This is a genomic window from Neobacillus vireti (assembly GCF_036962465.1).
GTDB classification, from domain to species: Bacteria; Bacillota; Bacilli; order Bacillales; family Cytobacillaceae; genus Neobacillus; species Neobacillus vireti_B.
Map to the genome: position 1 here is coordinate 1 of NZ_JBALNF010000058.1, position 51,110 is coordinate 51,110.

General features: G+C 40.0%; 45 protein-coding genes, 1 pseudogene and 1 riboswitch. Of the genes and pseudogenes, 32 read left to right on the top strand and 14 right to left on the bottom strand.

The genetic code is table 11. The annotated features are described in order from the left end of the window. Window positions 1-413: 413 nt before the first annotated feature. The 5 genes from V7077_RS21455 to V7077_RS21475 all read left to right on the top strand — a co-directional run bounded on the left by V7077_RS21455 (window position 414) and on the right by V7077_RS21475 (window position 5,936). Window positions 414-911 carry a TRAP transporter small permease gene (locus V7077_RS21455; RefSeq protein ID WP_335505694.1) on the top strand — a complete coding sequence of 166 codons (498 nt, stop codon included), beginning with the start codon at window positions 414-416 and terminating at the stop codon, window positions 909-911. A gap of 1 nt (window position 912) precedes the next feature. Next, a complete protein-coding gene (locus V7077_RS21460; RefSeq protein WP_335505696.1) occupies window positions 913-2,208 on the top strand; it encodes a TRAP transporter large permease in 1,296 nt (431 codons plus the stop codon). A 50-nt stretch (window positions 2,209-2,258) separates the two neighbouring features. Next, complete coding sequence (locus V7077_RS21465; protein ID WP_335505698.1) at window positions 2,259-3,284, top strand: TRAP transporter substrate-binding protein; 1,026 nt, start codon at window positions 2,259-2,261, stop codon at window positions 3,282-3,284. 94 nt (window positions 3,285-3,378) lie between these two features. After that, the gene (locus V7077_RS21470) at window positions 3,379-5,208 is read left to right on the top strand and encodes a sensor histidine kinase (RefSeq protein WP_335505700.1); all 1,830 of its coding nucleotides are present in this window, start codon (window positions 3,379-3,381) and stop codon (window positions 5,206-5,208) included. After that, the gene (locus V7077_RS21475; RefSeq protein ID WP_335505702.1) at window positions 5,205-5,936 is read left to right on the top strand and encodes a response regulator transcription factor; all 732 of its coding nucleotides are present in this window, start codon (window positions 5,205-5,207) and stop codon (window positions 5,934-5,936) included. The genes V7077_RS21470 and V7077_RS21475 overlap by 4 nt, the downstream gene beginning before the upstream one ends. A 58-nt stretch (window positions 5,937-5,994) precedes the next feature. On the opposite strand, the gene V7077_RS21480 is transcribed toward V7077_RS21475, so the two are convergent. Further along, the gene (locus V7077_RS21480; RefSeq protein ID WP_335505704.1) at window positions 5,995-6,720 is read right to left on the bottom strand and encodes a MurR/RpiR family transcriptional regulator; all 726 of its coding nucleotides are present in this window, start codon (window positions 6,718-6,720) and stop codon (window positions 5,995-5,997) included. Window positions 6,721-6,956: 236 nt separating this feature from the next. Here V7077_RS21480 and V7077_RS21485 point away from each other — a divergent pair, with 236 nt between their 5' ends. The 3 genes from V7077_RS21485 to V7077_RS21495 all read left to right on the top strand — a co-directional run bounded on the left by V7077_RS21485 (window position 6,957) and on the right by V7077_RS21495 (window position 11,236). After that, the gene (locus tag V7077_RS21485; RefSeq protein ID WP_335505707.1) at window positions 6,957-8,399 is read left to right on the top strand and encodes a glycoside hydrolase family 1 protein; all 1,443 of its coding nucleotides are present in this window, start codon (window positions 6,957-6,959) and stop codon (window positions 8,397-8,399) included. After that, window positions 8,308-8,994 (top strand): sulfite exporter TauE/SafE family protein, encoded by a 687-nt coding sequence (locus V7077_RS21490; protein ID WP_420489696.1) that lies wholly within the window; start codon window positions 8,308-8,310, stop codon window positions 8,992-8,994. The genes V7077_RS21485 and V7077_RS21490 overlap by 92 nt, the downstream gene beginning before the upstream one ends. Window positions 8,995-9,211: 217 nt before the next feature. Next, window positions 9,212-11,236, top strand: coding sequence for a glycoside hydrolase family 3 protein (locus V7077_RS21495; protein WP_335505710.1), 2,025 nt, complete (start codon window positions 9,212-9,214; stop codon window positions 11,234-11,236). 86 nt (window positions 11,237-11,322) lie between these two features. Here the strand turns inward: V7077_RS21495 and V7077_RS21500 are convergent, their stop codons facing one another. Both V7077_RS21500 and V7077_RS21505 read right to left on the bottom strand, forming a co-directional pair. Beyond that, complete coding sequence (locus tag V7077_RS21500; RefSeq protein ID WP_335505712.1) at window positions 11,323-12,498, bottom strand: sulfite reductase subunit alpha; 1,176 nt, start codon at window positions 12,496-12,498, stop codon at window positions 11,323-11,325. A gap of 396 nt (window positions 12,499-12,894) precedes the next feature. Continuing rightward, on the bottom strand, window positions 12,895-13,164 hold the full coding sequence (locus V7077_RS21505) for an endo-1,4-beta-xylanase (RefSeq protein WP_420489694.1): 270 nt from the start codon (window positions 13,162-13,164) through the stop codon (window positions 12,895-12,897). A 737-nt stretch (window positions 13,165-13,901) separates the two neighbouring features. On the opposite strand from V7077_RS21505, the gene V7077_RS21510 reads away from it, so the two are divergent. The 9 genes from V7077_RS21510 to queE all read left to right on the top strand — a co-directional run bounded on the left by V7077_RS21510 (window position 13,902) and on the right by queE (window position 21,483). After that, window positions 13,902-14,483, top strand: a complete 582-nt coding sequence (locus V7077_RS21510) for a chromate transporter (RefSeq protein ID WP_335505715.1) — start codon at window positions 13,902-13,904, stop codon at window positions 14,481-14,483. Further along, the gene (locus V7077_RS21515; protein ID WP_335505717.1) at window positions 14,480-15,010 is read left to right on the top strand and encodes a chromate transporter; all 531 of its coding nucleotides are present in this window, start codon (window positions 14,480-14,482) and stop codon (window positions 15,008-15,010) included. The genes V7077_RS21510 and V7077_RS21515 overlap by 4 nt, the downstream gene beginning before the upstream one ends. A 340-nt stretch (window positions 15,011-15,350) precedes the next feature. Then, complete coding sequence (locus V7077_RS21520) at window positions 15,351-16,160, top strand: spore coat protein (RefSeq protein ID WP_335505719.1); 810 nt, start codon at window positions 15,351-15,353, stop codon at window positions 16,158-16,160. A gap of 131 nt (window positions 16,161-16,291) precedes the next feature. Then, window positions 16,292-17,089 carry a hypothetical protein gene (locus V7077_RS21525; RefSeq protein WP_335505722.1) on the top strand — a complete coding sequence of 266 codons (798 nt, stop codon included), beginning with the start codon at window positions 16,292-16,294 and terminating at the stop codon, window positions 17,087-17,089. Between the two features lie 188 nt (window positions 17,090-17,277). Then, on the top strand, window positions 17,278-18,465 hold the full coding sequence (locus tag V7077_RS21530; protein ID WP_335505724.1) for a MalY/PatB family protein: 1,188 nt from the start codon (window positions 17,278-17,280) through the stop codon (window positions 18,463-18,465). A gap of 74 nt (window positions 18,466-18,539) precedes the next feature. After that, entirely contained in the window at window positions 18,540-19,478 is a 939-nt protein-coding gene (locus V7077_RS21535) for a carbohydrate kinase family protein (protein ID WP_335505726.1), read from the top strand. A gap of 148 nt (window positions 19,479-19,626) precedes the next feature. Then, on the top strand, window positions 19,627-20,289 hold the full coding sequence (gene queC / locus V7077_RS21540; protein ID WP_335505728.1) for a 7-cyano-7-deazaguanine synthase QueC: 663 nt from the start codon (window positions 19,627-19,629) through the stop codon (window positions 20,287-20,289). Between the two features lie 2 nt (window positions 20,290-20,291). After that, on the top strand, window positions 20,292-20,774 hold the full coding sequence (queD, locus tag V7077_RS21545) for a 6-carboxytetrahydropterin synthase QueD (protein ID WP_335505731.1): 483 nt from the start codon (window positions 20,292-20,294) through the stop codon (window positions 20,772-20,774). After that, the gene (gene queE / locus V7077_RS21550) at window positions 20,767-21,483 is read left to right on the top strand and encodes a 7-carboxy-7-deazaguanine synthase QueE (protein ID WP_335505733.1); all 717 of its coding nucleotides are present in this window, start codon (window positions 20,767-20,769) and stop codon (window positions 21,481-21,483) included. The genes queD and queE overlap by 8 nt, the downstream gene beginning before the upstream one ends. A gap of 35 nt (window positions 21,484-21,518) precedes the next feature. On the opposite strand, the gene V7077_RS21555 is transcribed toward queE, so the two are convergent. Continuing rightward, the gene (locus tag V7077_RS21555; RefSeq protein WP_335505735.1) at window positions 21,519-22,514 is read right to left on the bottom strand and encodes an FUSC family protein; all 996 of its coding nucleotides are present in this window, start codon (window positions 22,512-22,514) and stop codon (window positions 21,519-21,521) included. Between the two features lie 167 nt (window positions 22,515-22,681). Here V7077_RS21555 and V7077_RS21560 point away from each other — a divergent pair, with 167 nt between their 5' ends. From V7077_RS21560 to V7077_RS21590, 7 genes are all read left to right on the top strand, one after another. Next, window positions 22,682-23,806 carry an NAD(P)/FAD-dependent oxidoreductase gene (locus V7077_RS21560; protein ID WP_335505737.1) on the top strand — a complete coding sequence of 375 codons (1,125 nt, stop codon included), beginning with the start codon at window positions 22,682-22,684 and terminating at the stop codon, window positions 23,804-23,806. A 173-nt stretch (window positions 23,807-23,979) separates the two neighbouring features. After that, window positions 23,980-24,504, top strand: a complete 525-nt coding sequence (locus V7077_RS21565; RefSeq protein WP_335505738.1) for a CBO0543 family protein — start codon at window positions 23,980-23,982, stop codon at window positions 24,502-24,504. A 178-nt stretch (window positions 24,505-24,682) separates the two neighbouring features. Beyond that, entirely contained in the window at window positions 24,683-25,294 is a 612-nt protein-coding gene (locus V7077_RS21570; protein WP_335505740.1) for a TetR/AcrR family transcriptional regulator, read from the top strand. 13 nt (window positions 25,295-25,307) lie between these two features. Continuing rightward, on the top strand, window positions 25,308-27,116 hold the full coding sequence (gene ftsH, locus V7077_RS21575) for an ATP-dependent zinc metalloprotease FtsH (RefSeq protein ID WP_335505742.1): 1,809 nt from the start codon (window positions 25,308-25,310) through the stop codon (window positions 27,114-27,116). Window positions 27,117-27,385: 269 nt separating this feature from the next. Beyond that, complete coding sequence (locus tag V7077_RS21580) at window positions 27,386-32,494, top strand: OmpL47-type beta-barrel domain-containing protein (RefSeq protein ID WP_420489695.1); 5,109 nt, start codon at window positions 27,386-27,388, stop codon at window positions 32,492-32,494. 176 nt (window positions 32,495-32,670) lie between these two features. Then, window positions 32,671-33,507: an RMD1 family protein gene (locus tag V7077_RS21585; RefSeq protein WP_335505744.1), complete on the top strand. Its 837-nt coding sequence runs from the start codon at window positions 32,671-32,673 to the stop codon at window positions 33,505-33,507. 167 nt (window positions 33,508-33,674) lie between these two features. Next, the gene (locus V7077_RS21590; RefSeq protein ID WP_335505746.1) at window positions 33,675-34,625 is read left to right on the top strand and encodes a ribose-phosphate diphosphokinase; all 951 of its coding nucleotides are present in this window, start codon (window positions 33,675-33,677) and stop codon (window positions 34,623-34,625) included. A gap of 171 nt (window positions 34,626-34,796) precedes the next feature. On the opposite strand, the gene V7077_RS21595 is transcribed toward V7077_RS21590, so the two are convergent. From V7077_RS21595 to V7077_RS21605, 3 genes are all read right to left on the bottom strand, one after another. Continuing rightward, window positions 34,797-37,109 (bottom strand): thiamine pyrophosphate-dependent enzyme, encoded by a 2,313-nt coding sequence (locus tag V7077_RS21595; RefSeq protein WP_335505748.1) that lies wholly within the window; start codon window positions 37,107-37,109, stop codon window positions 34,797-34,799. An 18-nt stretch (window positions 37,110-37,127) separates the two neighbouring features. Further along, window positions 37,128-38,138, bottom strand: coding sequence for a 2-oxoacid:acceptor oxidoreductase family protein (locus V7077_RS21600; RefSeq protein WP_335505751.1), 1,011 nt, complete (start codon window positions 38,136-38,138; stop codon window positions 37,128-37,130). 293 nt (window positions 38,139-38,431) lie between these two features. Then, on the bottom strand, window positions 38,432-40,012 hold the full coding sequence (locus V7077_RS21605; protein ID WP_335505753.1) for an acetolactate synthase large subunit: 1,581 nt from the start codon (window positions 40,010-40,012) through the stop codon (window positions 38,432-38,434). Window positions 40,013-40,142: 130 nt separating this feature from the next. Here V7077_RS21605 and V7077_RS21610 point away from each other — a divergent pair, with 130 nt between their 5' ends. From V7077_RS21610 to V7077_RS21635, 6 genes and pseudogenes are all read left to right on the top strand, one after another. After that, entirely contained in the window at window positions 40,143-40,763 is a 621-nt protein-coding gene (locus V7077_RS21610; RefSeq protein WP_335505755.1) for a hypothetical protein, read from the top strand. Between the two features lie 57 nt (window positions 40,764-40,820). Next, window positions 40,821-41,012 (top strand): annotated as a pseudogene (locus V7077_RS21615) (aldo/keto reductase); the annotation flags it as partial. Between the two features lie 223 nt (window positions 41,013-41,235). After that, complete coding sequence (locus V7077_RS21620; protein ID WP_335505757.1) at window positions 41,236-41,616, top strand: hypothetical protein; 381 nt, start codon at window positions 41,236-41,238, stop codon at window positions 41,614-41,616. After that, on the top strand, window positions 41,606-42,100 hold the full coding sequence (locus V7077_RS21625) for an aminodeoxychorismate lyase (RefSeq protein WP_335505759.1): 495 nt from the start codon (window positions 41,606-41,608) through the stop codon (window positions 42,098-42,100). The genes V7077_RS21620 and V7077_RS21625 overlap by 11 nt, the downstream gene beginning before the upstream one ends. Before the next feature lie 112 nt (window positions 42,101-42,212). Continuing rightward, window positions 42,213-42,752: an NADPH-dependent FMN reductase gene (locus tag V7077_RS21630; RefSeq protein ID WP_335505761.1), complete on the top strand. Its 540-nt coding sequence runs from the start codon at window positions 42,213-42,215 to the stop codon at window positions 42,750-42,752. A gap of 157 nt (window positions 42,753-42,909) precedes the next feature. Beyond that, entirely contained in the window at window positions 42,910-43,641 is a 732-nt protein-coding gene (locus V7077_RS21635; protein WP_335505763.1) for a DUF475 domain-containing protein, read from the top strand. 43 nt (window positions 43,642-43,684) lie between these two features. Here V7077_RS21635 and V7077_RS21640 read toward each other — a convergent pair whose 3' ends face one another. Then, window positions 43,685-43,978, bottom strand: a complete 294-nt coding sequence (locus tag V7077_RS21640) for a hypothetical protein (RefSeq protein ID WP_335505765.1) — start codon at window positions 43,976-43,978, stop codon at window positions 43,685-43,687. Between the two features lie 296 nt (window positions 43,979-44,274). Between V7077_RS21640 and V7077_RS21645 the strand changes: the two genes are divergently transcribed. Beyond that, on the top strand, window positions 44,275-44,448 hold the full coding sequence (locus V7077_RS21645) for a hypothetical protein (RefSeq protein ID WP_335505768.1): 174 nt from the start codon (window positions 44,275-44,277) through the stop codon (window positions 44,446-44,448). A gap of 53 nt (window positions 44,449-44,501) precedes the next feature. Here the strand turns inward: V7077_RS21645 and V7077_RS21650 are convergent, their stop codons facing one another. Continuing rightward, on the bottom strand, window positions 44,502-44,696 hold the full coding sequence (locus V7077_RS21650) for an alpha/beta-type small acid-soluble spore protein (RefSeq protein WP_098533645.1): 195 nt from the start codon (window positions 44,694-44,696) through the stop codon (window positions 44,502-44,504). Window positions 44,697-44,851: 155 nt separating this feature from the next. Here V7077_RS21650 and V7077_RS21655 point away from each other — a divergent pair, with 155 nt between their 5' ends. After that, the gene (locus V7077_RS21655; protein WP_335505771.1) at window positions 44,852-46,402 is read left to right on the top strand and encodes an NAD(P)H-hydrate dehydratase; all 1,551 of its coding nucleotides are present in this window, start codon (window positions 44,852-44,854) and stop codon (window positions 46,400-46,402) included. 240 nt (window positions 46,403-46,642) lie between these two features. Here V7077_RS21655 and V7077_RS21660 read toward each other — a convergent pair whose 3' ends face one another. The 5 genes from V7077_RS21660 to dapA all read right to left on the bottom strand — a co-directional run bounded on the left by V7077_RS21660 (window position 46,643) and on the right by dapA (window position 50,764). Beyond that, complete coding sequence (locus V7077_RS21660) at window positions 46,643-47,443, bottom strand: cytochrome c oxidase assembly protein (RefSeq protein WP_335505773.1); 801 nt, start codon at window positions 47,441-47,443, stop codon at window positions 46,643-46,645. Then, window positions 47,433-47,882, bottom strand: coding sequence for a DUF2243 domain-containing protein (locus V7077_RS21665; protein WP_335505781.1), 450 nt, complete (start codon window positions 47,880-47,882; stop codon window positions 47,433-47,435). The genes V7077_RS21660 and V7077_RS21665 overlap by 11 nt, the downstream gene beginning before the upstream one ends. A gap of 147 nt (window positions 47,883-48,029) precedes the next feature. After that, window positions 48,030-48,812, bottom strand: coding sequence for an aldo/keto reductase (locus V7077_RS21670; RefSeq protein WP_335505783.1), 783 nt, complete (start codon window positions 48,810-48,812; stop codon window positions 48,030-48,032). Between the two features lie 132 nt (window positions 48,813-48,944). Then, complete coding sequence (locus V7077_RS21675) at window positions 48,945-49,781, bottom strand: SDR family oxidoreductase (protein WP_335505775.1); 837 nt, start codon at window positions 49,779-49,781, stop codon at window positions 48,945-48,947. 95 nt (window positions 49,782-49,876) lie between these two features. Further along, window positions 49,877-50,764, bottom strand: coding sequence for a 4-hydroxy-tetrahydrodipicolinate synthase (gene dapA / locus V7077_RS21680; RefSeq protein WP_335505777.1), 888 nt, complete (start codon window positions 50,762-50,764; stop codon window positions 49,877-49,879). A gap of 121 nt (window positions 50,765-50,885) precedes the next feature. Then, a riboswitch (Lysine riboswitch) is annotated at window positions 50,886-51,064 on the bottom strand. Window positions 51,065-51,110: the final 46 nt, after the last annotated feature.

Consider the following 51,110-nt stretch of genomic DNA (forward strand, 5'->3'; position numbering starts at 1 on the left):
GGAGTCAACTCGGACAAGCGATCTCATTTCTCAGGTGTCAGTGTCCAACTGGGGCCAACTTCCGAGAGGCGAGCCCAATTTCCAGTTGATCCAATATCAAGCAATTTCAAACAGACCAGCTCGATTTCCAGCTGGTCCAGTCCCAAAACCCCTTACTTAAATTTTTAACAATAGGTAAATGATTCCTTGTTCTCTTTGTTTAGAAAAGGACAACCGAATCATTTATCTATCGGCTGTTGAATGAAAACCATAAACATGGTAAGTTTAAATTATATTAATTCGTTTAATAAACTAATGAAAAAAATCCCTACCTAAAAAAATCACAAATTCTCCTAAAAAAACAACATTTAAAAACATTCATAAGGTCCGTAAAATAAAAAACAAGAAAACGTTTTCAAGTTGGAGGAAGGCTTATGAATGGTATAAAGAAGATCGGCCTGGTTATCGATGAAATTTTTGAAAAATTCACTTTACTGTCGTTGGTTGCCCTGATTTTAGTCGTAACTACCCAGGTAATGACACGAAAATTATTCAATTTTGTTTTCTTTTGGTCTGAGGAAATTACCCTTTTGCTGCTTGCCTGGTTTGCTTTTATGGCGATCGCCATTGGATTTCGCGAGTATATTCATATGGGAATTGATTCGTTTACCAATCTATTTCCAAAGAAATTTAATAAGATTTTAGACAAGATTATCAGTGCTTCGACTTTTGCCTTTGGGTTATATCTTGTCATTCAGGGCTGGGACTTTACCGTTTTGATGCTTGACTCTACCTTGCCGGCAACAAAGCTGCCAAGCAGTATAACCTACGCTGTCATGCCAGTGACAGGAGTAATGATTTGTGTCTATTCTCTTCTCCAATTCTTGAACATTCATACGAATCGTCATAAAGACCTAGAGGAGGGAATGTAGTATGGATACAAATACAATTGGCATTATTATCTTACTTTCAAGCTTTGTCCTATTAATCTTATTTCGATTTCCAATTGCCCTGACACTTATTGCTTCATCACTACTAACTGTTATTTACTTAAAGATTCCTCTTCCTGTCGTAGGGCAGCAAATGATCCAAGGTATGAATTCTTTTTCATTGCTTGCAATTCCTTTCTTTATCCTGACAGGGCAAATCATGAGTGAAGGCGGATTAGCTACGCGGATTGTCAATTTTGCCAGCTTAATGGTTGGCAGAATCCGCGGCGGACTTGCCATGGTTAACAGTGTGGCCGCCTTATTTTTTGGAAATATTTCTGGTTCTGCAGTTGCTGACGTTTCTTCGGTTGGTTCTGTCATGATTCCGATGATGAAAAAGAAGGGATATGAGGCAGATTATGCGGTTGGGGTTACCATCGCTTCTGCTATTCAAGGGGTTGTGGTACCGCCGAGTCATAATCTAGTTTTATATTCCTTAGCCGCCGGTGGTGTTTCGATTGCTAGTTTATTTATGGCAGGGATTGTTCCGGGATTTATCATGTTAATATCCTTAATGATAACGGGTTACATTATTGCCAGGAAACGAGGTTATCAAAAAGCGGACCCTGTACCTAGAGCTGAAATAGGCGGTATTATTTTACATGGCTTATTATCGCTAAGTCCAGCGGTTATCATCTTAGGTGGTATTTTGACCGGATGGTTTACCGCAACGGAGTCTGGTGCATTAGCTTGCTTATATTCTTTCATTCTAGCGTTTGTCGTTTATCGAGAAGCAAAAATAACGAATTTATGGAAAATCTTAACCCGGACAATGCGAACGGTTTCAATGGTGTTTTTCTTAATCGCTGCGTCTGCTTCCTTCGGCTGGATTTTAGCCTATTTAAAGGTACCTGCCATGGTAACGAATTTATTCTTAAGTATCTCTGATAATCCACTTATTATTCTCTTAATCATTAATATTTTGTTACTGCTGCTTGGTGCACCAATGGACATGGCCCCCATGATATTAATAATGACGCCTATCCTGCTTCCGGTCGTCACAAATTTTGGGATGGACCCTGTTCACTTTGGTATTGTCCTGATTTTAAATGCAGGGATTGGTCTTCTGACACCACCGGTAGGAACGGTGTTGTTCGTGGGCTGTGCAATTGGTAAGGTCTCGATCCAGCAAGGGACTAAGGCGATGATGCCATTTTTCTATGCACTACTTGTTGTTCTCTTAATTATTACCTATATTCCTGAGGTGGTTATGTGGCTTCCACATTTGTTAGTTAAGTAACCGAAGGAAAGGTAACAATAAATTTTTAAAACTATCAAGGGGGTTTTTAGATGAAGAAAAGAAAGATTACCAGTATTTTAGCAGCTACATTGTTAATGGGGACGATCCTCGCAGCCTGTGGTAAAGAAGAAGCATCAAGCACAAAGAGTGGAGGAACTAAGCAGGAGGAGCCAAAATATACCTTCCGCTTGGCTGACAATCAGCCACCTGATTATCCAACCGTTGTTGGGGACAAAAAGTTTGCTGAATTAGTGGAAGAAAGAACGAAAGGCCGAATTAAAATAGAGGTATTCCCATCGGCTCAATTAGGGGATGAAAAATCTGTCTTAGAACAGGTTCAGCTTGGCGCAATTGAGTTTACAAGAATCAATTCAAGCCCGCTTGCTGAATTTAATAGTCAGTTCACTGCACTTGGGCTTCCATATGTTTTTGAAAGTGAAGAGCATTTATGGAATTTCCTTAACGGAGAAATGGGGACAAAATTGTTAGATGGTTTAGAGCAGTCCAAAATGAAAGGGCTTGCGTATTATGATTCCGGTTCACGCAGCTTTTACTCTACTAAACCATTAAAAAGTGTGAAAGATCTCAAAGGGCAAAAAATTCGTGTGCAACAAAGTAAAATTAATATTGATTTCATGGAAGCTTTAGGTGCAAGTGCAACTCCAATGCCATATGGAGAGGTTTTCAGTGCTCTGCAAACAGGAATTATTGATGGTGCAGAAAATAATCTTCCTAGTTTAGACTCTTCCAATCATTATCAGGAAGCAAAAAACCTTATTTTAGACCATCATCAGCGGATTCCTGAAGTCCTTTTGATTAGTAAGGCTGCATGGGATAAGCTTTCTGAAAAGGATCAAAAATTGATTAAACAGGCAGCCCTTGATTCTGTGAAAACACAAAGAGAAGAGTGGGATAAATGGGAAGAGCGTTCCACTAAGAAACTAAAGGATGCGGGTGTAGTCTTCACAGAGGTTAAGGATATTCAACCATGGAAAGATGCCGTTAAACCGATGGTGGATTCGTATTCAAAAGAGTATAAAGAAGTCATGGATGCGATTGAAAAAGCCCGTCCATAATTAATAGCCGTGTGCTTAATAACCTAGTTGGGAAAAGTTCTTTTTCCAGCTAGGTCTTTTCTGTTTGAAAAATACAACCTGTTGGGAATGAAAAATGATGAGGAAACTGAAAGAATGGATTAAAACATATATACTCTTGAAAAATCAATCATTAATGATCAAACTCTGCGTTTTTTCTAGTTTTCTCGTTATTTTTCCTGTTCTTTCAGTCGGAGTCTTCTCCTATAAACGTTCATCTGTTGAGCTTGAGAATGAGCTCAGGCAATCAAGCAGACAAGTCATCGACCAAGTACAGACGCATATTGAATACTATTTACAGGATTTTGAGATTACCAGCCTCAAAATAATTAATTCGCCGGAATTATCAAGTCTATTAAAATCATCTGAATCAGTTCCTAAACAAAGCATGATTGAGGCTACCCGGGGCACCTTAAAGGCGGCAGAGTACTCAAGGGCTGATATAAGTAATATCACCATCTTATTAGATAACGTACAAGTCATCGATACCCTTGGAACGAGAAATTATTATCCCGCCCCCAAAATCAAAGAGGAGTACTGGTATCGGTTGGTTCCACTTAATGGGATGAGTATGCTAGTGACGAGAAAGTTGACATTAGCCAATAATGAGCAGCCTGTCATTTCACTTGTCAGGCGGCTATATAATCCGCGTACACTTATGCCGGTCGGAATGCTCATCATCGATATTAATTTTAGACGAATTGAGGAAATATCGAATAAAGTAACGATCAGCAAAAACGGTTATTTTTTTATCCTCGATGCAAATGGCCATTATGTGTACCATCCCGATTATACAAAACTTGGTAAAAAGGTAGAATACAAGCAGCTAGTTAACCTAAAAACAGAGGGAAGCGATACGGAAATATTAGATAATAAGCGCAAAGATTTTGTTACGTTTACTTTTTCGCAAAATCTTGGCTGGCGGTTTCTGACAGCAGTCCCATACCGTGATTTAACTGGCGGGATAATTCAGATCGAGAAAACGATATCTACTACGATTATGGTTTCGTTAATTTTTGCCTACTTAATTGGGTTCGGATTCGCAACTAGTATTATTCGGCCAATTCGCCGTCTTCAGCATTTTATGAAGGAAGTAGAGACAGGTCAACTTGAAGGCAGTGTCTTTGTGGATTCAAATGATGAAATTGGTCAATTAACGGCAGGATTTAATAATACGGTTAAAAAATTGGCTCATTTGCTTGACGAAGTATATGTATCTAAATTAAGAGAAGCAGAAATGTCCCTCAAACAAAAAGAAGTCGAATTAAAAATGCTTCAATCGCAAATGAATCCTCACTTCCTCTATAATTCACTCGAGACGATTAGGGGAATGGCATTGGAGGAAAATCAGGAAAATATCGCCGTTATGTCCTATTCTCTTGGAAAATTGCTCCGCTACAATTTAAATAATCAACCTTCGACGGTCAGTCTGCGAGAGGAAATAAATTTTTGCGAAATGTACCTTCAGATTCAAAAATTTCGCTTTGAGGACCGTTTTGATTATCAGTTTGATGTTCCCGAATGGGCAATGGAACTTACGGCCATTAAGTTTTCCCTGCAGCCATTGGTAGAAAATTGCTTTATACATGGTCACAATGCCGGAGTTAGAAAAATTAAAATTGTGATTTCTGTATCCCGTTATTCTGAATCATCTTATGTAATCAGTATTTGCGATAATGGGAAGGGAATAGAGGAAGGGCATTTAGAAGAAATCAGAAATAGAATAAACCTATTAACACCAGCTAAAGATGGGAAGAATATAGGGATTTTAAATGTACACCAAAGGATTCATTATTTATTTGGTTCGAAGTATGGTATCAAGCTTAGAAGTAAATTTGGTTCCGGGACAAAGGTATTGATTCATTTACCGATTTTGGATCAGAAGATGGAGGGGGAGAGACCATGAAGAAAAGCATCTTGTTGGTAGATGACGAAAGATGGGTTCGTACTGCTCTCAAATGGACCATAAATAAGTTGAATCTGCCATTACATGTTGCACACGAATGTGAAAATGGCCTGGAAGCACTCGATTGGATAAAGCTAAATGATGTGGATCTTATCCTATCCGATATACGGATGCCAATCATGGACGGACTTTCATTTGTCAAAGAATTAAGTCATTTGAGAAAGAAACAGGATGTTATTGTGATCAGTGTACATGACGAGTTTCAATTTGTTCAACAGGCACTAAGAACAGGAGTAATTGATTATCTGCTCAAACCAGTCGAAGAAACGGAACTAAGAGCATGCCTAGAAAAATGGCTGGAAAAATTAGCTAAAGACTTGGACATCCAAACGGTAGATGAAAGTCTTCCTTCTTCAACGATTGAAAGAGTATTACAGTATATAGAAAAAACACCTTTAGACCAAATCACACTAAAAGATGCAGCTGAAAGTGTACATATGAATCCAAGTTACCTAAGTCAGTTATTTAAGCAGCAACTGAACAAAAAATTCGTTGATTATATTACGGAGCTGCGGATTGAGGAAAGCAAACGGCTGTTACTGCATACGACCTTACGTATGTCAGAAATTGCGGACCGGGTTGGCTATTCTGATTTAGCCTATTTTAGTAATAACTTTAAGAAAATAACAGGCTGCTCCCCATCAGAATTCCGGAAATCAGCCATGTGAAATTAACTATCGTTAAAACTATAGCTGCCGGATCGGCGGCTTGTCTTTTGAAAATGAGCTATTGATTAAGCTGATAAATTTCACGAGCCAAGGCTTCAAGAATATAAACAACGGGCACTTGTGTGGTAATATTCGCTTCTTCAATGAATTCTTCCGTTACATAGTAAGAAATATTTAGGTCGGAAATTTTTGCAACGGTTGAGAGTTTATTGTTGGTTATACTAATAATTTTACTTCCCTCTTGTTTCAGTTGATGGAGATGTGTAATCGTAAAATTAGTTTCTCCTGAGACTGATAGGGCAATGATGACACTATTCGTCCTGAGCTTAGAGTGAATGGGGAAGTGTGGGTCTTTTATATACATAGATAATTTACCTAAACTTGAGAAGTATCGTGCCCCATATTCTGCCAGGATTCCTGAGCTTCCTATCCCAATAAAAATGACATTGTCCGCTTTTGCTACGATAGTTGCAGCATTCTTGATTTTTTCCTCTAATTCCCCTTTTAATGTCCGCTCAAAAAATTCAACTAACGAATGTTGGGGACTTTTAATAATTGTCTTTTTCTTCTCTTCTAAGTTTATTTTAAGTTTTACTTTAAATTCAGAGAAACCCTCGCAATTTACTTTTCGACAAAAACGTAAAATAGTCGCAGTTGAGACATGGGTTTCATCTGCAAGCTCACGGATTCGCATGTAGGCCACTTTATCACTGTTTTGAATGATGTAGTTGTATAGAGAAGTTTCTAATTCATTGAAAGACGCAATTATTTCATTTGAAAACATTACTGTTGGTTATCCCTTCTTTAAAAAAGTCGTACTTCATTTTAACATAATCATTTAAATGTTACACAGTGTTACATCTTTGTCACGAGTGACTTCCAGTGAAAATAAGAACTAGATCATTTGAGCTTATTTACTATCTTGTAAAATATCGATACGATTCATTAGGAAGACTGAGATTAAATGTCGACAACTTAACAAATAGTAATTACTATGGAAAAAATAGAGGGGGTACCCAAATGGAAAATTATCATTTTCCAAACGGTTTTTTATGGGGAGGCGCCACAGCAGCCAACCAAATGGAAGGTGGATATAAAGAAGGAAATAAAGGACTAAATATTGCTGACGTCCTGCCAGGTGGAAAAGAACGTTATAAGGTCCTTTTAAATCCAGGATTTGATTTTGAAATCCACCCTGAAAAATACAGCTATCCCAATCATGAAGCAATTGATTTTTATCATCGGTATAAGGAAGATATAGCCCTGTTTGCTGAAATGGGTTTTAAGGCCTTCCGGATGTCGATTGCCTGGACAAGAATTTTCCCAAATGGTGATGAACTAGAGGCCAATGAAGAAGGTTTGGCCTTCTATGATCGGGTGTTTGATGAACTGCAAAAGTATGGGATCGAGCCAGTGGTTACCATCTCACACTATGAAATGCCCCTTCATCTTGTAAAGGAATATGGCGGCTGGAGAAACCGCCAAGTGGTGACTTTCTTTGAAAGATACGCAAAGACTGTACTCAATCGATATAAAAATAAAGTCAAGTACTGGATGACTTTTAATGAAATCAATAGCGGCTTGGTTATGCCGATTCAAGGTCTTGGTTTTTCGATTCAAAAAGAAGAGGATAAATTCCAGCCAACTTTCCAGGCGTACCATCATCAATTTCTTGCTAGCGCAATCGCCGTCAAAGCGTGCCATGAGATCATTCCAAATTCGCAAATCGGCTGTATGATCCTCTATGCTCCTGTCTATGCTTTTGATAGTAATCCTGAAAATGTACTTTATTCCCTTCAGGAAGAACAACTATTTAATTATTTTTGTGGAGATGTGCAAGTACGCGGTGAGTATCCAGCCTTCATTAAGCGCTACTTTAAGGAACATCAAATTGAAATAGAGATTCAAGATGGCGACTTAGATATAATTAAGGAAGGTAAGGTTGATTATATCGGCTTTAGTTATTATATGTCGAGGACTGAAAAGAAGGTAAAATCAAAAGATGAGGCGTCACAAGGAAATATCATTGGCGGAGTGAAAAATCCATTCCTAAAAGCAAGTGATTGGGGCTGGGAAATTGACCCTGTAGGATTACGGATTTCTCTCAATAAACTTTATGACCGTTACCAAATTCCACTCTTTATTGTAGAAAATGGTTTGGGTGCCTATGACAAGGTAGAAGAAGACGGGTCGATAAATGATGACTACCGCATTGATTATTTGCGTGAACACGTCCAGGCAATGGGTGAAGCCATTGAAGATGGTGTTGAACTGATGGGCTATACCACTTGGGGCTGTATAGATATGGTCAGTATGTCTTCAGGTGAGTTTTCTAAACGATATGGCTTTATTTATGTGGACAAACATGATGATGGAAGCGGGACATTGGAACGCAAAAAGAAAAAGTCTTTCTACTGGTATAAGGACGTTATCTCGACAAACGGTGAAAATATCGGCAGGTAATTATTTGCCCTTTCCTGCCGCGACAACTTTTTTCTTAAAACTCGGTTTAGTAAATAAAACACTAATCGCCTATATGGGAACCAGTATTCTTTTGGGAAGTTTTTTTGGCAGTTTCGGTTCGACTAATATGCCGGAGAGTGGAATTAATCTCGTTTATGGAATCCTAGCACTTATTGCAGTTGTCATGATATTTGTTCCTAAAAAAGGGATTGATGATATTCCTTTAGAACAAGTCAAATTTAACAAATGGCTTGCGGCATTATTTGCTTTCTTTATAGGAATTGGGGCTGGCATTGTAGGAGCGGGAGGAGCGTTTTTGTTAGTACCAATCATGCTGGTGGTTTTAAAGATTCCAACAAGAATGACCATTGCCTCCTCTTTAGCTATTACCTTTATTTCATCAATTGGAACCGTTTCAGGAAAAATAACAACTGGGCAAGTGGCCATTCTACCGCTCATTATGGTTGTTGCCAGTTTAATTGCTTCACTGATAGGAGCAAGTGCAGGAAAAAAAGTAAATACAAAAGTATTACAAATCATTATGGGGATTCTAATTTTAGCCACAGCAGTGAAGACATGGATGACAATATTGTAAGTTAAGGATTGCTATATAGGCAGTCCTTCTTTATTTTTTCTAAATATTAAAAAAACACAAATTAATCTAAAAAAACTCTCTACTAGTCAAGAAATGAAAGATTATAAAATGAAAAAGAATTGGAAGCGTTTTCTTAAATGAGGAGGTGATGATGGACTGTAAATATTAGGACGATCTTTTTTGTAAAAACTAAACAGGTAAAAGGGGAGGAAAAGATTTGAAACGATTTTCAAAAAGAACAGCATCTTTAACACTTGCAGCCTTAATGCTATCATCGTCGGTCATTCCTTTTGCAAGTGCAGAGCAGGGGAAATCAAATGGGAATAAACAAAATGCTCCTGAGATAACTGCGACGGCGAAAAACATACTTGTTATAGGGGACAAGCAATTCAAAGACCTTAATAACAATGGCCGGCTTGATCCATATGAAAACTGGCAGCTGCCTACTGAAGTACGGGTCAAAGATCTTGTTAAAAAAATGACCCTTGAGGAAAAAGCGGGAATGATGCTGATAACAGAATTCCCAGCTTTTAAGGATAACAAGTTAGTGCTGCCAAATAAATTAATTGACCAAAATACCCGTTATTACATTTTCCGGCAAACCCCAACTGTTGATACTATCGCGTCATATAATAATCAGCTTCAAGAAGCGGCAGAGGGATCGAGATTAGGGATTCCTATTGTCATTACCTCCAATCCACGGAATCATGCATCTACTGATTATACGAATAGCAGTGAAGGGGCCGGTTTACATTCCTTTTGGCCAGGGCCATTAGGGCTTGCGGCAACCCGTGATACCAGTTTAGTCAAGGATTTTGCTGAAACTGCGTCGAAAGAATGGAGAGCGGCAGGAATTCGCAAGGTATATGGATACACAGCAGATATTGCGACCGATCCACTTTGGGCTCGAATTGAAGATACGTTTGGTGAACAGCCTGCTCTTGCGTCAGGCATGATTTATAACGTCATCAAGGGTTTCCAAGGAGATGAGTTGGGTAAAGACAGTGTCGCCATTACTGTTAAGCATTTCCCTGGCGGCGGGGCACGCGACAATGGCCTTGATCCACATTTTCCGGAAGGCAAATTCAATCCATATCCGACTGCTGGAAGTTTGTTAAAATATCATCTTCCAAGCTTTAGAGCGGCCATTTCAGCTGGTGTGTCCTCGGTAATGCCTTATTATGCTTATCCAAGCAATACTAGTGCTGACCAAGGGTTACCATGGTTTACCCCTACCCAGCAATTTGAGGAAGTTGGCTTTGCTTTGAACAAAGCGATTATTACCGATCTCCTTCGTGGGCAGCTTGGGTTCAAGGGTTATGTTAACTCTGATACAGGCGCGGTCGGTAATAATGCTTGGGGAGCTGAAAGCTTAACGTCTGAACAAAAATTTGCAAAAGCTATTAATGCTGGTACGAATATTATCTCTGGCGCTTCTGATCCCACACCAATCATCAATGCAGTAAAACATGGCATACTTAAGGAAGAAAAGGTCGATCAATCTGTTTCATTTTTACTATCTGAGATGATGAAATTGGGTCTTTTTGAAAACCCTTACGTAGATGGACAGCATGCCCTTAATGTAGTGAATAATCCAGAAACACAGAAAAAGGCGGATGCAGCTCATAGAAAGTCCCTTGTATTAATGCGTAACGATAAAATTAATGGTCAGAATGTTCTTCCATTAAGTGATGGACAAATAAACAATGTAAAGCTTTATGTTGAAATGTTTCCAGGTGGAAATAACGCAGCGGCCACGAAGAAATTAAGAGAAACCATTCAAAAATATGACCCTTCAATCACTGTAACAGATAATCTTGCAGAAGCCACACATGCATTCGTCTGGGTTCGACCTGTTCAATCAAACTGGGACAATAACCCTCGGATTTCAGTAGGTCCTGAAACAGGCATTGCAAATGTCGACCGGATCATCGAAATTCAGAAAACTGTACCGACCATTACAGCTATTAATTTCACGAATCCATGGTTAATAGACCAAATTGAACCGAATGCAGCTGCAGTGGTTGCGACGTTTGGAACGAAAGCAGAGGCAATTGTTGATGTCATTCGCGGCAAATTCAATCCGACTGGAAAACTTCCATTCACCATTCCAGCGAATAAAGCAGCTGTTGACAACGAGGTAGGAGATATACCTGGATATGAAGAAGATCCATCTTATGTTTATAAAAATAAGAGTGGGGACAAGTACGGATTTGATTTTGGATTGAATTATAAACAATGATGTTGAGTAGCGGAAAAGAATAGGGAAAAAAGTGACTCCACTAAATCTTAGCTGGAGTCACTTTTTTTGATTAACACTAATTTATTTTAATAGACATCTCGCTGGTAACGGCCTTGCGTCTTCATATTATTCAGATAGGCTTCTGCTTGTTCAGGAGTCCGTGATCCTTCTTTTTCAATAACACTTAAGAGTGCGCTGTGGACATCTTTCGCCATAAATTGCTTATCTCCACAAACATAAAAGTATGCTCCGTTTTCCAGCCATTCAAATAGTTCCTTACTGTTTTCCAGCATTTTATGTTGGACATATACTTTTTCTGCAGAATCACGGGAGAAGGCAGTTTCTAATTTGGTTAGTACGCCATCTTTTTGATATTTTTCTAACTCATCTTGATAAAGAAAATCGGATGCAGCATGTTGATCTCCAAAAAATAGCCATGACTTTCCAGTTGCTTTATTCACCGCACGTTCTTCAATAAACGAACGGAATGGCGCAATGCCTGTCCCTGGACCCACCATAATAATATCTTTTTCTTGTGTTTCTGGGAGATGAAAGTGTTTATTTGGCTGCACGAACACTGGTAGTGTATCCCCTTCTTGAATACGTTCGGCAACTTGAACAGAACAAACCCCTTTACGATCGCGTCCATTAGCGTGGTAACGGACAGCACCGATGGTTAGATGTACTTCACCTGGGTGGGCCGCTATACTGCTTGCGATGGAATAGAGACGTGGAGTCATTTTTCTTAATAAAGAAACAATCTCTTGAGCAGAACCTTTCCAAGGGCCAAAATCTTTTAATAGATCAAGCAAATCGCGGCCGTTGGTATATTCTTTCAGCTGGTTTGCATTTTCGATTAATACAAGAGATTTTAGCTCTTCATTTTCTGTCAATTCAGCTGCCGCTTGAAGAATTTTTTTTGATAATAAGGTAATTTCAAAGTAGTCGGTTAACGCCTCCATTAATGGAAGTGTTTCACCTTGTTTATTAATGGTGACAACGGTTTTTTCATCCCAATTCATTTCTTGAAGTAGTGAAGTCACAAGTTCCGGATCATTCTTTGGGATAATTCCAAGGGCATCACCTGGATTATAGGAAAGACCTGAACCTTCCAGTGATAACTCAATATGCCTTGTTTCCTTACTAGAGCCTGGCCCATTTAAATTTACGTTTCTAAGAGCTTTTGCTGGAAAAGGATTCGTTCTTGAATACGTGATTGGGACTTTTTTATCTTCTTCATTTTTATTTACAGTTAGTTGCATGATCGTCACCTCTAAATGATATGTGTTATAATTATTAGTTTGAAAAGTTGTTTTTTCTTCGATACACCTTCCATTATATCTAAATAACATTAATTTTCCCTTAAAAATGGCTTATAAAATTTTTTAATTATTAAGATAAAATTGTGAATTTAATTTTAGCATGAAAATCAATCTTAAAAAATAGGGATTTACCAAAATTTTAGATTTTTTTGTGAAAACACTTACATTGTTGAATAGTTTTATTGTTTTTGTATTAGACTTGATAGAACAAAAAAGCAAGAATATTTTAGGAAAAATGAAAGGAGAAGTAGTGTATTAATGTTCTCCTCAATAGTATTTCAGCTATGGTAGGTAATAAAAAAATCAGCTCCAAAACGAGCTGATTTTAAAAGGTAATTATTTATGGTCAATTATTGCCCAATAAGCTGGTTTCACATTGTTATCTGGATCGAAAACAAAGGGTGCATCAGCACCAACACCGCCATTGTATTGTTGAGCACGATCGTTAAGCCATGTGTGGCTGTCTGTTACGCCCCAGAAAGTCACATTGCTGATTTTATCACCTAATTTTTCATAAAGCTTGAACAATTGGTCGTAACGGTCAGCTTGTTCTTCTAATTTATCCGCTGGAATCATCCCATAGGTTTCATACGCAGGTTTTGGCATCCATTTTCCATTTTTATCCACGAAGAACCAATTTGGTATCTGCTGATGCCAAACAAGGTTAAATCAGTTCTTTTGTATTGGGTTTGAAGAATTAAAAAAGTTGATTTCTGTGCAAAATTTCCTATTAATCTTTCCATTGTTCGGATAGTGATTTGCAAATTAGTAGCAAAACAAAGTCTATTAGATAAACTAAGATTGTATTTCCGTTTGTGAAACTAACCAAAAACATTTTAATCTTTAGATTCGTATTGAACCAATATCAACCAAGATAACAAAAATGATGTTTTTTACAAAAACATCTGGCTTTTCCTATCGTTGTGGTGAAATAATAAAACAAAAGGATTTGGCCTTCACACAATAAGGAAAATCCAAGGAAGAAAGCCGGCTTATTTATCAACGGAATGTTGGGAAGACTTTATGGGGGGCCAGCCTTTTTTAGTTTATGGTACAATGGGCAGAGAAGGCCAACCGGCAACCCCAAGCGGCCCTTGTGAAAATGGTTTCTTGATTACCTTATCCCATTCAGGCAGCGATAGAGGTCCAAGGTGGTTATTGGCGTAGGGCGCAGCCTCTAATTCAGTTAAAATCGAAGGCCGAGTCCCGAATGGAATAAGCGAATCCAAGAAGAAATGGAGCAGCGTCGGGATTTATTTCTTTAAAGTATGAATTTACTAGTCCAAGAGCTTTTTAATTTACATTGATGAAAAGAAGCAAATGAGAAAAAAGGTGATTTAACAGTGAAACTTCAATGGGATTTATTTATCGCATTTTTCAGATCCGGATTATTAGGCTTTGGAGGTGGACCATCCGCCATCCCACTCGTACATAAAGAAGTAGTGGGTACGTTTAAATGGATGAGTGATCAAGATTTTAGTGATATCTTGGCACTTGCCAACACGCTGCCTGGACCAATTGCCACCAAAATGTCTGGCTATATCGGCTACCGGCTCGGCGGAATTATGGGAATGATTAATGCAATTTTGGCGACCGTTTTACCAACCATACTGATGATGCTTGTCTTGTTAACTTCCTTTAATCAGTTTAAGGATAATCCTAGAGTCCAAGGGATGACGGGTGCCGTAGTGCCGATTGTGGGTGTAATGATGGGTACCTTAACATGGGAGTTCTTGAAAAAATCAAAGAGTGGCTGGGGCTGGAAAAAAGGTCTCCTCCTGCTGGCCGGTAGTTTTATCGTGATGGAAATCTTTCATGTCCATCCAGGAATTGTGGTTGGCGTATTGCTGATTGCGGCGTTAGTTATCCCCGATAAAAAAGAAAAACTGGAAATTCCAATTAATGAAAAAAGTGAGAGCTTATGATTTATTTACAAATATTTATCGCATTTTTTATACCGAGTATTGTTGGATATGGGGGCGGCCCTGCGTCCATTCCCTTAATCGAACATGAGGTGGTCAGTCGTTATGGCTGGGTCACAACGAGTGAATTTAGTGAGATTTTAGCGTTAGCGAATGCATTACCAGGGCCCATCGCCACCAAGATGGCCGGCTATATTGGCTTTGATGTAGGCGGGGTGGCAGGAGCGGTGATTGCTGAATTTGCCACCATTGCACCGTCCCTAATTTTAATGATTGTCCTATTACAGTTAATCTTCAAATATAAAGATTCACCAAGAGTAAAGCGATTATCCAAAATCGTTGTGCCAACGGTAGCGATTTTAATGGCAGGTCTTACTTTTGACTTTTTTAAAACTTCCTTTAGTTCTAATGGGTTGGTTCAAACCATTATAATTGCTGTAGTTAGTTTATTATTATTGGAAAAATGGAAGGTGCATCCTGCCTTCGTGATTGTAGGCGGATTAGCCTATGGTGCACTATTTTTAAGTTAGTTAAGAACAAAAGCGAAAGCGCCTTGGTCAGCCCCGACAAGCATAAGACGAGCCGTCCAAAAGGTTGCTTTTTAACCTTTTGGACGGATTGGCTGTAGACCATAGGGGCTAGGCGCTGGAGCTGGACGATTCTAAACCTGTAAATAATTATCCACAAGTAATAAATCTATAATTCCTATAACATAGAAAACGTCATTCTATCTGGCAAAACAGATTGAGTGACGTTTTTTTAGCTTAAAAATCCTAAATTTACCACTAAGGAAAAATCAAGGAGACACATACAAGCGCGGTTTCATGAGGATAATACTTTTGTTAAAGAAAACAAAAGGGAGTGTTTTTGATGCCATTCGGAGCACATGAAGCAATGGAAGTCCATGAAATATTAACTGAAAAAATTAATATGATTAACCATTTTAATCTATATGCAAAACAAGCGAAAAACCCACAGTTAAAAGAAATGATTCATCGTCACTTACAAGAAGAAATTAAATCCTATGATACGGTGGTCTCGTATACACATGATTATCAAAATTTCGCGCCAATGTCGGCAAATACTCATGTCGGTACCGTAAAACCTAATCAAATTCAATATGGGTTAGATAATCCAAGCATGGTAACCCCTGAGACCAGTACAACGTTTAATGACTATGAAATCGCCAGTGCCTTGCTGATCTGTCATAAGAATGGTGCAGCAAATGGAGTAAAGGCTAGTTTAGAAATTGCCGACCCTAATCTTCGTCAAGTTCTCTTAAATGGAGCAGTTAACTGTGTGAATCAAGCCTATGAAGTATTTTTATTTATGAACCAGCAGGGGCAGTACCAGATCCCTACAATGAGAGATCATACGGCGAAAACTTATTTACACACTTTTCAGCCAGTTAATGAATCATTAAAAGCTCAGTATATGGTTAATCCTGGTCAAACTCAAAGTATTGATCAAGGGATGATGGTTAACAACATGATGGGCGGCACTCAAATGAACCAACCGACACATGTTTCAAGATCAAGCCAAAATATGATGCCGATGGGCCAAGTTGGCGGAATATCCACTGGAGCCATGCAACAGCAACATGTTCAAAACCCAATGTATGGTCAAATGAAGGACAATCAAGCTAATATGCAGAACGGCTCGCAGTATTTTAATCATTAAATTTTTTCCTAAGTGGACATGGCAGATTGATACCATGTCTACTTTTGTTTCATGATTATTTACAATTGTAGAGGATTGTCCCATTCCATTTATTCATCTGCGAATATCATTTATAAAGGCAGGTGAAAGAGTTGTATTTAGTTGGTTTTTATTCTCCAAAAGCAAAATCAGGAGTAACCGAATTGTCTGTTTCCATTTATCATTGGTTAAAAACAAACACTAATTTATCTGTTGCTTTCATTTCTTATGGCTCCTTAGAGAGAGAAAATCCTTCGAATGAATTAATCCATGAATTCTCTAAATTGTCCGTTACCGAACAAAAGCGAAAAGTCAAACAAATGAAGAAAGCCCATGATATTACCATTTACGATGCATCAAGCCAATTATCAGCTGGGGTATTGAGGCTTTTACCCATCGTGGACCGTTTGTTTGTGGTCGGGGAAGAACATAAAGAATTTGCGTACAATCTCCAGCAAATCATCCAATTTGATAAAATATTTGATAGAAACGTTAAAAGTTTCATTGCACATTTAAGAGGAAATAAAACCTTTATTCTTCAGGAAAGTAAGGATAACCATGTCATCGGATTTAATTATTCTAAGCAGGATACAGATGATATCGGCCAAATGATCTATTCTGATTATGTAACACATTACTTAAACGAAAAATTAATCGATAAAAACGAGAAGGTCTTTCGAAAAATCAAGAAGATCCCTAGGGAAGGCTTCGCTTATGGCCTTTATGAATTGGGACTTGATTACGAAAAAGCTATGCTTTATGAAAGATACATTAAATTCCGTGAACTTATGGGGCAGACCTACGAAGACGCACTTGAAGACCTCTTCCCCCTATTCATGCACACCCCCTTCCCACAAATCCTCGACAAACTTCAAGCCGAACTCTACATGATCTCCAAACTCAATTTCTAACTTTTAGGGTGCCTGTCACCATTTGTACTGCCAGGATGTTAGAAATGTCCGGGCAGTTTCTATGTGAAATAAGAGATTTAATTGGAAAGTTTCGCTATTGTGGGTTACGATTTGAGTAAGATGTAAATTATATGAAGTGACTGTTTACAATAGTTCACACATCTATTCGACGACGAAAGGTGATATGCATGAAATATAATTTTGATGAAATTGTTAATCGCAGAGGGACCTATTCCATCAAGTGGGATGGCGGTGAAACGATTAAAAAGTTTGGTCTTACAGACAGGTATGACGAAGAAACGATTCCTTTGTTTACGGCAGATATGGACCTGCCGGTTCCACAGCCTTTAATTGATGCCTTACATAAAACAGTTGACCATCGAATCTTCGGTTATTCCATCTTTCCGAACGAGTATTTTGAAGCGATTCAACATTGGTTCAAAAAGAGACATAATTGGGAAATCAAGAAGGAAGAAATTATTTATAGTCCCGGAACCGTTCATGCCTTAAATATTGCCGTCAGAGCATTCACTAATCCAGGTGAAGGAATTATCATTCAACGGCCAGTTTATCCTCCATTTACGGCAGCCATTGAAGCCAACGGTCGAGAACTCTTAAATAATGCTCTAAAATGTGATGAAAACGGTTATTATCATATCGACTTTGCCGATTTTGAGGAAAAGGTTAAAGATGAAAAGACAAAAATGTTCATTTTATGTAACCCCCATAATCCCACGGGACGGATTTTTAACCAAGAAGAGTTACGGAAATTATCCGCTATTTGTGCAGCAAATGATGTGCTAATTGTGGCAGATGAAATCCATGGGGACATAATTCGCCAAGACCAAACTTTCATACCAATCGCAAAAGTAGTAGAGAATGCTGATCACATCATCACGTTTACAGCCATCAACAAAACGTTTAATCTGGCCGGGCTGCACTGTACGAACGTTATTATCACCAATCCTAAACATCGAAAAAACTTTACTCGTGTAATGGGAAACCATTTACCGTCACCGTTCACCGTATCAGCCTTGATATCTGTATACCATGATGGTGATGAGTGGCTCGAGCAGCTGAAGGAATACATTGATGGGACGATGGAATGGGCCGTTGAATTTTTAGCAAAAAACATGCCGAAGGTAAAGGTTAGAATTCCTGAAGGAACATATATTATGTGGATGGATTTTAGTGGCTATGGTTTAACTCCTGAAGAGGTTCATGAGCGAATTTATAATAAGGCAAATGTTATTCTTGAAGACGGAAAAATGTTTGGTGAAGAAGGACTAAACTACCAAAGAATTTGTATCCCATCACCACGACCGATGATAAAAGAAGCGTTTGAGAGAATCGCCAGGGAATTCGCGGATCAATAAAAAATTGACAGCCCCACTCAAATTGTCATTGATATTGGGTGGGGTTTTATTTGTTTTTTTAAAGGAGAAGAATCTTGGAAAAAAAGGGCATCATTTCACTAGGAGAAGCATTTGTCGACTACATTTCAGTCGATTCTACTAATACAAAATTTCAACCGCTGTTAGGTGGTGCGACTGTTAATGTTGCCGTAGGGACCCAAAGGCTTGGAATTCCTACTTATTATTTGTGTAAATTGGGTATGGATAAAATCAGTCAATTTGTTGAACAAGAATTGTCTAAAGACGGGATTAATACCGAATATGCCGTTCACACTCCGGGTAAAAAAATTTGTGGTGTCTATGTTTATATAAACAATCAAGGCGAGCGGTATTTTCACTCATACCTAAACGATACGCCAGATGAACTATTAACAGCAGATGAACTAAAAAAAGAATTGTTTGAGCAGACAAAGGTATTTTATTTCGGGTCGGGCACTCTTTTTCACAAAAAAGCGAAAGAGACAACAGAAACTTCCTTAAAATATGCCAAAGACTGCGGTAATTTGATTGCTTTTGATACAAATATTCGTTTAAAGCGCTGGGAGAGCGAGGAACAATGCCGGCAAACAATTACTTCATTTCTTAGTAAAGCAGATGTGGTAAAAATCGCGGAGGAGGAGTTATATTTTTTGACGGAAACCAGCTCGTTTGAGGCAGGGTTAGAGAAATTATCAGTTTGGGAAATCCCTTTTCTATTTGTTACAATGGGGGCTAAAGGTGCTTACGCTGTGATGAACGGGAACAAGGTATTCTCACCAGCTCCTAAAGTTGAAGCAGTCGATACCACTGGTGCAGGTGATGCATTTATTGCGGCACTCTTATTCTGCTTCCACGATATAGGGAAGCCAACTAATCAATCCCAATTAATAAAGTACCTTCAGTTTGCCAATCAAGTTGGGGCTGCAGTAACGACTAAGATTGGTTCTTTAACCACCAATTTAGATTATTGCGAATTAAAAAAACAATTTCTGTAGGTACCCATTTTTATTTCTTTATGATATTATTCTAGTATTGAAATTTTATAGCTGAGGTTCTAGTCCCCCTCATTAAAAAAACTAAGATGAAGCAGCACTTCTATCTTGGGGTGCTGTTTTTTCTATTTTGAAAGGAGATTTCCTTCGTATGTTAAAGGATGAAAAAGCAGTAGTCGTATTTAGTGGCGGCCAAGACAGCACCACTTGTTTATTTTGGGCATTAAAACAATTCAAAGAAGTAGAAGTTGTTACTTTCGATTATAACCAAAGGCATTCCCTAGAAATTGAGTGTGCCAAAAATATAGCAAATGAACTTGGTGTCAGGCACCATATTTTAGATATGTCATTATTAAACCAATTGGCACCGAATGCATTAACCCGAAATGACATTGAGGTGAAAGAGGGGGAGGATGGGGAGCTTCCATCTACTTTCGTTCCTGGGCGAAATCTTTTATTCATTTCATTTGCTGGGGTTCTGGCGAGCCAGGTTGGAGCTAAACACCTTGTAACGGGTGTGTGTGAAACGGACTTTAGCGGCTACCCAGATTGCCGTGATATTTTTATCAAATCATTAAATGTGACTTTAAACCTGTCAATGGATAAGGAATTTGTGATCCATACTCCGTTAATGTGGCTGGATAAGGCTGAAACTTGGCAGCTTGCCGATGAACTCGATGCCTTGGATTTTGTGAGAGAAAAAACTCTAACTTGTTACAACGGAATCATTGCTGACGGCTGCGGGGAATGTCCTTCCTGTCTATTACGAAAAAAGGGCCTTGAGAAATATTTATCAACAAGAGAGGCGTTATAAAAATGTATGGTTTTCGCATTGTCGATAAACTTCAAAAAATAAATGAGGATATCCAGCCGAATCAATTAAAATACCATCACAAAAGGGTTATGGTCAGTAAAGAATTTACCTTTGATGCAGCACACCATTTGCATTGCTATGAAGGAAAATGTAAAAACCTCCATGGCCATACTTATAAAGTCATATTTGGCTTAAGCGGTTTTGTAGATGAGCGAGGCCTGATGATGGATTTCGGCGATATTAAAGAGATTTGGAAAAATGAAATAGAAATCCACCTTGATCACCGTTATCTAAATGATACCTTACCCCCGATGAATACAACAGCTGAAAACATGGTGGTATGGATATACGAGAAAATGGCTGAGGCGTTAAAGCTAGCAGAACGACAAGAGAAATATGCAGGGGCAAGGGTGGAGTTTGTCCGTTTATTTGAGACACCAACAAGCTATGCTGAAGCAAGACGGGAGTGGATGGAAAATGAGTAAAATTCCCGTAATGGAAGTTTTTGGACCAACTATTCAAGGTGAAGGGATGGTTATCGGCCAAAAAACGATGTTTGTCAGAACCGCCGGATGCGATTATTCCTGCAGCTGGTGTGATTCTGCCTTTACATGGGACGGTTCCGGAAAAGACGATATCCGGATGATGGAAGCTGAAGAGATATGGGCCGAGTTAAAACGGATTGGCGGGGACAATTTCTCTTTTGTCACCATTTCCGGAGGCAATCCTGCTCTTTTAAAAAATCTTGATACCTTGATCGATATTTTGAAAGCTCATCATATTAAAATTGGCTTGGAAACACAAGGGAGTAAGTGGCAGGAATGGTTTGTTAAGATTGATGAATTAACGATTTCACCGAAACCGCCAAGCTCCAGCATGGTTACGGATTTTGAAATATTAGATATGATTATTGATAACCTGAAAGAAAGTAATGTGAGCTTAAAGGTGGTCGTCTTTGATGATCAAGATTATGAGTATGCGAGAAATATTCACCAACGCTACCCTGGCGTTCCTTTCTTTATGCAGGTTGGGAATAATGATATCACAACTCCAGACAATAAGGAGCTCTTATTGCACCTATTAAATCAATATGAACGCCTTATTGATAAGGTGATGCTTGACTCAGACCTTAATGATGTTAAAGTACTGCCGCAGCTGCATACGTTTTTATGGGGAAATAAACGAGGAGTTTAACTGGTACCTGACCCTCACGCTTACAGTAATGGGGGTCAGGTACTGGTTTTTATTTTTTCTAAAAAAAGAGATGTCCCTTGATAGAGTGCCGTCTGGTATTGATGGTTCTTTTGTTCGACAGGGAGCGATACCGTTAAAAGATTCCTTGATTCCTCTTGGTCCATTTTCACTGTAAAAAAGTGAGCTAGCGTGGATTGTTGATTTGCCCAAGAAATTTGGTCAATTGTTGTGAGGGAACCTGCTTTAGCCCAGGCAATAAACGTGTCTACCGCTGTCTTTAGGTAGATATATCCCTCGGAAAATAACATGATTTTTTGGTCACATTCCTCAAGTATAACGTTACTTTTTTGTCCGAATGGGTTATATTTCAAACTTTCTTTTGCATCTTTAAGAACGAATTTACAGAGTTGCAGTTCTTGTTGAAGTTTTTTTAACTCGTGTTCCAGTTCTTTTTCTTTTGTTAGATCGGAACCGTTTTCTAGCCAAAGTGCTAGTTTCGTAAAAACATTTGCCATACTGCTGGAGCAACCCGAGCATTTGTTTAAAGCTTGTTTTGAATAATTTGGCGGGTGGATTATTATTTGAATTAATACCGCTGCCAATGCTCCAATTAAGGTATCACGAAACCGATCGATTGAATAATCCCCAGCCTTTTTCCCCAATACAAAGACAAGCAATACAGTTAAAGCGACTTGATGGATCGCAGTTTCTTCGCGTTTTAACCATTTTGCTATAAAGCATCCGATGATGATCAAGGACCCCAATGTCCAGCCATTTACTTTCACAAAAGGTTCCAGTAGTACGACAATAACTATACCAATAACGGTTCCTACCATTCTTTGATAGGAGAAACGGATCGACCGGTCGATGGTTGTTTGTAGACAAAGAATGACCGAAATGGGTGCCAAATAGGGATGGGTAGACCCCGCTAGTTTTGCAATCTCCCATGAAAGGGCGGAGGCCACTCCCATTTTCCAAATCAAAACCGTTTTATTTTCCATTTGTTTTTTTAATTGTTTTTTTGATTTCAATGTAACGGCCCCCTTATACGTGTCGGCAGTTTGGTTAGTTTTACCAAATAAGCTTTTTCTATACGGGTGAGGGCACTACTACAAATGTTTCATTCGGTTCACAATTTTGATACTATTAGATTTAATATTACATAAAGAATGAATCAATCTACTAAAAAAGGTGACTTATGAAAATTATTGTTATTGGAGCAGGAATTCTTGGTGCATCCACCGCTTATCATCTATCCAAGTTAGGAGCAGAGGTTCTTGTAATAGATCGGCATGATTCAGGACAAGCCACTGATGCGGCGGCAGGAATCGTATGTCCTTGGCTTTCGCAGAGGCGGAATAAAGCCTGGTATCAACTGGCGAAAGGCGGTGCTCGTTATTATCCGAAGTTAATTGCTCAGCTGGAAGCAGATGGTGAAACTAATACTGGGTATAAGCGTGTCGGCGCTATTAGTCTCCATACGGTTCCTGAAAAGCTTGAACAGATGGCAGAACGAGCAAGAAAATGGCGTGAGGATGCGCCTGAAATAGGCGAAATTACCATTTTGAGTCCGTCTGAAACTAAGCGTTTATTCCCACCCTTATCGGAAGAATATGGATCGGTATTTGTAAGCGGAGGGGCGCGCGTTGATGGCAGGGCGATCCGTGACGCCCTGATGGGTGCCGCACAAAAACATGGTGCCGTGCTAATGAGCGGGAATGCTTCGATGGTTTCAGAGGGCAAACGGTTTATAGGGGTTAATCTTGAGGGGATATTGCTGCCGGCAGATCAGGTTATTGTAACAGGAGGAGCTTGGTCAAAAGAGTTATTGGAGCCCTTAGGGGTTGAGTTTTTAGTAAAGCCGCAAAAGGCGCAAATCATCCATCTTGAATTGCCAAATACAGATACTGGTTCATGGCCTGTGGTCATGCCCGTTAGTAATCAATATATCCTTACTTTTGAAAATGGACGAGTGGTCGTGGGTTCAACCCATGAAAATGAAGCCGGGTTTGATCACCGTGTAACGGCAGGCGGCATTCAAGAGATTTTGAATAAGGCTCTAGAGGTTGCACCGGGGCTTTCCGATGGTGCTTATCTTGAAACACGTGTGGGGTTTAGGCCATTTACACCGGGTTTTTTACCGGTAGTGGGGGCTTTGCCTGATTATGATGGCATCTATGTGGCAAACGGTCTTGGTGCCTCGGGTCTCACGAGCGGGCCGTACATTGGGGCGGAGCTTGCTAAGCATATTGTAGGGAAGCCAACAGAGATCGATTTTAGTCTCTATGATGTAGCGGGGGCCATTGAAAATAGGAGTAATTGAAAACTGCTGCAATTCGGGCGGAGACATTACCATAAGAAAATAAGAGAAATATGTCTATATGTAGAATTCACGATGACATAAACTCAAAAAAGCCAATCCTAATAAAGTCGGCCCATACATGTTAAAAGAAAAATAGGAAAAAATAAAAAATAAAACATAGCGGAGTGTTATGAATGCTCATCATTTATGTGGCCGTTTTCCTATTGGCAGCAATCATTTGGGGTGATTGGCGTAGATGGCGTCTTTACTATTCAACCATCTTGTTTTTTATTGTCGGTGACCTCCTAAAAAATTTTTTGTTTTATAACTATTGGATGTGGACCTATCAAGAAACCATGTTTGCTAAAAACATTCTAAGAAATCATACTATTATTAGTATCATCATCATGTTTATTGGGTATCCATCCACGATCTTTCTTTACTTAGGTCGTTTTCCGAAATCCAAATGGAAACAAGCTGGGTGGATCGCCTTTTGGGTTTTTCTTTATTCAATATTAGAATACATAAATTTAAGGTTTCTGAACTTAATCAATCATTATCATGGCTGGAGTATGGGGTGGTCAGTCCTATTTAATATTGTTATGTTCATTATGTTTAGAATACATTTTAAAAACCCTCTTATAGCGTGGGGGTTATCGATTATTTGGATCCTATTTTTGTTGAACAGGTTCCCAATACCTTTGGAGAAAATGAAATAACATACAATTTCACCGAACCAAAATAAGACCTGCTTTTTTCTATCAAGATAGAAGAAGCAGGTCTTTTCATCTATTAAGTATTCTTTGACAAATGACACTTTGTCATTTAAAATAGTTTCATAGTGACAGACTGTCACATGAATAATTAGATAGTGGATTACGATTGGAGGAGTAGCCGTTGCCCAAAGTCACCTTTATCAATTTACCTGAAGAAAAAAAACAGACATTGATTGCGGCAATGAGAAAAGAGTTTTCAAGAGTTCCGTTATATGATGCATCTATCTCAAATATCATTAAATCTGCAAATATTCCGCGCGGAAGCTTTTATCAATACTTTGAAGATAAAGAGGATGCCTTTTTCTATCTTTTAAACGACCTGGTTCTTTCTATTCGGAATAACTTTGTTGTGTTACTTAAAAAATATGATGGGGATCTTTTTGATACCATGATTGACTTTTACCAGCACATCATCATGGAAGAAGAGGATGTTCATTTTTTAAAAAATGCGTTTTTGAATATGACGTATAAAATTGAATTATCTTTTTCAAAAATCTTTAGGGGCCATGAAAATAGTGGCAGCTTAAGCGATTTTCTATCTTCTCTTAATACGAGTAATTTAAATATCTCAAACCCAAAAGATTTGTTTCATCTCTTGCAAATTGTCTTTACGATTACTTTGAGGAATGTTGTCGAAAAGTTTGCCAAAGACCTGTCGAATCAAGATGCTTTGGATAATTATAAAATTGAAATGAATCTTCTAAAAAGCGGATTAGTCCGAAAGGATTCATAATGGAGGAACAAACGTGAAACGAGTCAAACCACCCAAGAAGCCACTAATATTTTATTATGGAATCATTATCGTTATTATTCTGCTATTAAATTCATTTATCTTTCCAGCTATTACGAACCATTCCGTCAAGGAAGTCGATTATGGGACGTTCCTAACGATGGTCGATAAAGGGCAAGTTAAACAAGTTGAAATTGATGACAACTCGATTACGTTTAAATCAAACAAATCAGCCCTTTATAAAACAGGGACGATTGAAGACCCTGAATTAGTTGATCGTTTGCATAAAGCAGATGTTAAATTCACAAAGGTAATTCCAAAAGAAACGTCGCCCTTGTTAAATTTCATCCTTTCTTGGATTCTTCCTTTTGCAATTTTTATTGCGATTGGTCAATGGTTAACGAAAAAAATGCAAGGTAAAATGATGGGCGGCGGCGGTCCCTTATCATTTGGAAAAAGCAATGCCAAAGTATACGTGGAAACAGAAACAGGAATTACCTTTAAAAATGTAGCAGGTCAAGATGAGGCGAAAGAGGCACTTCAAGAAATCGTCGACTTCCTTCATAATCCGAAAAAGTATAAAGAAATTGGAGCAAATATTCCCAAGGGTGCTCTTTTAGTAGGACCTCCGGGAACAGGTAAAACGATGCTCGCCAAAGCGGTTGCGGGTGAATCCAAGGTTCCATTCTTCTCTATGTCAGGTTCGGAATTTGTCGAGATGTTTGTTGGAATGGGAGCTGCTAGAGTAAGAGATTTATTTAAGCAAGCCCAGGAAAAAGCCCCATGTATTGTGTTTATAGATGAAATCGATGCAATTGGTAAGAGCCGAAATTCCGGAATGGCTGGGGGGAATGATGAACGAGAGCAAACCTTGAACCAGCTATTAACGGAAATGGATGGATTTGATGCTGATAAAGGTGTCGTGATCCTAGCCGCTACCAATAGACCGGAAACACTTGATAAGGCACTTTTAAGACCTGGCCGTTTTGACCGAAGAGTACCGGTTGAATTACCAGATTTGAAAGGACGGGAATCGATTTTAAACGTCCATGCTGCCAAAGTGAAACTAGCGGATGATGTTGACTTTAATGTAATTGCTAGAGCCACTTCTGGAGCATCCGGTGCCGATTTGGCCAATATTATTAATGAAGCTGCTTTAAGGGCGGTAAGATTAGGCCGAACCAAGGTAACTCAAAATGATTTGGAAGAGTCTGTCGAGGTCGTTATAGCTGGTTACCAACGTAAAAACGCCGTCATCTCCATGAAGGATAAACTAACGATTTCCTATCATGAAATTGGCCATGCCTTGGTTGCAGCCAAGCAGAGTCACTCTGCACCTGTTCATAAAATCACGATTATTCCAAGAACGTCTGGCGCATTGGGTTACACCATGCAGGTAGATGAGCAAGAAACGGTGTTAATGACAAAAGAGCAGGCCTTGGATAAAATCACAACCTATATGGGAGGACGTGCAGCAGAGGAGATTATCTTTAAGACAGTGACTTCCGGTGCTTCTAATGATATCGAACAAGCTACGAAGATTGCTCGGGCGATGGTTACAAGATTTGGTATGAGTGAAGAGTTTGATATGATGGCACTTGAAACGGTAAATAATCCCTATTTAGGAGGGGATACTTCGTTAATGGTGTCAGCGGAAACAGCTGCCAAAGTAGATGCGGAAATTCTTAAGATAATTAAATCTTGTCACCAAAATGCGATTCGAATTTTAGAGGAAAATAAAGATAAATTACATGAATTGACTAAATATCTGTTAGAAAAGGAAACCATCACTGGCGACGAATTTATGTCTATTTTATTAGCGTAGTCGTGATGGAACAACGTAAGCCAGGGCAGAATCAGCTGCCCTGGCTTTTTGTTTTTGGATATAGGATTAAAGGACCGCTAAAACATAGTAGGATTTACTCATTTTAATCAGACCACTGTTTTTTAAACTGAATAGTCTGAATTTTATATATTCAGAAGTAAAACCTTAGAGGTAAGATATCATTTGAAAGCGTTGTCAACAAAAAGGAGGTGTCAGGATTATCGCGTGCATGCTAAATCGCAAGTAATGGGAAAAGAGGAGGAAATGATTTGTTAATCAAAAGGTATAAGCTGAAAAGGATGATGGCCACAATCCTTAGTTTTTTGCTGATTTTGGCTTCAATCCCTGCTGCTGCTCTACAAGTATCAGCTGCAGAAACACCCTTAACTAAAAAGTTTGATTTTGGAACATCTTCTAGTCCGATAGCAGATGGTTATCTTCAGGTTTCTTCAGAGACCGCTTACTCGACTGAAAAGGGATATGGATTCGCTGATCCTTCTAAGGTGATTTCAGCCGACAGAAAAACCGCCGATAAGTTAAAATCAGACTTCATTTCCACAACAGAAACGTCCTTTAACGTGGACCTTCCAAACGGAGACTATACAGTTTCCGTGGTTTCAGGAGATGAGACAGAAGGAACGGTAGTAGGAGTGAAGGCGGAGAATATCAAAAAGGTTCAAGATACAACCCTTGGCGCTGGCGAATATCTGGAACGAACCTTTGATATCGCCCTCGTTGATGGTCAATTAACAATTGAACTGACAGGAACAAATCCTAAACTAAATGGCTTGACCATTGAAAAACTCCCGGAACGAGCCGCAGGAGAACTTCCCACGGTTTACATAGCAGGGGACTCGACAGTACAAACCTATGACGAATATTGGAGACCGCAAGCTGGATGGGGACAGATGATTTCCCGCTTTTTCAGTTCGGATATTACCTTTAAAAACCATGCGATTGGAGGCAGAAGCTCAAAGTCGTTTATTAATGAAGGCAGATTAGATACCGTTTTACGTGAAATAAAACCTAATGATTATTTTTTTATTCAATTTGGTCATAATGATGCGACAATTAGTGTCCCTGAGCGTTATGCATCCGTACCAGATTACAAAAACTACTTAAAGACCTATATTAATGGTGCCCGGCAGCGCGGTGCGATTCCGATCCTTGTTACACCAATGGGCAGGCGGGACTTTAATCCAGACACAGGTAAGTTTAACGTCAGTTTCCCTGAGTATGTACAGGGGATGAAAGAAGTCGCTGAAGAACTAAACGTTGATGTGGTTGATTTGAGTGCCCGCAGTGTAGCGTACTACAACACGATTGGTCCGGAAGGCTCACTCTCCGTATTCCTTCAATTAGACCCAGGTATCTATACGGCCTTTCCTAATGGCTCTCAAGATAATACACATTTCCAAGAATATGGAGCCATTCAAATGGCACGATTAATCTCAGAAGAAGTGAAAAAATTAGATATTCCTTTATCTTCCTATGTAACCGGTATTGAACCTCCAGCCAATGTTCCTGCAAAACCTACTAATTTAGTTGCAAGCAATATTAGTAATGCAGGAGCTTTCTTAACCTGGAAAGAGGTCGAAGGAGCCGATATCTATAAGGTATATCGTAAGCTTTCAACTGATAAGGAATTCTCGTTAATCGGCAGCTCGACCATACCGCAGCTTAATGTTAGTGGAATGGAAGAAGGGAAAACCTATGATATCGTGGTTTCCGCCGTTAACGGCAAAGGTGAGTCTGAGCAATCAGAAATTACCCAAGTCACAACTAAAAAGGCAACATTGAAATATGACTTTGGCTTAGCCGGTAATCCAATTTCAGAAGGGTATACTGGCGTCAATCTATCAACTAAATATACGAAAGAAAGAGGGTACGGAATTGTCGACCCTACTGGCATGATTGGTCGGGACCGAAGCACAGGAGGAGATTTGCTTCGCGATTGGCTTGGCTACTTTAATGTTGGCTGGAAATTTAATGTGGATCTGCCGAACGGTCTTTACGCTATAAAGGTTTATGTAGGAGATTTCTTAGGCAGTGCCAGAACAACCCTCGCCATTGAAGGGCAGGATTTTGGAACGATTTCCGCACCGAGTAAAAATTACACTTCGAAAGTTGTATCGCAAGTATCGGTAAAGGATGGGCAAATGAATTTTAGCTTTGGTGGTTCAACGGGAATTGTAAACGGCCTAGAAATCACTCCGATTATACTTGCTCCATCCGAATTAAAAGTGGAAGAACAGTCACTGGATATCAACAGGCCATTTGTCTCTCTTTCATGGAAACTAGTTGATGATGCAGAAAAATATAATGTCTACCGGAAAATTGCCGGAACAAAGGATTTCGTATTAGTTGGAAGTGCTAATAACAATTCTTATAAAGACACCACAGTCGATGTAGGTCTAGAGTATGAGTATGTGGTCACAACGATTGATCATGCCAGCGTGGAAACTGTCCCTTCCCTGCCGCTTGAGGTGAAGATGATTGATCCATCACAACCAGTACCAGCCCGGCCAAATAACCTAAATGTTGGAGACGTCAATAAAAATGATCTTACCATCAGCTGGGGTCAAGTGGATGGTGCCGTCACTTATAATGTATACCGCTCCAAAAAACAGGATGGCCCGTACCAACTAATTGGCAAATCGAAAAATGCCTCCTATCATGACAAAACAGTTTTAACCACGATTTCTTATTTTTACAAAGTATCAGCCGTGAATGCAGGTGGTATCTCAGAACTTTCCGAAAGTCTTAAAACGCCCGTTGTAACAGTATTAAAGCGGCAAATGGAGGATATTGATCGGGCGCCAGTATCAATTAAGACAGATGATGGTGTTTACGTAAGCTGGAGAATGCTCGGTACAGATCCAGCAGATATTAGCTTTAACGTCTATCGTGACGGTAAAAAGATCAATGAAACTCCTGTTAAAAACAGCACCAACTATGCAGATAAGGACGGAAAAACAGATTCTGTTTATGAAATTCGAGCCGTCATCAATGGTAAGGAAAGAAAATCGCAGGATATTGTAAAAGTATTAACTAAAAATTACCTGGATATCCCGCTTCAAAAACCAAAGGATGGTATGACACCTCTTGGCGACCCGTATTCCTATCGGGCGAACGATGCCAGTGTAGGAGACTTAGACGGTGATGGTAAATATGAATTGGTTTTAAAGTGGGACCCTTCTAATTCCAAGGATAATTCACAAGCAGGCTATACCGGAAACGTCTATGTGGATGCCTATGAGATGGATGGAACTTTAAAATGGCGCATAGACTTAGGTAAAAATATTCGTGCCGGTGCTCATTATTCACCGTTCTTAGTGTACGATTTTGATGGTGACGGCAAAGCAGAGGTTGTTTTTAAAACAGCAGATGGAACCGTAGATGGAAAAGGAACTGTGATTGGCAGAGCGGATGCCGATCTTCGAAATAGCACAGGTTATATTTTACAAGGTTCAGAGTATTTAACTGTTTTTGAAGGGGAGACAGGAAAAGCGTTGTCAACGGTTGACTATGATCCGCCACGCGGTGATGTTTCGGCGTGGGGAGATTCGTATGGTAACCGTGTTGACCGCTTCCTAGGAGGAGTGGCTTACTTAGATGGCGAACACCCAAGTATCATCATGGCTCGTGGATATTACACAAGAACGGTATTAGCCGCGTACACTTGGAAAGAGGGTAAGCTCACTAAGCAATGGGTTTTCGATTCCAATGATGAAGGCAATGGCGCCTATGCCGGTCAAGGATACCATACCTTAAGTGTCGCTGATATCGATAAGGACGGCAAGGATGAAATTGTTTATGGTCAAATGGTTGTCGATGATGACGGCAAGGGCTTATATACCACTGGTTTAGGTCACGGGGACGCCCTGCATGTCGGCGATTTTATTCCTGATCGTCCTGGACTTGAAGTGTTCGGTGTCCAAGAACATACGGACTCACCATATGGCTATGATATGCGTGATGCGGAAACAGGTGAAATTCTTTGGGGAGTAAAAACAGGTCAGGATACAGGCCGCGGTCTGACAGCTGACATCGACCCTAGGTACAAGGGTGAAGAGGCATGGGCTATTTCTGGTGAATGGAACAGCCGTGTGGGCGGCCTTCATTCAGCAGAAGGGGGAAAAATATCCGATAACATCCCGTCAAGCAATTTTGCAATATGGTGGGATGGTGACTTACTCCGTGAATTAGTGGACCATAAATGGGATGCAGCAAAAGGTACGGGGGTAGGCACGATTGACAAGTGGGATTATAAAAATAACAAATTAGTAAACTTGCTTACGGGAGATGGAACACTATCTAATAATAGCACCAAAGGCAATCCGGTACTTCAGGCAGACTTGTTTGGGGACTGGAGAGAAGAGGTCATCTGGAGGACAGAGGATAGCAATGCCTTACGTGTGTATATGACTACAGAAAAAACCGAACATAGAATTTACACCTTAATGCATGATCCACAATACAGATTGTCTGTTGCTTGGCAAAATATTGGTTATAACCAGCCGCCGCATGCTAGTTTCTTTATCGGTGAAGGTATGGCGACACCACCGCTTCCAAGTATTGAGATAGTCAAAAGGAAAGATGTTACACCCCCGGAAACAGAGCATGAAGTGGCGGGCGAAGAAAAGAACGGCTGGTACAATAAGCCGGTTACTGTAAATTTCACTGCCAACGATGATGAATTTGGGTCGGGAATTGCTGCAACTTATTACTCACTAAATGGTGCAGCAGAACAAAGTGGAACATCTGTAAAGATCGAGAAAGATGGGAAGCATGTTTTACAATATTGGAGTGTAGATAAGTCTGGAAACCTTGAACCGAAGAAATCGGTGACGATCAGCCTTGACCAAACTGCACCTGAAATTACCTTCTCGGTAAAAGAAGGGGCCGAGTTTGGTATTGACCAGCAGATCTCTATCAATTGTAAAGCGGTGGATTCTTTATCGGGTATTGCTTCTTCTTCCTGTAAGGATATTTCCACACCTGCCTATGAACTTGGATTGGATGGTCATTCCTTTAAGGCAGAAGCAATTGATCAGGCAGGGAACCAATCTAGCCAAGCTGTTACTATTCATGTGTTTGTCAACTTTGATAATTTAGGAAACTTAACCGAGCAGTTCCTATTAGCAGAAAGTGGGAAAACTTCTATTGCAACTGAAGCAGATAGCAAGCAAACGCTCCTTAATTCCTTGAAAGCAAAACTTGCGGCTGCCAAAGCGTCAGAGGAAAAAGGAAATAAAAATGCTAGAGACGGTCAAATGCAGGCATTTATCAATGAGGTAAAAGCAAAAAGTGAAAAAGTTTTCACAGAAAAACAAGTTCAAATCCTAGTTGAATTAGCAGAGTCATTAACGAAATAAAATTGGTTGAACCCAAGGGAGCAGCTTTTTCTGCTACCTTGGGTTTTTGTGCCCCAAATTATAAAATTAGGGAATTACTATAATAACAAATTCATTCAAATTAACTAACTGTATTGATTTGTTTCCAAAAATAGAATTAAATTAAAGGGTGACCAATCTGTGAAAGAGTGATAAAAATGTTGGATTTTTCGTTTAAAGCCATAGCCATCACCAATGAAATTGATCTAAACAAAATCGCTTTACAATGCGGAATTCCCAAAAAATTTACGTGGGAGGAACCTTTAATACTAAGAGGAAACATCCTTCAATCCATTCTTGGTAAAGATGTGGACAATTCGAAAAGTGTCTTACTTTTTTCGTTTGGAAGTGTTGTATTTATTAATCACTCGAATGATGAAGAGATTAAAGTGTTGCTGAAATACCTCCAATCCTTTGAGCCGGAAATGGATTTAAAAAACATTGGCAGGTATTCAGACGATTATAGCCTCCACATAAGTGAAACAGAAACCCTTGAATTGACCGATGAATATGTCGTGGTCCCTGAATATGAGCCTTTTTACCCGGAATTAATTTCTACTGTCCTCGCAAAATCGGTTGCATTGGAAAAAACAGAGGAACAATTAGGTGTCATTCATGATAGGCTTGAAACGATGATTGACCGTCTTGAAAAGGGGAAGCTAAGGATAGGCAATAAAGAACTGGCAAGAACAACAGCGAAGATACTCCGTCATGACTATAACACGCTTGCGTATATTATGATTTTAGATAAGCCTGACATTACTTGGGCAAGCAGTAATGCCAGTGAATTTTACGACAAAATGATCGATTTTTTTGAACTTAACGATCGTCATAAAATATTAAAAAGTAAAACGGAAATTTTATATAACATCATTGATGGTTTCTCAACGATTAGCCATTCCATTCGCGGATTATTCGTCGAATGGATTGTCGTCATTCTCATTTTGATTGAAATTGTGATAACGATCTCACAAATAGCAGGCTGGATTCCTTGATATCTTGCTTGCTTTTCCCTGGATAGGAGTAAGACTTGTGAAAGAATTGTGTTTCTTTTTTGTAAATTTTTAAGTATTAATTCTACCCTGGAGCCTTCTCTTCATGTAGAATAAGATAATGGACAAGCGCTAATAATGAATCAATAACATATCATGGGGGATCAAAGGTGACATATCAACTGAAGAAAAGCTTTAAGATGTTTTCATTAAATTCGAATCGTGAGCTAGCTGAAGAAATGGCTCAGCTTTTGGGCTGTGAATTAGGTAAGAGTTCTGTCAAACAATTTAGTGATGGTGAAATCCAAATAAATATTGAAGAAAGTGTTCGGGGAAGTGATGTATTTTTGGTGCAATCGACTTCGCAGCCGATCAATGACAATATTATGGAGCTCTTGGTGATGGTGGATGCCTTGAAACGAGCGTCAGCAAAAATGATCAACGTTGTAATCCCATACTATGGCTATGCTCGCCAAGACCGTACAGCTAAACCTCGTGAGCCAATTACAGCGAAGTTAGTGGCAAGACTTTTAGAGACAACGGGTGCATCAAGGGTACTTACAATGGACTTTCATGCACCACAATTACAAGGCTTTTTTGACATACCGGTCGATCACCTGATCGCTAATCCAATCCTCGGAAATTATTTTGAGAAAAAAGGATTAGAAGATGTCGTTGTTGTTGCCCCGCATAATGGTGCGGTTATCAGAGCAAGGAAACTAGCGAGTATATTAAATGCACCTATTGCCTTAATTGATCGTAGACAGTCCGAATCGGGTGTTTCTGAAATCATGCATGTGATTGGAAATATCGAGGGCAAAAATGCTATTATCATTGATGATTTAATTAATACAGCTGGAACGATTACTTTGGCTGCCAATGCGTTAGCGGAGCGGGGAGCAAAATCGATTTATGCATGCTGTACCCATCCTGTCTTTTCTGCTGAAGCGATTAGTCGCATTGAATCATCTCCAATTAAGGAATTGGTCGTTACCAATACGATAGAAATGACTGAAGATAAGCGGATCGATAAAATCACCACATTGTCGGTTGCTCCCTTAATGGTTGATGCAATTGAACGTATTCATAATGAAAAAGCAGTAAGTCCTTTGTTTGAATAAAAAAATCCCGCTGTGAGAATGCTCGCAGCGGGATTTTCTTAACTGTAGACTTTTTCAGCGCTTTTTAAGCGTATATCAGCGTTTTTTTAATTTTATCGGCGATTTTAAAGCATTTATCAGCACTTTTTTGCATATATCAGCGAAACTAAACATTTTCAATTATTTCAGCATTTATAAATATGGACTTTCATGCTTCGCCTTCAGCCTCATCCAGCGGCGCTCCACTTCATCATTAAACATTTTCAACAGGTCTTGGCTGTCTTCCTTTAACAAATGCTTGGTTTTCCCCATCATTTGCAGCCAATCGGTAGTAGGTAATCGTTTGTTTTTAGCCTCTGGATCATAAGTAATGGTGGTGATACCCCGTTCTACCTCGTAAAGCGGGAAGAAACAGGAGTTTACAGCCGCCTCGACAATCGACTGTCCTAATTCATCCTTCGATTTCCAGTTCAACGGACAGGTAATTAGAATTTTTCCGTAAACCAAGCCTTCATTTTGAGCATACCATTGGGCTTTAGCCGCCTTTTTCAAAAGATCCCGGTCAAAAGCTTCCGTTCCCGTAAAGACATAAGGGATGTGGGTTGCCGCCATAATTTGCGCGGTATCTTTGTGATGAAACGGTTTTCCTTTTTGGAAGGCACCGACACTTGAGGTGCTTGTCATATGTCCCATCGGCGTCGAATAGGAGAGCTGGCTGCCTGTATTCATGTAGCCTTCATTATCATACTCAAGGATGATCATTTTGTGGTTCCGGAGTGCGGTTCCAATTGCCGGACCCATTCCGATATCCATCCCGCCATCACCAGTCACCATTACAAAGGTAAAATCATCGGATAGCCCCAGTTCATCTAATTCACCACGGCGTTTTCGCTCATGGAACATTTCCACAAGACCGGATAATGTAGCCGAACCATTTTGGAAGAGATTATGAATATAGGTTGCTTTATGGGAACTGTAAGGGAAGCCGGTGGTGACGACCATCGCACAGCCTGTATGGAATAAGGCGACAATATCTCCTTCAATTCCTTTAAAAAATAACTCTAAGCCTGAGAATATTCCGCATCCAGGGCACGCACCGTGACCGGAGGCAAGTCGTTTTGGCTTTTTCGTTAAGCTTCGTAATGGCGGAATTTTCACCTTTAATTCTCCGGTTTTCTCATCAGGGGTGACGGTGATTAATCCCGTATTCAAATCTTCTTTTTTCATTGGATTTAAGACGCGCTTCGGTGCGAATTCGGCTTTACCGGGATTATGGCCAAAGTAGTCGAATGGTTTTTCAACGAACCCTTTATCTGCCGCATCTTGAGCTAATTGAAAAAACAACTCTGCTTCATCAGCATAGAAATCCTTACCACCTAATCCGTAGACCCTGTTTACGACCTTTGTATGAGAATTGCCAACGGTTTGCAGTGCTGCTCTAACCTCAAGGGCCATATTTCCTCCATGAGCACCATAGGAATCCGCCCGGTCACCCACTGTAATCGCTTTTATATTTTTTAATGCTTCCGCTAATTTTTGCTGCGGGAAGGGCCGGATCATGTTAGGAGAGATGACTCCAGCCTTGATGCCTTGTGCACGCAGTTTGTCGGCGACATCTTTACATACTTCAGCAGCAGAGTTTAACATAAATACCGCAACCTCGGCATCATCCATCCGATACAAATCAAGAACAGGATATTCCCGCCCGGTTAATTCTGCATATTCATGGGATATTCTTTCGAACACATGCTCCGCTTTATACATCGCCTCTGATTGTTGGTAACAGTTATTAATATAGTCAGGTTCGTTCATATACGGTCCGATTGTAACTGGATTTTCCCGGTCTAAAGCATGTGGGAAGTTCCTTGGCGGCTCGCCAATAAATTTTTGCACATCCGCACGGTTCTTCATAACCTGGACCCGCCGCTTCTGGTGGGAGGTGAAATAACCGTCAAACGAGACGATGACCGGCAGGCGGACTTCAGGATCTTCTGCTAGTTTAATGGCGATAATGTTCATATCATAAACAATTTGCGGATCACGGGCCATCAAGATCGGCCAGCCGGTGTTTAACGCAAAATAGAGATCGGAATGATCACCATGAATATTTAACGGTCCAGACACAGAGCGGTTGACCAAATTCAATACCATTGGAAAACGGGTACCAGATTGAACAGGGAGCTGCTCTAACATATATAGAAAGCCATTGGCACTCGTCGCGTTGAAGACACGTCCGCCCCCAGTTGCTGCACCGTAACAAATACCGGCTGAGCCGTGCTCTCCGTCGGCAGGAATTAACACGATATCATGTTCGCCTTTTGCTTTCATTCCATCAAGGAACTGTGCAACCTCGGTCGAAGGCGAGATCGGATAATAGCCCATTACATGATAATTTATTTGATGGGCTGCATAGGCAGCCATTTCATTACCAGATTCAAACACAATACTTTGTTCAATGGTTCCTTTAGGAACGGTAATATTTTCTTGGTTTATTTCGATAGACATGAATTCCCCGCCCTTTCCTTAGTTTCGAATCGCTAAATCAAATAAGTGCGGCACACGGTTTTGATCGGCATAGCCGTCATTGTATTCCCGTTCACTCGTTAATGCCTCAACAGGACAAGCATGAACACATTTCAAACAACCCTTACAATATTGATAGTCAATCCCTTGCAGGAACATTTGCGGGCGGCCTCGTTTATCCGCTTTTTCTTCCCAAACAAAGCAAAAGTCTGGGCAGGCTGTATCGCAGGCAGCACAATTAATACATTTGTCATCATGAAAATGCGGCAGCATTCCGGCACGAGAAATGCTTAAGTCCTTTAAAATACTGTTTCCTGGATTAATGATGGTCCCGCCGATAGGCTGGGTTTCATACCCGAGCAGCGGTTCTGCCCGTTTAAATGGAATAATTGGTGTCTGTTCATCTACTAAGTAGGTTTGGAATTGGACTTCATTAAAACCGCGGTTGAAGGTGCGGATGTTTGGCTCGACGAGATGTGGATATTTCTTTTCGAAAGTGCGGCGAATAGTCTGCCTCATCGACTCAGGGTCTAAGAAATCTAAGATTCGATATAGTGCCCCAAGCATGGCGGTATTTGCCTTGGTCTGCTCTTCGAGGGCTATCCCTGTTGCATCCACGATTGCGATGGTTCCACCAGGAATTTTCATAGCTAGTTTGAGTTCGTCAGGAGATTTTTGTGAGTTTACTAAGATGGTGCTATCGGGGTAGATCCCACTTGTACAATCGATCGTTTTGAAAAGGGCATCATGGAAAATGCCGACAACATGTGGACGTTCTATTGGTGTGGTGTCGCGTATATTAGTTTCCGGATCACAAAAACGAATATGTGCTTTTACGGGCGATCCTTTTTTCTCGGATCCATAGGATGAAAAGCCGACTCCATTGAGTCCATTTCCAACAACCCCATCCTCGGAAAGCATCTTTCCGGCCAGGTTGGCGCCTAAACCGCCAATCGATTCGAGACGGATTTCAAAGAACCCTAATTCATTCACTTTTGGTAATTTTGACAACAAGCACTCCCCCAATCTGATCGACAGATAACAATTAGAATTTTATAAATTTTCTATAAATTCTATGATGCTATTGTAACAGGATGCAAAATTAGTTACAACAGAATTTTTATTTCAAAAATAGGAATCTCTTTATAGTAGCGATCTATTCAAGGTAAGTTAGAATTTGTAAAAATCAGTTACAATTTTATTTATGGGTTGATGTAGTACAGATAAATTTGTTGTATAACAAAAAAAGCAATGCCCAAACCTTTAATGGTTCAAAGCATTGCTTTTTTTTACTATATTCCAATCTACTTGGGATTTTGGGAAACAAGGTCGATGAGCACAATCTCTTTTTGTGGTTCTTTTAGTATCGTATCTAATTCGGTGATGGTAGTTGGACGTAGACCCTTAACTCCAAAACTTTGGGCCAGTTGGACAAAATCAGGGTTTTGAAAGGTTACCCCATAGCTTTCGCCAAACTTCTTGTTCATTTGCCTGACTTCAAGCTTTAACATTGAATCATCCAAAACGATAATGGTAAAGGAGAGTCCAAGACGTCTGGCCGTTTCGATTTCTGCAAAATTCATGAGGGCACCACCGTCACCGGTAATACAAATAACCGGTTCGTTTGGTCGTGCGAGTTTAGCACCAATGGATCCGGGAATTGCAATCCCCATGGAAGCAAGGCCATTTGAGACAATGACCCGGTTCGGACTTTTAGGCTGATAGGTTTTGGCGATTGATACCTTATGAGCGCCGACATCGGAAACTAGTATGGTGTCCTCGGGGGAATGCTCTTCAATCAGCTTGAGAACATTTTCGATAGATAGTGATTCATCTGGTTGTTTATTGATTTGATAATTTGTTCTTATTTTTGTTTGAAGGCCCCCCGTTGGACTCCATGATTTTGCAGGTAACGCCTCTTGGTTTAAAGCATGAAGTGTTTTCTTTATATTTCCGACGAGCTCGCCCTTTACCGGATAATATTCGTTCACCTCAGCAGGTAAGGTATCAATATGTAAAACTGGGAGTTTGTTTTTATTCCAGGCATTTGGCAGTTGTTCGACGAAATCGAAGCCGATAACAATTAACAGGTCCGCTTCTTGAATACCAGGGAGGACAGCATCGTTTTCTTTGAACCCGAAGGTATAAAAATTTAGCGGGTCGTTTTGCGGTAATGCCCCTTTTGCCATGAAGCTATGGGCGGAAGGGGATTGAAGGGTATGGATGAACGTCTTTAACTCTTGTGAGGCCTCCTGCCTAATGACTCCGTTTCCAATTATGATGAAGGGCTTTTTACAGGCGTGAATAAGATTAATTGCTTCTTTGACCGACTCCCTATCAGGAATTATTTCTGGTAAAGACGTAACAGGTAAAGGTGTTTTTGTCATTTGATCGGCCGCAAAGTTTTCTGGCAAGGTGATGGCGACGGAACCCGGTTTCTCCATTATGGCTAATCTAAATGCTTTGCGGATAACGGTGGGAATGGTTTGGCCATCTACAATTTGTGTGTTCCATTTTGTTACCGGTTCAAGCAGCTTGATGATATCAATGTACTGATGTGATTCGTGATGGTGCCGTTCGATACCTGCTTGGCCAATCAATGCCACTAATGGAGAATGGTCGAGCTGGGCGCTGGCTATTCCTGTAACGAGGTTTGCTGCTCCGGGACCAAGTGTTGATAAACAGACGCCTGCCTTGGCTGCTAATCTTCCATACACATCGGCCATAAATGCTGCACCTTGCTCGTGTCTGACATTTACATACTGAATTTGAGTTGATTTGGATAAGGAATATGCGAGATCAAGTGTCTCGGTGCCAACGATTCCAAAAACGTATTCAACCCCTTCGTTTTCTAAGCATTCTACGATTACATCGGTTAGTTTCATGTTGCCCTCCTATTGGAAAAGGAATGATTAGCTATAGTCTTAACTAATGCTTGCGGAATCATAAGCAGTGATCTAATAACAAATCTTTAGTGGTAAAATAAAAGAAATAGGTAGAAACTGGGTGGTAATGATGAAAGAAAAGTATGTCTGGTATGCAAGCTATGGATCAAATATGAATAACGACCGTTTTTTATGTTATATAAAAGGCGGCAAACCAGAAGGGTCTTCAAAGGTTGAAACAGGTTGTAAAGATAATTCACTCCCGATGGATTCGTCCACTTTCACGATGAATTTTCCGCTTTACTTTGCAAAAGAAGCAGCTAAATGGGAATCAAAAGGGGTTGCTTTTATTGGTTTAACCCCGGAACCGAATGTTGAAACATACAGTAAAAAATACTTAATCACGTTGGAACAGTTTAAAGATATAGTTAGTCAGGAAAATAATGGTCTAGAGATTGATTTGAATTTGGATGAAGTCATGAAAGACTGTTCAAAGATTTTCCGAAGGAATGCTTGGTATGGAAATATCTTGTATTTGGGAGAAGAAAAGGGGCATCCCATTTTTACTTTTACAGCACCATGGGAAATGAATGATGTGGAATGGGTAAAGCCTTCATATTCTTACTTGAAAACAATTATTAAAGGACTAAAAGAGGACTATTCAAATGAGGAGATTTATCGTTATTTTCGAAGTAAACAAGGAATAAAGGGCCAATTTACGGATGAGGAGTTACGAAGCCTTATTTTTTAAGCCAATTGGTCCGTCTAAGATGATGAATCTGCTATCGTAAACAAAAAAGGAGATGATCGTAAAATGGCCAATGATAAAGGAGCTGAAGTGGCCCATGTTGTCCTCGCCTGGTATTTAACCCGTGAAGCTATTGATGTCATCATCCCTGGTGCAAAACAGCCAGAACAGGTTCTTCATAATCTTAAAACATTAGACATTCAATTAACACAAACAGAAATCCAAGAAATTGATCAAATTTTTAATTTATAAAATAAAAAGCGAAGCGATGAGGATTATTTCTCATCGCTTTTTTAATGAGTAATTTTAGCGAAAGTCATAGAAAATGTAAGAAAAATAGAATGATAACTTTACCTAATTCGCCGCAAATTGCCAAAATCCTCCGACTTTTTCCGTATTTTGCAGTAAAAATAGGCAAAAATACTAGATTGGTTGTATAATAAGTAATTGTTAGAAACTATTGGAGGTTAATCACATGATGGAATGGACTTTAGCCGGATTGTTTGGGATTTCAATTATATTGCTAGTACTATCAATTTCAAAGACATCAAAACAATCGAAGGCAGAACATAATCAAATTGATTTAATTCATATTTCCACAATGAAGGAAATCAATGCAATTCAGGATTCGATTAGAAATATTGAACTTGATCTCGAAGTAGTTATGAAGGAAGCAGGAGTTCAACTTTCTGCTGAAGACAAAGTCTTCATGCGTGAAGTACTTGATTTAAAAAACCGTAATTACTCAACTGAAAGCATTGCTGAGATGAAACAGGTAAGTGTAAATGAACTCGAAAAAATGCTTGCTCCTTACCAGACAATAAAAGAAGGGAGAAAGGTTGCAAATGAAAATTAACTTACTTAGCAGCTTTGCAGCCGGAATGCTGATCGCAACCACGATTTGTGGCTCTGTGTATCTATCTGGAAAAAGTGACCCTGCCAATGTGACAGTTAAACCGTCTGTAACCACATCAACTAAGAAGGTTCAACCTACCGAGGCAGAGATGAAAGCGCAGCTTCAAGCAGAGGGCTACGTTGTTCAAACAAAAGCTGAAAATGATAAGCAAGTGCAGGATGCCAAGACATCTGTCCAAGCGAAAGCGGCTCCTGCCGCTGCTGATACGACTAAACCTGTAACACGTGTCGTTGTCAATGTTACCGATGGTATGACTAGCATTGATATTGGAAGAGCTCTAGTAGCAGCGAATATCGTTAAGAATGCCTTTGATTTTTCAAAGGATATTGAAGCGAAAAAGCTGGAAAACAAATTAAAACCAGGTGTGTTCGTGGTTGACAGTAAGATGACCTACGATCAGGTTGTAGCGACAATCTTTAAATAAGTAAAAAGCCGGTTTCAATTAGAAATCGGCTTTTTACAATGAGCAAGAAATTTGATAATCAAAATAACTATTTCTATAATTAATTTATTACATAAACAAAGGTGGATAAAAAATGAAAATCGTTGCACTTGTAGGCAGTTTACGAAAAGATTCATTTAATAAGCAATTGGCCCAGACGATTCAGGAACGATTCGCAGCTAAGTTTGATTTAGAAGTCTTAGATCTTGGCGTCCTTCCGCACTATAACCAGGATGAGGAATTAAATCCTGCAGCAACAGTCGTAGAGTTCAAAAGTAAAGTAAAAGAAGCGGACGGTGTAATTATTATTACTCCGGAATACAACTGGTCGATTCCTGGAGTATTAAAGAATGCACTTGATTGGTTATCTCGTGTAGATAAGGTGTTAATTGGCAAGCCAGTTATGATAGCTGGTGCTGCGACAGGGCTGATGGGAACGTTGCGTGCGCAGCTTCAATTGCGTCAAATATTAACGGCATTACAGGTAAAGCTTTTATCGCCTGTTGGGAATGAGATTCTTATTAATCAAGCTATGGATAAATTTGATGAGAAAACTGGCAGACTAACAGACGAAGCAACTGTTAAATTTGTAGATGGGGTCGTTGAACGGTTTATTGGCTTAATAAAAGAATAGAAATTTTGCCTGTACTTTTTAAAGGAGAGTACAGGCTTTTTTGCTAAACAGAATGTATGTCATATATTCAACTGCCTTTCATACATTTAAGTAGGGAGACAAACTTGTTGATTTTGGGACAAACTACTTGGAATGGGAAAGGGAGACATAGATTCAGATGGACTTCTTACAAGAAATTTTAAATAGTTATGGTACGATTTTTTCATTGGAGGCCTTTAAAGAGGTATTTACGAATCCAGCAAGCTGGGGAGTTATTGGTACCTTGATTATTCTTGAAGGCCTGCTGTCTGCTGATAATGCCCTTGTTTTAGCAGTAATGGTCAAACACCTTCCAAAGAAACAGCAAAAAAAAGCCTTATTTTATGGGATATTCGGGGCCTATTTTTTTCGGGTAATCGCGATTGGAATTGGGGTAACTTTAACTACGATCCCTTGGATCAAGATTATCGGGGGGCACTATCTGCTTTGGATTGTTTTTCAAAATCTTTTAAACAAAAATGAGCAGGATGATGAAGTTCAAAGCCGAAAAAAGGGCTTTTGGAGGACCGTGTTAACGGTGGAGCTGATGGACATTGCCTTTAGTTTTGATAGTGTCATTGCCGCGTTTGGTGTCTCCAACCAAGAGTGGATTTTGCTGCTAGGAGGAATTATCGGCATTTTAATGATGCGGGGGGTTGCGCACCTTTTCCTTGCCTTAATCGAAAAAGTCCCTGAATTCGAGACAACCGCTTTTATCCTTGTGGCAATTATTGGTGTGAAGATGATTGTTTCAGCCTTTGGATTCCATATGGATGAGTTTGTGTTTTTTAGTATTCTTATCGGAATCTTCTTAAGTACTTTCATTATACATTTCATCCGAAAAATAGCCGGGAAAGAAACCACCATGTGATACCAAAGAGGGAAGGCAGTAAGTATGCCTTCCTTTTTGCTGTTTAGGATTGGAAATGAACGTTTCCGTTTTCATCGATTTCAATCGTGTTGTAGCTTTTAAAAACATCCATGTTCGTGATTTCATGTTGGATTTCATGAGAAAAACTTTCCATATAGGGCTGATACACTTCAGGATTCTTGACTAAATGATACATGGTTATCTTTGTACCATTACGGATATCGGTTCCTCTTAATAAAAAACGATCACCGTATAGATTTTTAAAATAAGTCCGTGCTTCTTCATGACTTTTGAAGTTAGGTATCTGTTCATGATTAATCGAAAAATCCTGATTCATAAACACATTCACCGCTTTCCTATAATATAATAAATATTAACCAGTTTTTGTGAGTTTACATAGTTTTCAACCAGTTTCACAACTATTATTCCCTATTTTAAAAAAATAATGATTCTTTCCTATGGCGATTGCACTATACAACTTTTGATATCTTGCATAATTTATGATAAAAGGGATTATTCCAAATCTCGTTTATGATTTTTCGCCAAATGTTGCGGACATCCTTTTTAAATAGTCGAGATTTTGGACATGATGGATAAGACAAAGGCGATTAAGAAAAGGAGGAGAAGTATTTGATGAATACCCCTTTTGAGTATCCGGAAATTTTATATAATGATGTCATTCTTTATTTAGAAACCAAATGGAACCGCCGTTTAACCGATCATGAACGTCATGTGCTGATTGAGGGATATCGATTTGGCAGGATGGTTGAAGCGGAGAGTGAAATTAAAGTTCTGTTTGCCAATTAACTATTGTTTTAGGAGGGTGTCCAAAGTTGGACACCCTTTTAAAATCTCCAAGGCTATTGACCTTGTTGATTTCGAAGAGCCTGCTCAGCATAAGCGACTAACCGTTTGGTCATTTCGCCCCCAACTGAGCCGTTTGCTCGTGCGGTCGTATCAGCACCAAGTTGAACTCCAAACTCATTGGCAATTTCCTCTTTCATTTGATTAAGGACATCGCCTGAACCAGGAACCAAAAGTTTGTTTCTACCCATGATACATCACTCCCGACGATTTTTTTGAGCAGCTATACAGATGCTCGTATATAATTTATCCTATTTGTTTCTAAGAATACGTGTGGGTCGAAACTGTCATCCACTTGGGAAAGGTTTATAATAGGGGAAAAGGCCGGAAAAAGGAGTGTGTTTTTATGTGGGTTGCAGGACAAAAGGAAATGCAGCAACTGGATCACTATACGATTGACAAACTTGGATTGCCTGGTGTTGTCTTGATGGAAAATGCGGGGGCAAGGGTAGTGGAAGAGATTGTGGCAAGTTCTACTCATGTAAATCCACGTGTGATGATCCTTGCTGGCAGCGGGAATAATGGCGGCGATGGGTTTGTGATTGCACGAAGACTATATGATTTAGGGTTTGACCTCTTGTTATGTTTGGTGGTACCTCCTGAGCGGATTAAAGGAGATGCCAAAGTGCATTTTGATGTGTATCGAAATCGTCAGTTACCGATTCTTTATCTTCATGAAAGTTCGCTTGAAATGGTTAAATCCGAAATGAATCAGGCAGATCTCATTGTTGACGCCCTATTAGGAACAGGTATAAGCGGACCAGTCAGAGAACCTTTTGCGTCGGTTATATCACTGATTAATGAATATGGCGGAAGAAAATTAATTATCTCTGTGGATATACCTTCTGGTATGAATAGTGATAGCGGGAAAGTGGAAGGAACAGCGGTTAAAGCAACAAAGACGATTACGTTTGTTTTTCCTAAAAGAGGGTTCTTTTTACAGGATGGGCCTAAATTTGTGGGAGAGTGGAAGGCTGTTGATATTTCGGTGCCGCCTTCGATTGTTGAGGAGCTGGGACTGGCGCTGCCGCGGGTAGTAACAAAAGAGTTGGTGAATCATTCGGTTCCGCATAGACCCAAGCATGGTCATAAGGGGACGTTTGGTCATGTATTAGTTGTTGGGGGATCAAAGTTCTATGTCGGAGCACCGATTTTTTCGGCAAAAGCGGCGCTGAATGCAGGGGCGGGACTAGTCACATTAGCGGTACCTGAAAGTATTTATCCTATGGCAGCAGCCCAAAATCCAGAGTCACTATTTTTACCGTTGCCAGATGAGGGAGGACATTTTTCTGTGGAGGCGATTGATCATCTTTCATCTTTATTGAATCCGTTTACGAGTGTGGCGATTGGTCCGGGGATTAGCCGGTTTCCTGGCGGTGAGTTTTGGATGAAATCTGTGTTGTCTCTTTTAGCAAACAAGCCGGTTGTGGTGGATGCGGATGCATTGTTTTTGCTTCGAAATGAGCTGGAAGTAGTCCGAGAATATAAAGGGGATATTATTTTTACGCCCCATCCTGGAGAAATGGCGAGGTTGTTAAATATGACGGTTAAAGAGGTGGAAGAGGATCGGATAGGTATTGCGAAGGCTTTTGCCCGAGATTACGGCGTATATTTGCTATTAAAGGGACATCGGTCAGTTATCGCTGCGCCAGATGGAGATGTGTTTATTAATCCGCATGGTAATGATGCGCTTGGAAAGGGTGGAAGTGGGGATGTGTTGACGGGGATGATTGCTTCGTTTTTAGCGCAGGGTGCAACAGCTGTTAAAGCACTCGTTGCTGCGAGTTATTTGCACGCGAGAGCGGGGGAAGAGAAGGCTGAGGCTTTATCTAGTTACGGTGTAGGACCTTTGGATTTAGTTGATGGGATTAGGAAGCAGCTGCGGGTGTTTGTATAAAGGTTTATTGGTACTTCGGTCAATGAACCGGACTGTCATTGCCTGTGAGTGAGATTTTAAGGTTGGAATGGTCAATGAAGTGGCAGATCATTGCCTGAGAATGAGTATTTTGAGTTGGGAAGGTCAATGAACCGGTCCGACATTGCCCGAAAATGAGATTTTCTGATTGTAACGGTCAGTGAGACCTTTTTTTAAATCGAAAGTGAGCTGACTCTCCATCCAAACGGTCAAACAATCGTTTTATTGGCCTTCGTAGGATGGTACAGCTCTTACTGGCCGCGCAGACTTATACCACTGATAGCAAAATATAATAATGAAAACAAGCTCAACAACGTCTCCGCCATAGTACATAAATATTCCGGCCATTTTTGACTGTTCCGCAGGCACTCCAACAGGTGGGTGAGCATAAATATATTTGGCTAAAATCCCATGACCCGACAATGCGGTCGCACACACAATCGCACGATACAAGAAGCTCGTTCGGTGTGGCGATGGGTCAATATAAATCATCGAAGAAGTAAACAAATATCCAGCCAGAAATATATGGATATGTATCACCACATGCAACGCAAAATTATTCTGCATTTCTTGATATAGAGTGCTGCAATAGAGCAGCCAAAGACCACCAATATTAAAAAACGAAGTAATCAACGGGCTGCTTGCAAACCGGAAAAATTTACTCCTTAAAATTAAGGATAAGCGGCGTGCCAGCCTCACATTAACAGTTCTTAGAATCAGCGTCATAGGTGCCGCCAAAACCATAAGAAGCGGTGCCAGCATGCCGAGCAGCAAATGCCCAAGCATATGTGCAGTAAAATCGTGATGGGCATGAACTGCGATTGGTCCCGTAACGGCGGCAAGAGCACAGAACACACCAATTAGCCACATAAATATTCGGTAAATAGGCCAGTTTTTCCCGGAATGGGCACTTTTAATAACCGCACTGAGATAAATCACCAGGGCAAAAATGAACGGCAGCATAGCGATAAAATCAGCACCCAAGGACCCATGGCTATGTACCATATGCTGACTATTGAACATGTTCTGAATCAGCTCCCGATTTTTTAGCAGAACGAATAAGAAGGACGATGCCGATAAGCAGCATCAAAACAGATGTGATATGCCAAACCATGTCATAAGGTAAGAGGTTCACGTGGTAGCGAATCTGATGGAGCCGCATCAGTTTATGCTGGATAATCCCATCATATAATTGAAAACCACCTGCGCCAAGAAGTACACCAGCCGCCCATTTTTTTGCCTGCCATACCTTCCTGCGCCGAATATCTGCTACCATAAATAACCCGCCTACCGTAAAAAACCAACTAAACGCATGGAAAATCCCATCCGAAACCAAACCAACCGCTGTTGTGGCTTTATCATAAAAATGGTGCCAATGAAGGATTTGATGAAAGATGGTCTCGTCAACAAAAGCAACGAGCCCAATTCCGAAAAGCACCCCTGACCAGAGATTTTTCTTCATGTGAGTGGAAAGATCTTTACTGCTTCTAGAATGATTCAAACTCTTCACCTGCGTACAATAATTTATTTATCTTTCACTTTACCCTTAAAGGACCATCCATAGTCAATTAAAAATAAAAAGACTGCCCGAAAGGACAGTCTTATCATACTAAAAGTTAAAATTATCCGGATCAGCACCAAAGCGTTGGTTCTCATTAAGGTCATTAATTTTTTCCATATCACTCTGAGATAAGGTGAAATCAAAGATATTGGCATTCTCTTTAATTCGGCTTTCACGAATCGATTTTGGTATTGTTACGATTTCATTCTGGATATCCCAGCGTAAAATAACTTGTGCGATTGATTTGTGGTGGGCCGAAGCAATCTCCTGTAGCACAGGATGGTCAAGCAGTCTGCCTTGGCCAAGCGGTGCCCAAGCCTCTATTTGAATCTGTTGTTGTTGGCAATAGCTGCGCAGTTCAGGCTGCGAATGAAGAGGATGTAATTCCACCTGATTCACCATTGGCTTAATTTCCGCGACAGACATCAGATCTTCTAAGTGGTGGATGTTAAAATTACTAACTCCAATCGCACGAACACGCTTTTCTTTATATAGCTTCTCAAGGACCTTCCATGTGTCTTTATATTTTTCCTTTACCGGCCAGTGAATTAAATACAAATCAACGTAGTCAAGGCCGAGCTTTCGCAAGCTTGTCTCAAAAGCCTCTTCAACTGAATCATTGCGTTGATCGCTATTCCATACTTTTGTGGTAATAAAAAGTTCTTCTCGGGAAACCCCTGATTCTTTAATGGCTTGACCGACGCTTTCTTCATTTTCATAAAGTGCAGCTGTATCGATGCTTCGATAACCGGCTTTAATAGCCATTTTTACGGATTCAAGAGCCACTTCACCCTCGGGTACTTTGTAGACCCCAAGTCCAAACCATGGCATCTTTACACCATTATGTAGCGTTGTGCTGGATTGTAAGCTATTCAATCTCTTCTCCTCCTTAATAGTAATTCAATACATAGTATAGTACCGTCATCATGGAAGAATCAACCAAACAGAATTCATCATGACAAATCAAGGCTTAAGCCGCTTTAATATGGCGGATTCAAGAAACTTCCACGGCAGTGTCTTTTTAAGAAATAGATTCATCTTAACTCCCTTGCCGATCGGATAACGAAGGTCAGGTGTTCCAGTCGAGCAGGCTATCTGAGCGGCTAGTTTAGCGACTTCACTTGGATCACCATAATCGGCTTTGCCATTATTAATTTCTTTTAAGAGGCTTTCCATATAAAAGGTATAAGGCGAATCCGGGTTGTTTTCGAGTTGATCAACGCTTGCCCAAATGTTCGTTTGGTATGAACCAGGTTCGATTAAGGATACATCAATTCCAAAGGGACGTACTTCAAGCCTTAAACTTTCGCTGTAGCCTTCCAGTGCATGTTTAGATGCGCTATAAGCGGATAAACCCGGAAAACCAATTCTTCCGCTGATACTGCTCATATTAATAATTCTGCCTTGTTTTCTAGCACGCATAATCGGCAGAACGGCATTGGTCACGGCAATCACTCCAAAAAAGTTGGTTTCAAATTGCCGCCGGTAATCTTCCATTGACAGTTCCTCACTAAAACCTCCGACAGCAAGTCCAGCGTTGTTCACCAGTACATCAATGTGGGAGTAGTTTTCAAGGAATAGTTTAAACTGTCGGATCGAATCACTTGAATTAACATCCAACGATATAACCTGAATGTACTTCTCCACTTGCTTTTCTTTAGCGACTTCGATTAAAGCCTTTGCTTTGTTCGTATCTCTCATTGTTGCAATGACGGTAAAACCCTTCAGAGCCAATTCAATTACGCAGAGTAAACCAAATCCGCTCGATGACCCCGTTACAATCGCTGTTTTTTGATCCATGCAATTTTCTCCTTTCATACAGGAAGATTTGTAGAGGAAATTTCCAAACAAATAGGTAAAAAAATAAGCTGCCCTTAAAAGGCAGCCTCAGGTTATTAACTTACACTAACAAGTTTGTCTGCTGGGAGCAGCTTCTCTAATGTTAATTTTTCTTCATCAGTTAATGGCACCAATGGCAAGCGTACCTCACCAACAGAAATGCCGGTCATATTTAGGGCGGCTTTTACAGGTGTTGGGTTTGGTGCAGCAAATAAGCCCTTCATCAGTGGGAGGAGTTTGCGATGTGCAGCTGCAGCTTCCTCAAGCTGACCATTTTTAAATTTCTTCACCATGTCCTGCATTTTGTTTCCGATTATGTGTGAAGCAACCGATACTACTCCTGTTCCGCCAATGGCTAAAACTGGAAGAGTTAACCCATCATCCCCACTATAAAGGGAGAAATGGTCAGGAGTCTTGCTTATGATGTCTGCCATTGCATCTAAGTTGCCGCTTGCTTCTTTAACAGCCACGATATTGTGAATATTTGAGAGGCGAACAACGGTATCAACAGACATGTTAACACCACAGCGCCCCGGGATATTATACAGCATGACTGGTAAAACTGTTGATTCGGCAATCGCTTTAAAGTGTTGATAGATTCCTTCTTGTGATGGTTTGTTGTAATAGGGAACAACTAGTAAAATACCATCAACACCCGCTTCAGCAGCAAGTTTCGTTAATTGAATCGAGGCACGTGTATTGTTGGAGCCGGTACCAGCTATAACAGGAACCCGGCCGGCTGCTTCCTCAACCACTAATTTAAATAATGCTACTTTTTCTTCCGATGTTAGAGTAGGGGACTCACCAGTTGTACCGGATACTACTAAGCCTTCTGTGCCATTTTCAATTAAATAGTTAACTAACAATCTTGCGGCGTTAAAATCTACATCACCATTTTGATCAAATGGTGTAACCATTGCGGTTAATACTTGGCCAAAATCCATTTTTTCTCACCCTTTGTAATTTTTTAATAAATTAGAGGGGTAAGGCCAATCTGATGTCAACGCAAAAAAGCAGCAACGAAGGGTCGCTGCTGCTGTAGAAACATCTAAATAAAGTTCCTATGCGTGAGATAGCCCTCCATATAGTTTCCTATATGACAATTCTGTGCTTCTTCAACACAGAACCAGCTTCAAGACCAATGAGATCCTATCCGCTTCGGCAAATTCCCCTTTCCACCATTGTCATAGGACCTCATTATCCTCATATAGCGTACTGATGGTCTTTGCGCCTCTATCCTCACTTCAAAAGGTATTGAAGTAAGAAAGTATGTAATTAATAGTAATATAT

Coding starts and splice junctions, on each gene's coding strand:
- V7077_RS21585 (WP_335505744.1), top strand. CDS start 32,671: ATGTTGGATTTTTCGTTTAAAGCCATAGCCATCACCAATGAAATTGAT.
- V7077_RS21475 (WP_335505702.1), top strand. CDS start 5,205: ATGAAGAAAAGCATCTTGTTGGTAGATGACGAAAGATGGGTTCGTACT.
- V7077_RS21665 (WP_335505781.1), bottom strand. CDS start 47,882: ATGAAGAAAAATCTCTGGTCAGGGGTGCTTTTCGGAATTGGGCTCGTT.
- V7077_RS21655 (WP_335505771.1), top strand. CDS start 44,852: ATGTGGGTTGCAGGACAAAAGGAAATGCAGCAACTGGATCACTATACG.
- V7077_RS21560 (WP_335505737.1), top strand. CDS start 22,682: ATGAAAATTATTGTTATTGGAGCAGGAATTCTTGGTGCATCCACCGCT.
- V7077_RS21645 (WP_335505768.1), top strand. CDS start 44,275: ATGAATACCCCTTTTGAGTATCCGGAAATTTTATATAATGATGTCATT.
- V7077_RS21630 (WP_335505761.1), top strand. CDS start 42,213: ATGAAAATCGTTGCACTTGTAGGCAGTTTACGAAAAGATTCATTTAAT.
- V7077_RS21480 (WP_335505704.1), bottom strand. CDS start 6,720: ATGTTTTCAAATGAAATAATTGCGTCTTTCAATGAATTAGAAACTTCT.
- V7077_RS21675 (WP_335505775.1), bottom strand. CDS start 49,781: ATGGATCAAAAAACAGCGATTGTAACGGGGTCATCGAGCGGATTTGGT.
- V7077_RS21455 (WP_335505694.1), top strand. CDS start 414: ATGAATGGTATAAAGAAGATCGGCCTGGTTATCGATGAAATTTTTGAA.
- V7077_RS21595 (WP_335505748.1), bottom strand. CDS start 37,109: ATGTCTATCGAAATAAACCAAGAAAATATTACCGTTCCTAAAGGAACC.
- V7077_RS21625 (WP_335505759.1), top strand. CDS start 41,606: ATGAAAATTAACTTACTTAGCAGCTTTGCAGCCGGAATGCTGATCGCA.
- V7077_RS21605 (WP_335505753.1), bottom strand. CDS start 40,012: ATGAAACTAACCGATGTAATCGTAGAATGCTTAGAAAACGAAGGGGTT.
- V7077_RS21640 (WP_335505765.1), bottom strand. CDS start 43,978: ATGAATCAGGATTTTTCGATTAATCATGAACAGATACCTAACTTCAAA.
- V7077_RS21470 (WP_335505700.1), top strand. CDS start 3,379: ATGATGAGGAAACTGAAAGAATGGATTAAAACATATATACTCTTGAAA.
- V7077_RS21530 (WP_335505724.1), top strand. CDS start 17,278: ATGAAATATAATTTTGATGAAATTGTTAATCGCAGAGGGACCTATTCC.
- V7077_RS21635 (WP_335505763.1), top strand. CDS start 42,910: ATGGACTTCTTACAAGAAATTTTAAATAGTTATGGTACGATTTTTTCA.
- V7077_RS21660 (WP_335505773.1), bottom strand. CDS start 47,443: ATGTTCAATAGTCAGCATATGGTACATAGCCATGGGTCCTTGGGTGCT.
- queD (WP_335505731.1), top strand. CDS start 20,292: ATGTATGGTTTTCGCATTGTCGATAAACTTCAAAAAATAAATGAGGAT.
- V7077_RS21520 (WP_335505719.1), top strand. CDS start 15,351: ATGCCATTCGGAGCACATGAAGCAATGGAAGTCCATGAAATATTAACT.
- V7077_RS21460 (WP_335505696.1), top strand. CDS start 913: ATGGATACAAATACAATTGGCATTATTATCTTACTTTCAAGCTTTGTC.
- queC (WP_335505728.1), top strand. CDS start 19,627: ATGTTAAAGGATGAAAAAGCAGTAGTCGTATTTAGTGGCGGCCAAGAC.
- V7077_RS21465 (WP_335505698.1), top strand. CDS start 2,259: ATGAAGAAAAGAAAGATTACCAGTATTTTAGCAGCTACATTGTTAATG.
- dapA (WP_335505777.1), bottom strand. CDS start 50,764: ATGGATTTTGGCCAAGTATTAACCGCAATGGTTACACCATTTGATCAA.
- V7077_RS21610 (WP_335505755.1), top strand. CDS start 40,143: ATGAAAGAAAAGTATGTCTGGTATGCAAGCTATGGATCAAATATGAAT.
- V7077_RS21500 (WP_335505712.1), bottom strand. CDS start 12,498: ATGCAACTAACTGTAAATAAAAATGAAGAAGATAAAAAAGTCCCAATC.
- V7077_RS21565 (WP_335505738.1), top strand. CDS start 23,980: ATGCTCATCATTTATGTGGCCGTTTTCCTATTGGCAGCAATCATTTGG.
- queE (WP_335505733.1), top strand. CDS start 20,767: ATGAGTAAAATTCCCGTAATGGAAGTTTTTGGACCAACTATTCAAGGT.
- V7077_RS21650 (WP_098533645.1), bottom strand. CDS start 44,696: ATGGGTAGAAACAAACTTTTGGTTCCTGGTTCAGGCGATGTCCTTAAT.
- V7077_RS21505 (WP_420489694.1), bottom strand. CDS start 13,164: ATGCCAAAACCTGCGTATGAAACCTATGGGATGATTCCAGCGGATAAA.
- V7077_RS21670 (WP_335505783.1), bottom strand. CDS start 48,812: ATGCCATGGTTTGGACTTGGGGTCTACAAAGTACCCGAGGGTGAAGTG.
- V7077_RS21515 (WP_335505717.1), top strand. CDS start 14,480: ATGATTTATTTACAAATATTTATCGCATTTTTTATACCGAGTATTGTT.
- V7077_RS21620 (WP_335505757.1), top strand. CDS start 41,236: ATGATGGAATGGACTTTAGCCGGATTGTTTGGGATTTCAATTATATTG.
- V7077_RS21490 (WP_420489696.1), top strand. CDS start 8,308: ATGGAAGCGGGACATTGGAACGCAAAAAGAAAAAGTCTTTCTACTGGT.
- V7077_RS21485 (WP_335505707.1), top strand. CDS start 6,957: ATGGAAAATTATCATTTTCCAAACGGTTTTTTATGGGGAGGCGCCACA.